Source organism: Microbacterium sp. 2216-1, from assembly GCF_046507855.1.
GTDB lineage: Bacteria > Actinomycetota > Actinomycetes > Actinomycetales > Microbacteriaceae > Microbacterium > Microbacterium esteraromaticum_C.
Genome location: NZ_JBKFTM010000005.1, coordinates 1 through 57671 on the forward strand (window position 1 = coordinate 1; position 57671 = coordinate 57671).

General features: G+C 69.6%; 46 protein-coding genes (1 of these 46 running past the window's edge). 19 read left to right on the forward strand and 27 right to left on the reverse strand.

Going from position 1 to position 57671, the window contains the following annotated elements; genetic code table 11:
• Window positions 1-423 precede the first annotated feature (423 nt).
• The gene (locus ACLD0U_RS12945) at window positions 424-1482 is read left to right on the forward strand and encodes an LLM class flavin-dependent oxidoreductase (RefSeq protein WP_410340853.1); all 1059 of its coding nucleotides are present in this window, start codon (window positions 424-426) and stop codon (window positions 1480-1482) included.
• A gap of 26 nt (window positions 1483-1508) precedes the next feature.
• On the opposite strand, the gene pheA is transcribed toward ACLD0U_RS12945, so the two are convergent.
• Window positions 1509-2450, reverse strand: a complete 942-nt coding sequence (gene pheA / locus ACLD0U_RS12950) for a prephenate dehydratase (protein WP_179409908.1) — start codon at window positions 2448-2450, stop codon at window positions 1509-1511.
• A gap of 245 nt (window positions 2451-2695) precedes the next feature.
• On the opposite strand from pheA, the gene pgm reads away from it, so the two are divergent.
• On the forward strand, window positions 2696-4339 hold the full coding sequence (pgm, locus tag ACLD0U_RS12955; protein ID WP_206821625.1) for a phosphoglucomutase (alpha-D-glucose-1,6-bisphosphate-dependent): 1644 nt from the start codon (window positions 2696-2698) through the stop codon (window positions 4337-4339).
• A gap of 59 nt (window positions 4340-4398) precedes the next feature.
• Here pgm and ACLD0U_RS12960 read toward each other — a convergent pair whose 3' ends face one another.
• From ACLD0U_RS12960 to ACLD0U_RS12995, 8 genes are all read right to left on the reverse strand, one after another.
• Entirely contained in the window at window positions 4399-5523 is a 1125-nt protein-coding gene (locus ACLD0U_RS12960) for a glycerate kinase (protein WP_410340854.1), read from the reverse strand.
• Complete coding sequence (locus ACLD0U_RS12965) at window positions 5520-6533, reverse strand: LacI family DNA-binding transcriptional regulator (protein ID WP_410340855.1); 1014 nt, start codon at window positions 6531-6533, stop codon at window positions 5520-5522. The genes ACLD0U_RS12960 and ACLD0U_RS12965 overlap by 4 nt, the downstream gene beginning before the upstream one ends.
• A 235-nt stretch (window positions 6534-6768) precedes the next feature.
• A complete protein-coding gene (locus tag ACLD0U_RS12970) occupies window positions 6769-7539 on the reverse strand; it encodes a sugar phosphate isomerase/epimerase family protein (RefSeq protein ID WP_410340856.1) in 771 nt (256 codons plus the stop codon).
• Window positions 7540-7592: 53 nt separating this feature from the next.
• Window positions 7593-8489: a sugar phosphate isomerase/epimerase family protein gene (locus ACLD0U_RS12975; RefSeq protein ID WP_206821621.1), complete on the reverse strand. Its 897-nt coding sequence runs from the start codon at window positions 8487-8489 to the stop codon at window positions 7593-7595.
• 105 nt (window positions 8490-8594) lie between these two features.
• The gene (locus ACLD0U_RS12980) at window positions 8595-9764 is read right to left on the reverse strand and encodes a dihydrodipicolinate synthase family protein (protein WP_410340857.1); all 1170 of its coding nucleotides are present in this window, start codon (window positions 9762-9764) and stop codon (window positions 8595-8597) included.
• The gene (locus ACLD0U_RS12985; protein ID WP_179409901.1) at window positions 9764-10918 is read right to left on the reverse strand and encodes a Gfo/Idh/MocA family protein; all 1155 of its coding nucleotides are present in this window, start codon (window positions 10916-10918) and stop codon (window positions 9764-9766) included. The genes ACLD0U_RS12980 and ACLD0U_RS12985 overlap by 1 nt, the downstream gene beginning before the upstream one ends.
• 244 nt (window positions 10919-11162) lie before the next feature.
• Window positions 11163-11675, reverse strand: coding sequence for a MarR family winged helix-turn-helix transcriptional regulator (locus ACLD0U_RS12990; RefSeq protein ID WP_179409900.1), 513 nt, complete (start codon window positions 11673-11675; stop codon window positions 11163-11165).
• 52 nt (window positions 11676-11727) lie between these two features.
• Window positions 11728-13410 carry a DHA2 family efflux MFS transporter permease subunit gene (locus tag ACLD0U_RS12995; RefSeq protein WP_410340858.1) on the reverse strand — a complete coding sequence of 561 codons (1683 nt, stop codon included), beginning with the start codon at window positions 13408-13410 and terminating at the stop codon, window positions 11728-11730.
• A 267-nt stretch (window positions 13411-13677) separates the two neighbouring features.
• Here ACLD0U_RS12995 and ACLD0U_RS13000 point away from each other — a divergent pair, with 267 nt between their 5' ends.
• On the forward strand, window positions 13678-15675 hold the full coding sequence (locus ACLD0U_RS13000; RefSeq protein WP_410340859.1) for a DUF2264 domain-containing protein: 1998 nt from the start codon (window positions 13678-13680) through the stop codon (window positions 15673-15675).
• Here the strand turns inward: ACLD0U_RS13000 and ACLD0U_RS13005 are convergent.
• Window positions 15650-16648 carry a LacI family DNA-binding transcriptional regulator gene (locus ACLD0U_RS13005; RefSeq protein ID WP_410340860.1) on the reverse strand — a complete coding sequence of 333 codons (999 nt, stop codon included), beginning with the start codon at window positions 16646-16648 and terminating at the stop codon, window positions 15650-15652. The genes ACLD0U_RS13000 and ACLD0U_RS13005 overlap by 26 nt on opposite strands.
• A gap of 81 nt (window positions 16649-16729) precedes the next feature.
• On the opposite strand from ACLD0U_RS13005, the gene galT reads away from it, so the two are divergent.
• The 3 genes from galT (at window position 16730) to galE (ending at window position 20300) form a co-directional block, all read left to right on the forward strand.
• Window positions 16730-17902 carry a galactose-1-phosphate uridylyltransferase gene (gene galT, locus ACLD0U_RS13010; protein WP_410340861.1) on the forward strand — a complete coding sequence of 391 codons (1173 nt, stop codon included), beginning with the start codon at window positions 16730-16732 and terminating at the stop codon, window positions 17900-17902.
• A gap of 158 nt (window positions 17903-18060) precedes the next feature.
• The gene (gene galK, locus ACLD0U_RS13015) at window positions 18061-19254 is read left to right on the forward strand and encodes a galactokinase (protein WP_410340862.1); all 1194 of its coding nucleotides are present in this window, start codon (window positions 18061-18063) and stop codon (window positions 19252-19254) included.
• A 68-nt stretch (window positions 19255-19322) separates the two neighbouring features.
• Complete coding sequence (gene galE / locus ACLD0U_RS13020) at window positions 19323-20300, forward strand: UDP-glucose 4-epimerase GalE (RefSeq protein ID WP_410340863.1); 978 nt, start codon at window positions 19323-19325, stop codon at window positions 20298-20300.
• A gap of 141 nt (window positions 20301-20441) precedes the next feature.
• On the opposite strand, the gene ACLD0U_RS13025 is transcribed toward galE, so the two are convergent.
• Window positions 20442-21875 (reverse strand): gamma-aminobutyraldehyde dehydrogenase, encoded by a 1434-nt coding sequence (locus ACLD0U_RS13025; protein ID WP_410340864.1) that lies wholly within the window; start codon window positions 21873-21875, stop codon window positions 20442-20444.
• Between the two features lie 100 nt (window positions 21876-21975).
• On the opposite strand from ACLD0U_RS13025, the gene ACLD0U_RS13030 reads away from it, so the two are divergent.
• From ACLD0U_RS13030 to ACLD0U_RS13040, 3 genes are read left to right on the forward strand one after another with little or no spacing between them, the layout of a single operon-like run.
• Window positions 21976-22443 carry an Lrp/AsnC family transcriptional regulator gene (locus ACLD0U_RS13030; protein ID WP_179409893.1) on the forward strand — a complete coding sequence of 156 codons (468 nt, stop codon included), beginning with the start codon at window positions 21976-21978 and terminating at the stop codon, window positions 22441-22443.
• 46 nt (window positions 22444-22489) lie between these two features.
• The gene (locus ACLD0U_RS13035) at window positions 22490-23887 is read left to right on the forward strand and encodes an NAD(P)/FAD-dependent oxidoreductase (protein ID WP_410340865.1); all 1398 of its coding nucleotides are present in this window, start codon (window positions 22490-22492) and stop codon (window positions 23885-23887) included.
• The gene (locus tag ACLD0U_RS13040) at window positions 23884-24237 is read left to right on the forward strand and encodes a cupin domain-containing protein (RefSeq protein WP_410340866.1); all 354 of its coding nucleotides are present in this window, start codon (window positions 23884-23886) and stop codon (window positions 24235-24237) included. Before ACLD0U_RS13035 ends, ACLD0U_RS13040 begins: the two co-directional genes overlap by 4 nt.
• A gap of 9 nt (window positions 24238-24246) precedes the next feature.
• On the opposite strand, the gene ACLD0U_RS13045 is transcribed toward ACLD0U_RS13040, so the two are convergent.
• Entirely contained in the window at window positions 24247-25809 is a 1563-nt protein-coding gene (locus ACLD0U_RS13045; RefSeq protein ID WP_410340867.1) for a PucR family transcriptional regulator ligand-binding domain-containing protein, read from the reverse strand.
• 100 nt (window positions 25810-25909) lie between these two features.
• Between ACLD0U_RS13045 and ACLD0U_RS13050 the strand changes: the two genes are divergently transcribed.
• Together ACLD0U_RS13050 and ACLD0U_RS13055 are read left to right on the forward strand one after the other, a co-directional pair.
• Window positions 25910-27394 (forward strand): CoA-acylating methylmalonate-semialdehyde dehydrogenase, encoded by a 1485-nt coding sequence (locus ACLD0U_RS13050; protein ID WP_410340868.1) that lies wholly within the window; start codon window positions 25910-25912, stop codon window positions 27392-27394.
• Window positions 27395-27413: 19 nt separating this feature from the next.
• Window positions 27414-28799, forward strand: coding sequence for an aspartate aminotransferase family protein (locus ACLD0U_RS13055; RefSeq protein WP_410340869.1), 1386 nt, complete (start codon window positions 27414-27416; stop codon window positions 28797-28799).
• A gap of 206 nt (window positions 28800-29005) precedes the next feature.
• Here ACLD0U_RS13055 and ACLD0U_RS13060 read toward each other — a convergent pair whose 3' ends face one another.
• The 6 genes from ACLD0U_RS13060 to ACLD0U_RS13085 form a co-directional block, all read right to left on the reverse strand.
• Window positions 29006-32446 carry a bifunctional proline dehydrogenase/L-glutamate gamma-semialdehyde dehydrogenase gene (locus tag ACLD0U_RS13060; RefSeq protein ID WP_410340870.1) on the reverse strand — a complete coding sequence of 1147 codons (3441 nt, stop codon included), beginning with the start codon at window positions 32444-32446 and terminating at the stop codon, window positions 29006-29008.
• 92 nt (window positions 32447-32538) lie between these two features.
• The gene (locus tag ACLD0U_RS13065; protein WP_206551143.1) at window positions 32539-33432 is read right to left on the reverse strand and encodes a LysR family transcriptional regulator; all 894 of its coding nucleotides are present in this window, start codon (window positions 33430-33432) and stop codon (window positions 32539-32541) included.
• A gap of 34 nt (window positions 33433-33466) precedes the next feature.
• Complete coding sequence (locus ACLD0U_RS13070) at window positions 33467-34423, reverse strand: DNA-methyltransferase (protein ID WP_410340871.1); 957 nt, start codon at window positions 34421-34423, stop codon at window positions 33467-33469.
• Window positions 34420-35469, reverse strand: coding sequence for a lipoyl protein ligase domain-containing protein (locus ACLD0U_RS13075; RefSeq protein ID WP_410340872.1), 1050 nt, complete (start codon window positions 35467-35469; stop codon window positions 34420-34422). The genes ACLD0U_RS13070 and ACLD0U_RS13075 overlap by 4 nt, the downstream gene beginning before the upstream one ends.
• A gap of 39 nt (window positions 35470-35508) precedes the next feature.
• Entirely contained in the window at window positions 35509-36372 is an 864-nt protein-coding gene (locus ACLD0U_RS13080) for an alpha/beta fold hydrolase (RefSeq protein ID WP_410340873.1), read from the reverse strand.
• Window positions 36373-36404: 32 nt separating this feature from the next.
• Window positions 36405-37145 carry a copper homeostasis protein CutC gene (locus ACLD0U_RS13085; protein ID WP_410340874.1) on the reverse strand — a complete coding sequence of 247 codons (741 nt, stop codon included), beginning with the start codon at window positions 37143-37145 and terminating at the stop codon, window positions 36405-36407.
• A 112-nt stretch (window positions 37146-37257) separates the two neighbouring features.
• On the opposite strand from ACLD0U_RS13085, the gene ACLD0U_RS13090 reads away from it, so the two are divergent.
• From ACLD0U_RS13090 to ACLD0U_RS13120, 7 genes are read left to right on the forward strand one after another with little or no spacing between them, the layout of a single operon-like run.
• A complete protein-coding gene (locus ACLD0U_RS13090; RefSeq protein WP_179409883.1) occupies window positions 37258-37689 on the forward strand; it encodes a MarR family winged helix-turn-helix transcriptional regulator in 432 nt (143 codons plus the stop codon).
• Window positions 37690-37694: 5 nt separating this feature from the next.
• On the forward strand, window positions 37695-39032 hold the full coding sequence (locus ACLD0U_RS13095) for an MFS transporter (RefSeq protein ID WP_410340972.1): 1338 nt from the start codon (window positions 37695-37697) through the stop codon (window positions 39030-39032).
• A 3-nt stretch (window positions 39033-39035) separates the two neighbouring features.
• Window positions 39036-40220, forward strand: a complete 1185-nt coding sequence (locus ACLD0U_RS13100) for a multidrug effflux MFS transporter (protein ID WP_410340875.1) — start codon at window positions 39036-39038, stop codon at window positions 40218-40220.
• Between the two features lie 58 nt (window positions 40221-40278).
• Entirely contained in the window at window positions 40279-41868 is a 1590-nt protein-coding gene (locus ACLD0U_RS13105) for a molybdopterin-dependent oxidoreductase (protein ID WP_410340876.1), read from the forward strand.
• Window positions 41869-41911: 43 nt separating this feature from the next.
• Entirely contained in the window at window positions 41912-42871 is a 960-nt protein-coding gene (locus ACLD0U_RS13110) for an ATP-binding cassette domain-containing protein (RefSeq protein WP_410340877.1), read from the forward strand.
• The gene (locus ACLD0U_RS13115) at window positions 42868-44469 is read left to right on the forward strand and encodes an ABC transporter permease (protein ID WP_410340878.1); all 1602 of its coding nucleotides are present in this window, start codon (window positions 42868-42870) and stop codon (window positions 44467-44469) included. Before ACLD0U_RS13110 ends, ACLD0U_RS13115 begins: the two co-directional genes overlap by 4 nt.
• A 45-nt stretch (window positions 44470-44514) precedes the next feature.
• On the forward strand, window positions 44515-46371 hold the full coding sequence (locus ACLD0U_RS13120; RefSeq protein ID WP_206821603.1) for a BCCT family transporter: 1857 nt from the start codon (window positions 44515-44517) through the stop codon (window positions 46369-46371).
• A gap of 269 nt (window positions 46372-46640) precedes the next feature.
• Here ACLD0U_RS13120 and rocD read toward each other — a convergent pair whose 3' ends face one another.
• From rocD to ACLD0U_RS13155, 7 genes are all read right to left on the reverse strand, one after another.
• Complete coding sequence (gene rocD, locus ACLD0U_RS13125; protein ID WP_410340879.1) at window positions 46641-47837, reverse strand: ornithine--oxo-acid transaminase; 1197 nt, start codon at window positions 47835-47837, stop codon at window positions 46641-46643.
• Window positions 47837-48724, reverse strand: a complete 888-nt coding sequence (gene ddaH, locus ACLD0U_RS13130; RefSeq protein ID WP_410340973.1) for a dimethylargininase — start codon at window positions 48722-48724, stop codon at window positions 47837-47839. Before ddaH ends, rocD begins: the two co-directional genes overlap by 1 nt.
• A 125-nt stretch (window positions 48725-48849) precedes the next feature.
• Complete coding sequence (locus tag ACLD0U_RS13135) at window positions 48850-49860, reverse strand: NAD(P)-dependent alcohol dehydrogenase (protein ID WP_410340880.1); 1011 nt, start codon at window positions 49858-49860, stop codon at window positions 48850-48852.
• A gap of 1 nt (window position 49861) precedes the next feature.
• Window positions 49862-50077 carry a helix-turn-helix transcriptional regulator gene (locus tag ACLD0U_RS13140; RefSeq protein ID WP_179409874.1) on the reverse strand — a complete coding sequence of 72 codons (216 nt, stop codon included), beginning with the start codon at window positions 50075-50077 and terminating at the stop codon, window positions 49862-49864.
• Window positions 50077-50499 carry a hypothetical protein gene (locus ACLD0U_RS13145; RefSeq protein ID WP_179409873.1) on the reverse strand — a complete coding sequence of 141 codons (423 nt, stop codon included), beginning with the start codon at window positions 50497-50499 and terminating at the stop codon, window positions 50077-50079. Before ACLD0U_RS13145 ends, ACLD0U_RS13140 begins: the two co-directional genes overlap by 1 nt.
• Before the next feature lie 189 nt (window positions 50500-50688).
• A complete protein-coding gene (locus ACLD0U_RS13150; protein WP_410340881.1) occupies window positions 50689-54378 on the reverse strand; it encodes a proline dehydrogenase family protein in 3690 nt (1229 codons plus the stop codon).
• Between the two features lie 69 nt (window positions 54379-54447).
• The gene (locus ACLD0U_RS13155; protein ID WP_206821597.1) at window positions 54448-55008 is read right to left on the reverse strand and encodes an acyl-CoA thioesterase; all 561 of its coding nucleotides are present in this window, start codon (window positions 55006-55008) and stop codon (window positions 54448-54450) included.
• Window positions 55009-55127: 119 nt separating this feature from the next.
• On the opposite strand from ACLD0U_RS13155, the gene ACLD0U_RS13160 reads away from it, so the two are divergent.
• Complete coding sequence (locus ACLD0U_RS13160) at window positions 55128-55634, forward strand: GNAT family N-acetyltransferase (RefSeq protein WP_179409870.1); 507 nt, start codon at window positions 55128-55130, stop codon at window positions 55632-55634.
• A gap of 173 nt (window positions 55635-55807) precedes the next feature.
• Here ACLD0U_RS13160 and pntB read toward each other — a convergent pair whose 3' ends face one another.
• On the reverse strand, window positions 55808-57208 hold the full coding sequence (gene pntB, locus ACLD0U_RS13165) for a Re/Si-specific NAD(P)(+) transhydrogenase subunit beta (protein ID WP_410340882.1): 1401 nt from the start codon (window positions 57206-57208) through the stop codon (window positions 55808-55810).
• Window positions 57205-57671, reverse strand: the 3' portion of a protein-coding gene (locus ACLD0U_RS13170; protein ID WP_410340883.1) for a Re/Si-specific NAD(P)(+) transhydrogenase subunit alpha. 1090 nt of this gene lie beyond the right edge of the window; 467 of the gene's 1557 nt are visible here — the last part of the coding sequence; its start codon lies beyond the right edge, outside the window — the gene reads right to left on this strand; its stop codon occupies window positions 57205-57207. The genes pntB and ACLD0U_RS13170 overlap by 4 nt, the downstream gene beginning before the upstream one ends.

A 57671-nucleotide genomic window follows, 5' to 3' on the forward strand; every position in this document is an offset into this window, starting at 1 on the left:
GCTGTTGAGTTCTCAAGGATCGGACGCACCCACACACCAACCAACAAAGGCCAGACGCGCAAGGCAACTTCACAATCATAATCATCCCGACCCGACTGTCAAATCGACGGCCGTGAGGATCAGAACGAATCCGCTGCCCGTGAAGGCAACTTGTCCATCTTATCCGTCTCGGCCGATCTGTCAAGTTGACTCCCGGGCGGGACTTCCACGCTCTTCAGCACGAGGCCGATCATCCGAAGATGAAGGAGGTGGATGTTCGCTACTTGGTGGGGAGCCAGACCCTCAGGCCTTCCGCTCAACCGCTTGGGGCGAACAAGTAAGAGCTTACGTGCGTCGGGGCATCCCGGCAAATCGGGCCCAGCCGGTCGGGCGTGTCGCCCCGCCTAAGGAATGCAGCGACCGCACTCCCGGTTGCATCCGACGATGACTACTCCTGCGCTCTCCGTTCTCGATCTCGTCCCCGTCCGCGCTACGTCTGACGGCACCGTGCAGACCAGCGCCCAGGCGCTGACCTCCTCCCTCTCCCTCGCGCAGCGCGCTGACGAACTGCGCCTGCGTCGCTACTGGTTCGCCGAGCACCACAACATGCCGGCGGTGGCATCCACCTCTCCCCCGGTACTGATCGCCGCGGCCGCAGCACGCACCCGACGCATCCGCGTCGGATCGGGCGGCGTCATGCTGCCCAACCACGCGCCACTCATCGTCGCCGAGCAGTTCGCCGCGCTCGAAGCGCTCGCGCCCGGCCGCATCGACCTCGGGCTCGGCCGCGCACCCGGCAGCGATCCCGTCATCACGCAGCTCCTGCGTTCATCCGGCGCCGCCGGCGATGTCGAGCGCTTCCCGCAGCATGTCCAGGACATCGCGCTGATGCTGCAGCCCGACGGCGCCACCGTGCAGTTCACGTCCGGCGGGCAGTACCAGGTGCGCTCCACACCCTCCGCGACCGGGGCTCCGCAAATCTGGATGCTCGGATCGAGCGACTACTCGGCACAGCTCGCCGCCGTGCACGGCCTGCCCTACGTCTTCGCCAACCACTTCTCGGGGCACGGCCTGGAGCGTGCGCTCGACCTGTATCGGTCCGGCTTCCAGCCGTCCGAGACGCTGGCCGAGCCGCGCACCTTCCTGACGGCCAACGTCGTCGCCGCTGATACCGCCGAAGAAGCCGACGATCGCGCCCTGCCCCAGCTGCGCATGATGGCGCGCCTGCAGCAGAACAAACCACTCACCGCACTGCAAACCGTCGAGCAGGCCAAGACAGGACTCGCCGCCGACGCCGACCCGGCCGAGCACTCGCTCATCGCCGCCATGCGGCAGCGCTGGTTCATCGGTGATGGCCCGTCGGTGGCATCCGATCTCTCGGCATTCGCCGCCCGGCACGGCGTCGACGAGATCATGCTCTCGCCCGTCGCCGGCGCCTACGAGGCCGAGCCTCTCGACGAGACGCCGGGACGCATCCGCACGCTGGAGCTGCTCGCCCGCTGAGGCGGGCGGGGCGGCGAGCGCGGGGCCTATGCCTCGGGCTCGCCGTGGATCAGCGCGCGCAGCCAATCGCGCGCCTCGACGAACACCTCGTCGGCATACCGTTCCGGGTACTGCACGATCTTGCGGTCGGCGCGCGGGTACGACCCCAGGAAAGCCACGCGAGGGCTGAAGCGCCGGATCCCCATCAGCGCATCGGCCATGCGCTCGTCGTGCGCGTGGCCGTCGGCGTCGACGACGAATCGGTACCGCCCGAGGGCGTCTCCGATCGGACGCGACTGCAGCAGCGACAGGTTGATGCCGCGCGTGGAGAACTGCTCGAGCATCTCCAGCAGCGCGCCGGGGCGATCGTCGGGCAGTTCGATGATCAGCGAGGTCTTGTCGGCGCCGGTCGGCTCGGCGGGGGCGACGGTCTTCGACACCAGCACGAACCGGGTCACAGCGTTGTCGTTGTCGCCGATCTGCTCGGCGAGCACCTCGACCTCGTGGTGCGCGACGATTCCCGGGGCGGCGATCGCGGCCTGCGCGGGCAGGGTTCCGTCGAGCACGCCGATCGCGGAGGCCACGTTGCTGGCGGCCGGCACGTGCGCGTGCCGCGGCAGGTGCTCGCCGAGCCAGCCGTGGCACTGCGCGTAGGCGACCGGATGCGCGGCGATGACCTGTACGTCGTCGAGGCGGGTGCCCGGCGCGCCGACCAGTACGAAGTTGACGTTGACCAGGTACTCGCCGATGATGCGCAGCCCCGGCAGCGTCGCGAGGGCATCGAGTGTGGTCGAGACACCGCCCTCGACCGAGTTCTCGATCGCGATCATGGCCGCGTGGCTGCGGCCTTCGAGCACGTCGGCGAGCGCCTCACCGACGTTATGCACAGCACGCCAGTCGTGTCCGCGCGCCTCGGGCACCTGATCGAGCGCTGCCTCGGTGAAGGTTCCGGCGGGGCCGAGATAGCTGTATGTGCGGCGTTCGGTCACTCCGCCAGCCTAGACCCGCGCCCCGGTGCGTCGACGCCGCGTTTCCGGGGCCCGCGGCAGGGTGAGTGAGGTCGGCCGTGTTCCGAGAACAGGACGGATGCTGAGAACAGGCTCGTTACCGAGAATCGTCCTGTTCTCGGTAACGAGCCTGTTCTCGGTGAACGTCGGAACAATCCCAGCCCCGACCCTCCGTCTCACCGCGACACGAGGATGCGCAGGCGCGAATGCCGGGGCAGACTATCCCCATGACCAGCCGTGCCGGACTCCCCGCCGAGGAACATGACCTGATCGACGTCGACGAGCTGATCGCCGCGTACTATGACCGGCGCCCGGATCCGTCCGTTCCCGCGCAGCGCGTCGTGTTCGGCACGAGCGGTCACCGCGGCTCGGCGCTGACGTCGAGCTTCAACGAGGACCACATCCTCGCCACCACACAGGCCATCGTCGACTACCGCGCCGATCAGGGCATCCGCGGGCCGCTCTTCCTGGGGCGAGACACGCACGCGCTCTCGCTGCCCGCCGAGCGCAGCGCGATCGAGGTGCTGATCGGCAACGGCGTCGATGTGCGCATCGACTCCCGCGAATCGTGGGTTCCCACACCCGCCCTCAGCCACGCCATCCTCACCTACAACCGCGGCCGCGAGGCATCCGACGCGGACCGTGCCGACGGGATCGTCGTCACCCCCTCGCACAACCCGCCCCGCGACGGCGGCTTCAAGTACAACCCGCCGCACGGCGGCCCCGCCGACACCGACGCGACGGGCTGGATCGCCCAGCGCGCGAACGACCTGATCGCTGCCGGGTTGGAGGGTGTGCGACGCATCCGTCACGCCGACATCGACGAGGACACGATCGGCACCTACGACTTCCGCGATGCGTACGTGCGCGATCTGCCCTCGATCATCGACATCGACGCGATCCGGCGCGCGGGCGTGCGCATCGGCGCCGACCCGCTCGGCGGGGCGTCGGTGGACTACTGGACGCTCATCGCCGAGATGCACGACCTCGACCTGCGCGTCGTCAACCCCGAGGTCGACCCCACCTGGCGATTCATGACCCTGGACTGGGACGAGAAGATCCGCATGGATCCGTCGTCGCCGTCGGCGATGGCCTCGCTCGTCGCCAAGAAGGGCGACTTCGACGTGCTCACCGGCAACGACGCCGACGCCGACCGGCACGGCATCGTCACCCCGGACGCCGGACTGATGAACCCCAACCACTACCTGGCCGTCGCGATCGACTACCTGTTCTCGCACCGCGCCGACTGGCCTCGCGATGCGGCCATCGGAAAGACGTTGGTCTCGTCGATGATCATCGACCGGGTCGCCGAGTCGCTCGGTCGGCGCCTGCTGGAGGTTCCGGTCGGCTTCAAGTGGTTCGTCCCCGGCCTGCTCGACGGCACCGTGGCGTTCGGCGGCGAGGAGTCTGCGGGAGCGTCGTTCTTGCGCCGCGACGGCAGCGTCTGGTCGACCGACAAGGACGGCATCCTGCTGTGCCTGCTGGCCGCCGAGATCATCGCCGTGACCGGCAAGACCCCCTCGGAGCGCTACCGCGAACTCGAAGCGGCCTTCGGCGCCTCGGCCTACCAGCGGGTCGACGCGCCAGCAACGCCCGAGCAGAAGGCGACGCTGTCAAAGCTCGCCCCCGATGCCGTGGATGCCACCGAGCTGGCCGGTGAAACGATCACGGCGAAGCTCTCGCATGCCCCCGGCAACGGCGCCGCGATCGGCGGGTTGAAGGTGCAGACCGAGCACGCCTGGTTCGCCGCGCGCCCCTCGGGCACCGAAGACGTCTACAAGCTGTACGCCGAGAGCCTGCGCGGCCCCGAGCACCTCGCGCAGGTGCAGGAGGAGGCCCGGGCGGTCGTCTCGGCCGCACTCGCCGACTGACGCGACGCCCGGCACCGGGATCGGCGCGCGGCGCGCGGGTGCGCGGGTGCGCGGGTACGTCAACCGGGCGCGTCGCGCCCGGTTGAGCCGCGGGCGAGTTGCGCGCCGGCCTCGCGCAACCAGCGCGCGGGGTCGGCAAGGGCGGATGCCGCAGACCCGGCGATCTGCGTCAACGACAGCGTGCCGGTGAACAGTTCTGTGTCAGCAACATCATCGATACGACCGGCGACGAGTAGGGCGCGCGCGCTGGCATCCGCCGCGAGCGAAGCGACGTACGACGGCACCTTGCCGTCTCCGGACTGCCCGTCGTACGCCCCCTCGCCGGTGACGACGACGTCGGCCGAGGCGACGGCCTCGGCCAGTCCGATCAGCCGCGCGACCTCGATCGCACCCGGCACCAGCTGCGCGCCCCAGGCCACGAGCGCGCCGCCGACGCCGCCGGCAGCGCCCGCACCGGGCGTCGCGGCATCAACGCCGAGCAGGTGCGCCATCTGACCGAGTGCAGCATCGACCCGGTGCTGATCCGCGGGGTCGGTGAGTCCCTTCTGCGGCCCGAAGACCGCGGCCGCACCGCGGGGACCGGTGAGCGGGTTGGTGACGTCGGTGAGGACGATCACGTCGGATGCCTGCCGCAGGCAACTCAGGTCGGCCGTCACGATATCGGCAAGCCCCCGCGCGCCGGGGGCGGTCTCCGTGCCCGAGGAGTCAAGGAACCGGGCGCCGAGCGCCCGCAGCATTCCGGTGCCACCGTCGGTCGATGCGCTCGATCCGATACCGAGCACCACCCGCGAGACGCCGAACTCGAGCGCCGCAGCGATCGCCTGCCCGAACCCCCGCGAATCGGCATCCCACGGACGCAACTGATCGAGCATCTCGATGCCCGAGGTCGACGCCATGTCGATCACGGCCGTCCCCTGCGGGGCGTCGTCGGATGCCGGAAGCAGCAGCCATGACGTCGTGACAGGCGTGCCGGCCGGGCCGTCGACGGTCACGGGCATCCGCCGCGCGCCCGGCACCGACGCCTCGAACGCGGCGACCGTACCCTCGCCCCCGTCGGCCATCGGACGCGGCACGATCTCTGCCGCGGGGTCGACCGACCGCCAGCCCGCGGCGAGCGCGTCGACGGCATCCGCGGCGGTGATCGTGCCCTTGAAACTGTCGGGCGCGAGCACCACGCGCGTCACGGCGTGACCACCGGTGTACTGTCGCGCACGAGCACATCCAGTTCGACCGGCGACTGCTGCCACTGTGCATCGACGGTCGCCCGGAACGCCTGGTACCCGAGCTCACCGAGCGGCACGCGCACCGTCGTCAACTGCGGCGTCACATCACGGCTCGCCGGCACATCGTCAAAGCCGCACACCGCGATGTCGGCGCCGACCGTGCGCCCGGCCTCGCGGATCGCCGTCATGGCGCCGATCGCCACGACGTCGCTCAGCGCGAAGACCAGCGTTCCGGCATCCACCCCGTCGCGCAGCGCGTCAGCCATCGACGCCGCACCCGACTCGCGTTCGAAGGTACCGCGGTAAGTGCGCGCGAGCGCACCACCTCCGGCTGTGAAGCCCTCAGCGAAGCCGGCGAGGCGGTCGTCCGACGTGCGCACGCCGTCGGCCGCACCGATAGCGATCGCGCGGCGATAGCCGAGACGCGCCATCTCGCGGCCCAGACGCTCGGCCCCGTCGCGGTTGTCGATGCGGATGCTGCGATCCGCGCCCGCGCCGAACGCCACCGTGCGTGCGCCGAGGTGGCGGAAGGCGTCCAGCTCGTCCGCCGTGCGGGTCTCGCCGTCATCCGTACGCGAAGCCGCCAGGATCACACCGCGCGGACGTTGCCCGCGCAGAGCACGCAGGATCTTCGCCTCACGCTCGGGGTCGCGCTGCGTGATGGCGATGGTGACGATGAGGCCCTCTTCATCGGCACCTCGCGCGACACCCGCGGCGATCTGCCCGAAGTACGGGTCGGCGATATCGGCGACCAGCAACGCGATGGCGGCCGAGGTTCCGCGCGCTGTGGCCTGCGCCGAGGCATTGGCCGTGTAGCCGAGCTCATCGGCGGCCTTCTCGACCCGCTCGCGATACGACTCGGCGACCTTGCGGTCGGAGCCGTTCAGCACGCGGGATGCCGTCGCCAGCGACACCCCCGCGGCGCGGGCGACATCGTGAAGGGTCGGTGAGCGTCGCACGTCAGCGGTCATGCGCTGAGCCTACCCATGCGGCGCGGACTGCTCTCACGAGGGGTGGGTGTTTCCGCCTCACGAGGGGTGGGGGTTTGTGCCTCACGAGGGGTGGGCGTTCTCCCCTCACGAGGGGTCAAGAAATGCGGGGTTGCGCGCCCATTACACGACGTTTCTTGACCCCTCGTGGGAGTGGGGCGTCTCGTGAGGGTGTGGGTTCTCGTGGGAGTGGGACGTCTCGTGGGAGTGGGGTTTCTCACGGGGCTGGTTCGCCCGCCTCGCCGGCGAGCAGAGCGCGCAGGGTCGCCGCTTCAGATGCCAGCAGCGCGGGGTCGTCGTCGGGAACGAACTCCAGCAGGGCGTCCCGCGGCGGCAACGCCTGGGCGGATGCCGCCGTGAACAGGGCTCGCCACAGCTCCGCGCGCTCGCGCAGCCGCAGGCGCTCCGCTGCCGGCCACCACGAGAACACATGCACGGCGCTGGTGTGCGCAGCCACCGCGTCGTACTCGGCCAGGGCGACAGCATCCGGTACCCCGACCGACGGCTGCCAGTACGTCGTCAGGGCGGGACTGCCAACGTCGGCGAGCAGCCGCAACGTCGTCTGAGGGGTGTCGGCCAGCGTGCCGCGGTGGTACTCCAACGCCAGGGTGATCCCGCGCTCTACCGCCTCGGCGGCGGCGTCCCGCAGCCGCGCGACCGTCTGCGTGTACTGCTGCGCAGATGCATCGGCGGAGTCGACGCGTCCCGCCCAGATCCGCACGCGGTCAGCGCCCAGCGCGGCCGCGCTGTCGAGCACCGGGGTGAGCGGCTCGTCCGGGTCTGCGCGGAAGTACGCTCCGTACGAGCAGGTCAGCAGTCCAGCATCCGCTGTCAGTTCGGCGACCTGCGCGGCACGCTCGACGTCGCCGGCCGGCACGTGCACGTCACCGCCCCACTCGATCACCTGCAGGCCCGCTTCAGCGGCCAGCGGCACGAGCTGCTCCGGCGTCAGCTGCCGGAAGGTCACCGAGCACAATCCCGATCTCATCACCGTCCCCTTTCGCATCTATTCGTCACATACTCCCGCTACTCGGCCCGAATTCAGGCAGTTTGTGACGAATAGACGGGTGGAGAGGGCGGGAGGTGCGGGGACACCGTGGCGGCGAAGGCCGCGGCCGTACGAGCGACCACCGTCTCGGGGGCGTCAGCCCAGATGTCGGCGTTGAAGATCTCGACCTCGATATCGCGGTCGTAGCCGGTGTCGACCACCGCGCGGGTGAGCGAGGCGAAGTCGATGATGCCCTCGCCCATGTAGTGCCGCGAGAGCAGCACGTCGGCCGGCAGCGGCGTCTGCCAGTCGCACACCTGGTACGTGGCGATGCGCCCCTCGCGCCCGGCGCGTGCGATCTGCTCGTACACCTGCGGATCCCACCAGATGTGGAAGGTATCGACCGCAGCACCGACCGTCGCGGCATCGAAGTCGGATGCCAGATCCAGGGCCTGCCCGAGCGTCGAGACGACGCACCGGTCGGAGCCGAACATCGGATGCAGAGGTTCGATCGCCAACGTCACTCCGGCGCTGCGCGCATACGGCACGAGATCGCCGAGGGCGTCCCGCACCCGTTCACGAGCCCCGACGAGATCGCGCGATCCCTCGGGCAGGCCACCCGCGACGAGCACGAGCACGGCCGTTGAACCGTCGGCACCGGCATCCGCCAGCGCCGCAGTCTCGTCGATCGCTCGCCGGTTGTCAGCAAGAGCCGCGTCGCGCTCGGGACCGGCCGGCAGGGTGAAGAACCCTCCCCGGCAGTGCGTCGAGAAGCGCAGGCCCGAATCCGACAGCATCCGCGTCGCCGTGTCGAGACCGACCTCGTTCACGGGCTCGCGCCACAGTCCGATGGACTGCACTCCGGCATCCGCGGTCACCCGCAAAGCGGTCGCGAGATCGGCGTACTTGATGGTGGCTTGGTTGATCGACAGGCGCGCGTCGACGGTCATATCGCGCTCCGCTCTCCACGAGGGGTCAAGAAATGCTGGGTCTGAGGGTACAGATACGACGTATTTTGACCCCTCGTGGGGGGCATCGCGTCGCGTTGGCGGGCGTCATGCGTCGACGCCGTTCAGGCGCAGCATCCCGTGCCAGCGCTGCTGCGCCAGCTCGGGGTTCTCCAGCGCGAGCGAGGCGTTGGCCAGCTCGACGATGCGCGACAGGTGCGGCAGGCTGCGCGCCGAGTGCAGGCCCCCGACCATCTGGAACGCCGGCTGGTGGCCGTTGAGCCAGGACAGGAATGCGACACCGGTCTTGTAGTAGAACGTGGGTGCGGCGAACACCTGCCGGCTGAGCTCTTCGGTGGGTCCGAGGATGCGCGCGTAGGCGGCGTGATCACCGGCATCCAACGCCTGGATCGCCGCCGACGCGACCGGGGTGATCGCAGCGAAGGCACCCAGCAGGGCATCCGAGTACGACCGCTCGCCGACACCCGAATCGCCGATCAGCGAGACATAGTTGAAGTCGTCGCCGGTGAACATGCGCACGCGCTGCGGCAGTCGCTCGCGCACCGAGATCTCGCTCTCAGCGTTGAGCAGACTCATCTTCACACCCGCGATCTTCGCCGGGTTCTCGGCGATGATCTGCAGCAGCACCTCGGCGGCCGCAGGCCACTCGGTCGATCCGAAGTACCCCTCCAGCTGCGGGTCGAACGCAGTGCCCAGCCAGTGCAGCACGACGGGCGTGGTCGCCTTGTCGAGCACGGCGCGGTAGACGCGCCGGTAGTCCTCGGCGCTCGTCGCGGTGCGCGCAAGGTGACGGGATGCCATCAGCACCGGTCCCGCACCCTGCTCCTCCGTGAAGTGCAGCTGAGCGGTGTACGCGTCGATGATCTGGTCGAGCGAGAGGTGCTCGTCGTCGATGTGGTCGGTGTTGACGCCGACCACGACCGAGCCGCCCTCCTCGCGCGCGACCTGGGCGCTGCGCGCGATCAGCTCGCGAGTGGCGGCCGCGTCGAGGCCCATGTTGCGCTGCGCCGTGTCCATGGCGTCAGCGACGCCGAGTCCCCACGAGTACACGTTGCGGCGGAACGCGAGCGTGGCGTCCCAGTCGATGTCGGCGGGCTGCCCCGGCGTGTTGTCGGCGTGCACCTTGGGCACGACGTGCGCGGCCGCGTAGGCGACGCGGCTGCGCAGGGCGGATGCCGGACGCGCGTAAGCGCCGGAGTCGTTCAGGGTGGCATCCGAGATCGCTCCGGATGCTGCCAGCAGGCGAAGCGTCGTCATCAGAGCGACAGCTTCTCGATCGCCACCTTGCGCCCTTCGGCGCTGGAGGTGAGGCCCGCCTCGGCGAACTGCACACCGCGCGCACCGGCGAGCAGGTCGAAGTCGTATTCGGTGCCCAGGACGTACGAGGTGAGGTACTCCTCCCACTGCTGGCGGAAGCCGTTGAGGAAGACGTCGTTGGTGGGGACGTTCTGCCAGTCGGCGTCGTAGTCGTGGGTGTCTTCGAGGTCGGGGTTCCAGACCGGCTTGGGCGTGGCGTTGCGCGGCTGGATCTTGCAGCCGAACAGGCCCACGACGGCCGAACCGTGCGTGCCGTCGACCTGGAACTCGACGAGCTCGTCGCGGTTGACGCGCACGGTCCACGACGAGTTGATCTCGGCGATCACGCCGCCATCGAGCTCGAAGATGCCGTACGCGGCGTCTTCGGCGGTGGCGGTGTAGTGCTCGCCCTTCTCGTCCCAGCGGTCGGCGATGTGCACGGCGGCCTGCGCGTACACGCTCTTGACCTCGCCGAAGAGGTTCTCGAGCACGTAGTTCCAGTGCGGGAACATGTCGCTGATGATGCCGCCGCCGTCTTCGGTGCGGTAGTTCCACGACGGACGCTGCGCGGGCTGCCAGTCACCTTCGAACACCCAGTAGCCGAACTCGCCCCGCACCGAGAGGATGCGACCGAAGAAGCCCGAGTCGATCAGGCGCTTGAGCTTCTGCAGGCCCGGCAGGTAGAGCTTGTCGTGCACCACACCGGTCTTGACGCCGGCCTGCTGCGCCAGGCGCGCCAGCTCGAGCGCCTCATCCACCGACTCGGCTGTGGGCTTCTCGGTGTAGATCGCCTTTCCGGCGGCGATGGCCTTGCGGATAGCGGTGGCGCGCGCCTTGGTCACCAGGAAGTCGGCGTAGATCTCCCACTGCGGGTCGGCCAGCGCGGCGTCGAGGTCGGTGGTGTAGTCGGCGATGTCGTGCTGCGCGGCGATCTCGGCGAGCTTGGCCTCGTTGCGGCCGACGAGCAGCGGCTTGACGGTGACCTTCGTGCCATCGGGGAGCTCGATGCCGCCCTGGTCGCGGATCGCCAGGATCGATCGCACCAGGTGCTGGCGGTAGCCCATGCGCCCGGAGACGCCGTTCATGATGATGCCGATCTCGCGTACGTCGGTCATGGTGATCCGTTCTGTCGGTGATGCTCGGAAGTCTGTGCGCTCCACATCCGTGCGGGTAAGCGCTTTCCGCTATCAAAGCAGGTCGGGTAATCGAGCGCAACCTTCGAGCGCTCGCGGCGTCAGCAGCAGAGGGCATCAGCGCACGAGAACGCGTCAGTGACAGAGCGCGTCAGCGACAGAGACGGCCGACAGAGAGCGTCAGCGACCGACTCTGGCGGGCCGAGCGCCTCAGCGCTCGCGAGCGTCAGCGACCGAGCGCGTCGAGGAGGTCGGCGAAGTGCTCGAGGTCGTCGGCCGACCAGGCGCGCAGGCGGTCGCCGAGGCGCTCCTTGTACGTCGCGCGCGCGATCTCGACGCGCTCCTGCGCGAGTTCCGTCGCGACGAGGCGGCGAGCGCGTCGGTCGTCGGGGTCACGGATGCTGTCGACCAGCCCCAGCTCTTCGAGCTGACGCACCTGACGACTCACCGTGGACTTGTCGGTCTGCAGTCGATCGATGATCTCGCCCGCCGTTGTCGCCGTGCCGTTCACGATCGACGTGAGCACCTGGTAGCCGAGCGGCTGCAGATCCGGATGCACCGAGGCCGCCGCCTCACGCCACCCCACTCGGATGCGGGCGAACAACCGCCCGAGCTCGTGCTCGACGCGCGAGACGGCCTGATCGAGCTCGATATCGCCCACGCCGATGCGCCCGTCCGTGCCGTCTGAGGCATCGGCGCCGACGGCAGCACCGTCGGCCGCGTGCGGGGCGGCGGTCATCCCGCCAGTGTACGACGCGGCGGCGCACGAATCGGCGACCGGCGCCACCCGGTCAGCGTGTGCGTGCACCGTCGCCTCCGGCATCCGAAACGACGCGGATGCCACCGGTGGCGGCCATCGATGCGCCGACCTCTGCCTCGGCGACCTCGATCGTCGATTCCTCGGCCTGCTCCCGCAGCAGCTCGGCCGAGGTCTTGGTCGACAGCGGCTTGTTGCGGATGAACGCGATCGCGATGACCCCGACCACCGCCAGCGGAATGGCGATCATGAAGGCGTCAGCGATGCCGTGCCCGTACGCGGATTCCACGATGACTCGGATGCTGTCGGGCAGCTCTCCGACCTTCGGGACGTCGCCGGAAGCCAGCCCCTGCAACGCGTCAACCTCGTCGGGCGCCGCCGGGGTGAAACCGGCCAGGCCGTCGGCGATGTAGACCCCGACGCGGGAGGCGAGCAGCGCACCCATGATGGTCACGCCGATCGTGCCGGCGATGGTGCGGAAGAAGTTCACGTTCGACGATGCCGCTCCAAGCTGCTGCGGCGGGGTGTCGTTCTGAACGATCAGCGTGAGGTTCTGCATGACCATGCCGAGTCCCGCGCCGAGCACGAACATGTACGTGGCGACGAGGGCGAACGGGGTGTCGTAGCGCAGCGTCGACATCAGCGTGACGCCGAGCAGCGTGAGCGCCGAGCCGGTCAGCATCCCCCCCTTCCACTTTCCGAAGCGGCTCACCAACTGGCCGATGATGATCGACGCACCCATCTGACCGACGATCATCGGGATCGTCATCAGTCCCGACTCGGTCGGCGTGGCGCCCCGCGCCAACTGGAAGTACTGGGCGAGGAAGACGGACGTGGCGAACATCGACACACCGATCGCGATCGAGGCGATCACCGAGAGCGTGAACGTGCGGTTGCGGAACAGCGACATCGGCACGATCGGCTCTTTCACGACGAACTCGACGGCGATGAAGGCGACCAGGAAGACACCTGCGATGCTCGCGAGGATCCAGCTGGTGGCGGAATCCCACGCGAACTGGCTGCCGCCCATCGACACCCAGATCAGCAGGGTCGACACCCCCACGGCCAGCAGAACGATGCCGAGATAGTCGATAGAGACCTTGGCCTTCTGCGGCTTGGGCAGGTGCAGGGTCACCTGCAGCAGGATCAGGGCGAGCACCGCGAAGGGGACGCCGATGAAGAAGTTGGCGCGCCACCCCCACGTGTCGGTGATGACGCCGCCGAGCAGCGGCCCGCCGATCGTGGCGAACGCCATGACGCCGCCGACTACCCCCATGTACTTGCCACGCTCACGGGGAGAGATCAGAAGTGCCACGGCGACCATGACCAACGACATCAGACCGCCTACGCCGATGCCCTGCACGACGCGCACCGCGATGAGCATGTTCATGTCGACCGAGAACCCGGCGGTCACCGTGCCGACCGTGAAGAGGATGAGCGACAGCTGCACCAGGATCTTGCGGTCGAGAAGGTCGGCGAGCTTTCCCCAGACCGGCGTCGAGACAGCTGTGGCGAGCAGGCTCGCGGTGATCACCCAGGTGTACTGCGATTGCGTTCCGCCGAGGTCTGCGACGATCACCGGCAGCGAGGTCGAGACGACCGTGCCCGAAAGGACGGCGACGAACATGCCGACGATCAGGCCCGAGATGGCGGTGAAGACCTCGCGCGCGGAGCGCTGCGGGACGGGATCCGATTGGGTGGCTGCGGTGGTACTCAAAGGCGTGGGCGCTCCTGGATAGATAGTTGATCGACGTCAACAATACGCCACTAGTTGCGATTGAGCAACCATTGCACAAGCTCAATCACGGGCCGAGCGAGCGAGCACAGGAAGCCGGAGCCGACGCAGCTCACCCCGAAACCCCCTATGGTTGACGCGCAGCATCCGATCCAATGGAGGACTGATGACCACCCCGTACGAACTCGACGCACACGCGCACGGGGCCGCGCCACGGCATCCGATCACCGCCGACCTCGACACCTTCGCATGATCGCCCTCCCCGCCGCCGACACCGCTCTCTCGCCTTTCACCGGCTGGACACGCGCACACTGGGAGCGCGTTGCCGACACGATCCTCGACGGAGCCGCCCGCCACGCCAGCCCCACCGGATCGCTGATCCGCTACCCCGGAGTCCCGGGCGGCCTCGGACGCGACATCGACCATCTCGAGGGCTTCACGCGCACGTTCATGCTGGCGTCGTTCCGCATCGCCGGCGATCCCGCCCGCACCCAGTCGCTGGCCCGGCGCTACGCGCGCGGCATCGCCGCCGGGGTCGATCCGACGCATCCGGAGCGCTGGGTGCGCATCGAAGAGCACGCCCAGGCGAAGGTCGAGGCTGCGGCGCTCGCACTGGGACTGCACCTCACGCGCGACACCGTCTGGGCACAGCTCGACGATCGCGCGCGAACGCAGACGATCGACTACCTCTCGGCATTCATGGGCGAGCCGTATCCGCCGAACAACTGGGCCTGGTTCCGCATCATGGTGTCGTTCTTCCTCGAGAGCGTGGGCGGGCCGTTCTCGGCATCCGACCGCGACGAGGACTTCGCACTGCTGGACGGATTCGACCTGCCCGGTGGGTGGACCTCCGATGGCGTCGGCCGCGACTTCGACCACTACTGCGGGTGGGCGCTGCCGTTCTACCCGATCGTCTGGGCGCAGCTCGTTCAGGACGACGCCCGCTATGCCCAGCGGGTGGCTCGATACACAGAACGACTGGACGACTATCTCGATGACGCGCTGCACCTGATCGGCACCGACGGGGCACCGCTGCTGCAGGGTCGCAGCCTCACCTACCGGTTCGCCACGGCGGCCCCCGCGTGGGCGGCCGCGTTCCACGGGCGATCGCGCCACGATCCGGGACTGCTGCGCCGGGCCGCAAGCGGCCAGATCAAGCATTTCGTCGAGCGCGGCGCGCCCGATACCGACGGCGTCCTCTCACTCGGCTGGCACCATCCGTGGCGGGCGATCGCGCAGAACTACTCGGGGCTGGGATCACCCTATTGGGCGGCGAAAGGGATGCTGGGGCTGGCCCTGCCCGCCTCACACCCCGCGTGGACCGCGCCCGAGCAACCGCTGCCGATCGACCGCGGCGCCTTCGCCCGTGCCCTGTCCGCGCCCGGGTGGCTCGCCATGGGAACGACCGACGGCATCGTGCGCATCGTCAACCACGGCACCGACCATCGCGCCGAGGGCACCGACCACCCGGACGCGCCCCTGTACGCGAAGTTCGGCTACTCGACAGCGACCGCCCCCGTGCTGACCGATCCCGGCGTCTCCTGGCCCGTCGACGGGACCGTGGCGCTCGTGCGCGACGGACTGCCCAGCCACCGCTCGGGATTCACCGTGGGGAACACGCGCGCCCTGGACACTCAGACCCTCCTGGGTTGGTCGACGTCGACAGCCCACTGGCCGATCGGCTACGAGGCAGGACCGGACCACGGCGTCGGCACCCACCACGGCGCAACGATGCACGGGCCGCGCATCGACACCGTATCGGTGACCCACGGCGCGTGGGAGGTGCGATTGATCCGCGTGCACGCCGATGCGCCGCTGCAGCCGGGCGACACGCTGCGCGTCGGCGGCTGGGCGCTGACCGGCGACCTGGCCCCGTTCACCGACGGCACTACGCCGAGTGACGAAGCACCCCGCGCCGCATGGGCACGGACCGAGCGACTGGCGACCGGCGTCGTGGCGCTCGGTGAAGACACGCTCGGTGACGTGGCAGACCCGCACTCCTCCGGAGTGCTCACCCTCGACGACGCCACGCCTCTGGCAGGGCGCACCGCGGTTCCCTGGCTGGAGACGGCCCCGGATGCCGGCGCGTGGCGCGCCTTCGGCATCCACCTGGGCGCCCCCACCGAGGCGACCACAGCGCCCGTCATCTCGACCGACCACGAGGAACGGCACATCGCTTGGCCCGACGGGCACATCACGCGCCTGCCGATCGACCCGCTTCTCAGCCGCTCCGGCGCGACACCATGACGGGCAGCATCCGCAGATCTTCGGGCTCGCCACCCTCGATCAGGTCGGCCAGGCACTGAACGGCCGCCTCGCCGAGGCGATCGAAATCCTGTCGCACCGTCGTGAGCGGCGGCCGGTACTGGGCGGCATCCGCGACGTCGTCGAAACCGATCACCGCGACGTCGTCGGGCACCCGCACACCCGCGTCAGCCAGCGCCCGCAACGCTCCGAGGGCCATCTGGTCGTTGGCCGCGAACAGCGCGGTGAACGCAGCGTCGGCCGGCTGCGTGCGACGAGCATCGAGCATCCGCTCCGTCTGCGCGTACCCCGCGTCGGCGCTCCAATCGCCCCGGACGACGTCGGGAGCAGACGCACCGGCCGCGGCGAGCGCGGCACGCCAGCCGCGTTCGCGTTCGGATGCCGCGAACGAGTCGAGCGGACCGCCGAGGTGATGCACCGTGCGATGCCCGGCCACGAGCAGCCGCTCCGTCGCCGCCCGCGCTCCCGCAGCATGGTCAGTGGCGACGACGGTGAAGCGCTCATCGGGCGGCGAGTCGACCACGACCAGGCGGATGCCCGCCGACCCGGCCTCGCGGGCGAGAGCCGTGGCCTCGTTCAACACGATGGCGCCGTCGACGCCCTGGTCATGCAGACGCTCGAACGCGTGCGCGATATCGCCGGCATCCCCCAGCGTGACCACGGTCAGGGCATACCCGCGTACGGAGGCGGCATCGGCGACCGCCTGCAGCATGCGCGAGTTGCCGACCGTCGACAGGGTCTGGGCCACCAGTCCGAGAGTCTGCGTGCGACCGGTGCGCAGCGCACGAGCGGCACGATTCGGGCGGTACCCGAGCTCCGCCATCGCCTGCTCGACGCGCAAGCGGGTGGCGGGGTCGACCCGCGGACTGTCGTTGGCGACGCGCGAAACGGTCTGATTCGACACCCCGGCGCGGGTGGCGACCTGGGCCATCGAGACGCGTCTGGCCTGTGGCATCCGATCTTCCCCTCATTCACGGTTCGCAACTCCGGAGTGTTGACGTTACCACGGTGCCGCGCTTACCATGTTCACGTGAACATGGAAAATTCTCCGGAGTTGCGAACCGACGAACTCGGCGCCGGCGTCATCAAGCGCAGCACCCGCCTGGCAGACGGCCGCGAACTGTTCTACTTCGACGACCCCGGCACCGCACTCGGCCCCGAACGCAGCGTCGATTCCCGCGCACTCGACGAGCGCCCCGAGACGGCCACCATGCGCCAGGACGTCCTCACCGGCGACTGGATCACGTTCGCCACCAAGCGGCAGAACCGCATCATGATGCCCAGCGCCGACGCCGATCCCCTCGCACCGCAGACGGCGTCCAACCCGTCGGAGGTGCCCTCCCGCTACGACGTCGCGGTGTTCGAGAACCGCTCCCCCTCCTTCGGCCCCGCGCTCAACCGGGCCACCGGCGGTGTTCCCGCCGCGAGCAACCCGACCCGCGGACTCGACGACCTCGCCGAGCTCGGCATCGGACGCACCCGCACCAGCATCGGCCGCTGCGAAGTCGTCTGCTTCAGCCCCGAGCACGAGGGGTCGTTCGGCAGCCAGTCCATCACCCGCGCACGCACGATCATCGAGGCGTGGGCCGACCGCACCGCCGCCCTCTCGGCACTGCCCGGCATCGAGCAGGTGTTCCCGTTCGAGAACCGGGGCGAGGCGATCGGCGTCACGCTCCCGCATCCGCACGGACAGATCTACTCGTATCCGTACGTCACGCCGCGCACGCAGCGGCTGCTCGACAGCATCCACCGCACCGCTCCCGATCTGATGGGGCGCGTGCTCGACTTCGAACGCACCTCGGAGCGCGTGGTGCTGCAGGGCGAGCATTGGACCGCTTTCGTGCCGTTCGCCGCCCGGTGGCCACTCGAGGTGCAGCTGATGCCGCACCGGCACGTTCCCGACTTCGCCGCGCTCAGCGACGAGGAGCGCGACGAGCTCGCGCCGATGTACCTGCGCCTGCTGCGCGGAGTGGATGCCCTCTACGAGACGCCGACGGCGTACATCGCCGCCTGGCACCAGGCGCCCGTGAACGTCGGCCGCGACACCGTGCGGATGCGGCTGGAACTGACCAGCCCGCGCCGCGCCGAGGACAAGCTGAAGTTCCTCGCCGGCTCGGAGGCCGCGATGGGGGCGTGGACGGCCGAGATCCTGCCCGAAGTCGCCGCCGACCGACTGCGCTCCGCGATCGCAGCGACCTCGACGCACTGACCCCCTGCCCACCCCTCCCCTCCCCTCCCACGAGGGGTCACAAAACGTTGGGTCACCCCCACTCAACACGACACATTTTGACCCCTCGTGAGGGTAGGACGCCTCGTGAGGGTGCGCCCCTCGCACACAGGGCGACCGAGAATCCGAACCGAGGCACCATGACCCACACATCAACAGCACAAGCCGCCGCCCGCGACCTGCTCACCACCCTCACCGGCACCGCCCCTCAGGGCATCTGGTCGGCGCCCGGCCGGGTGAACCTCATCGGTGAGCACACCGACTACAACGAGGGCTTCGTGCTGCCGTTCGCGATCCAGCACCGCACCTACGCCGCGGCGAGCCCGCGCGAAGATGGCCGCATTCGGGTCGCCTCGACGTTCGCCGATGAGCCGGTCGAGGTGTCGCTCGACGACCTCGGCCGGCTCTTCCCCACGCCTGCGGGGAAGGCGCCCGCCGTACCTGAATGGTCGGCCTACGTGCTCGGCGTGGCCTGGGCGATGCGGGCACTCGCACCCACGCCCGCCGAACACGGTGCAGATATCGCGATCGCATCCGACGTTCCGGTCGGCGCCGGGCTGTCGTCCTCCGCCGCGATCGAAGGGGCCGTGGCATCCGCGCTCGACGAGCTCTGGCAACTCAACCTCGACCCGGTGACGCTCGCTCAGATCGGACGCCGCGCCGAGAACGAGGCGGTCGGCGCGCCCACCGGCATCATGGACCAGATGGCGTCGATGCTCGGCCTGCCCGATGCCGCGACCTTCCTCGACTGCCGGACGCTCGAAACCCGCTCGGTGCCCACCGGGTTCACCGCTGAGCACCTCGAACTGCTCGTGATCGACACGCAGGTCAAGCACTCGCACTCGACCGGCGGGTACCGCGAACGCCGGGCATCGTGCGAACAGGGCGCTGAGCTGCTCGGCATCCGCTCGCTGCGCGACGCCGGCGTCGAAGACCTGCCCCGCGCCGCCGATCTGATGGACGATGTGACGCTCCGCCGGGTGCGCCACGTGATCACCGAGAACCAGCGCGTGCTCGACACCGTCGACGCCCTCGCCACGCAGGGACCGCGCGCGGTCGGCGACCTGCTCGTCGCGTCGCACGCGTCGATGCGCGATGACTTCGAGATCTCGGTGCCTGAGCTCGACCTGGCCGTCGAGACGGCGCTCGCGCACGGCGCGATCGGCGCGCGCATGACCGGCGGCGGATTCGGCGGGGCGGCGATCGCCCTGATCGAGCACGCGTCGGTTGCGTCGGTGTCGGATGCTGTCGCGCGGGCGTTCTCGGATGCCGGCTTCGCCGCCCCGCACATCTTCACCGTGCAGCCCTCGGGCGGCCCGCGGCGGGACGCCTGACGGCACGGGCATCTGACACGGCCCCCTGACACAATGACACTGCGCATCCGCGCGAGGGAAGGAACACCATGTCTTGGCTTGTCACCGGCGGCGCCGGCTACATCGGAGCACACGTCGTGCGCGCATTGTCCGCGGCCGGCCTGACCCCCGTCGTGCTCGATGACCTCTCCAGCGGGAAACCGTCGTTCGTCCCCGAGGACGTGGCGCTGGTCGACGGCAGCATCCTGGACCGCGAGCTGGTCGAGCGCACCCTGCGTGAGCACCGTGTCGAGGGCGTCATCCACGTGGCGGGTTTCAAGTACGCCGGCGTCTCGGTGCAGCGTCCACTGCACACGTACGCGCAGAACGTCGAGGGCACCCGGGTGATCCTCGAGGCGATGGATGCCGCAGGCGTGACGAACATCGTGTTCTCGTCGAGCGCTGCCGTGTTCGGCACGCCGGACGTCGCACTCGTCACCGAAGACACCGCCAAGCGCCCCGCGAGCCCCTACGGCGAGTCGAAGCTGATCGGAGAGTGGATGCTGCGCGACCAGGGCACCGCGACCGCGGCATCCGACGCTCCGCTGCGCCACACCTCGCTGCGCTACTTCAACGTCGTCGGGTCGGCTGATCCGACCGTCTACGACGTCAGCCCGCACAACCTGTTCCCGATCGTGTTCGAGAAGCTGCTCGCCGGCGAGACCCCGGCGATCTTCGGCGACGACTACGACACCCCCGACGGCACGAACGTACGCGACTATGTGCACGTCGGCGACATCGCGGCCGCCCACGTCGTGGCGGCGCAGCGCCTCGCCGACGGCCGCCCGATCGAGCCCGCATACAACCTCGGCTCGGGCGACGGCCTGAGTGTGAAGCAGATCATGGATGCCATGGTGCGCGTCACCGGCATCGACTTCACGCCGACCGTCGGCCCGCGTCGCCCCGGCGACCCCGACCGCATCGTCGCCACCGGCGAGCTCGCCGCGCGCGACCTGGACTGGACGATGCGTCACACCGTCGACGAGATGGTGCGCTCGGGCTGGGAGGCCCGCCGCAACGCCGGGTGATCGGCGACATCACTCCGGTCGCGGTTTCTCCCGGTTCGTCGGGCAGGCAGATCACTCCGGTCGCAGTTTCTCCCGCTTCCCGGCGTCGGATGCGGGAGGAAGTGCGACCGGAACGCCGATTCGCCAGCCGAGAGCCAGCGCTCAGTCCCAGGCAGACATGACGTGCTTGATGCGCGTGTAGTCGTCGAAGCCGTACTGCGAGAGGTCCTTGCCGTACCCGGAGTGCTTGAATCCGCCGTGCGGCATGTCTGACACAAACGGGATGTGGGTGTTCACCCACACGCAGCCGAAGTCGAGATCGCGGGTGAAACGCATCGCGCGGTTGTGGTCGCGGGTGAAGACGGATGCCGCCAGCGCATAACGCACGCCGTTGGCCATGCCCAAGGCCTCGTCATCATCCGAGAACGACTGCACGGTGAGCACCGGGCCGAAGATCTCGTCCTGCACGGCCTCGTCCTCCTGACGCATGCCCGACACGATCGTGGGTGCGAAGAAGTAGCCCTGTTCGCCGACCCGCGTGCCTCCGGTCTCAACCTTCGCGTGGGCCGGCAGCCGGTCGACGAAACCCTGCACCTGCGCGAGCTGGGCAGCGCTGGAGAGGGGACCGTAGAACACGCCCTCCTCGCGCGGCCCACCGGTGCGGGCGTGCGTCTGCGTGCGGGCGACCAGCGCGCGCACGAGTTCGTCGTGCACCGATGCGTGGACGATCACCCGGGTCGCCGCGGTGCAGTCCTGACCGGCGTTGAAGAAGGCGCCCGACACGATGGCATCCACCGCCTTGTCGATCGACGCGTCGTCGAAGACGACGGCGGGCGCCTTGCCTCCGAGCTCGAGGTGCACGCGTTTGAGATCGGATGCCGCAGACTCGGCCACGGCCATGCCGGCCCGCACCGATCCGGTGATCGCGACCATCTGCGCACTCGGGTGCGCGACCAGCGCTGCCCCGGTCTCACGCCCACCCAGCACCACGTTCAGCGTGCCCGCGGGAGTGTGCTCGGCGACGATCTCAGCGAGCAGCAGAGTGGACTGCGGCGTGGACTCGGCGGGTTTGAGTACGACGGTGTTGCCGGCGGCGAGCGCGGGTGCGATCTTCCAGACCGCCATGTTGAGGGGGTAGTTCCAGGGGGTGACCTGGCCGATCACGCCGATGGGTTCGCGTCGTACGTACGAGGTGTGTCCGGCGAGGTATTCACCGGCCGCGCGCCCTTCGAGGCTGCGTGCCGCGCCGGCGAAGAACCGCAGCTGGTCGATCGACTGCTCGATCTCGTCGGCCACGAGGGTGGCGCGGGGCTTGCCGGTGTCTTGTGATTCGAGGTCGGCGAACTCCTCGGCGCGGGCGGCCATGGCATCCGCGATGCGGAACAGGGCGAGCTGGCGGTCTCCGGGCGTCGCGTCGCGCCAGGCGGGGAAAGCCGCCGCGGCGGCGGCGTACGCGGCGTCGATGTCGGCGACACCCGAGAGCGGGATGCTGCCGTACACGCCTTCTGTGGCAGGGTCGATCAGGTCGAGCCGCTCGTCGGTGAGGGCTTCGCGGTACTCACCCGCGATGTGGTTGCGCAACGTCGTCGTGGCCATGCCGCCACTCTAACCAGGATCCCTACGGAATCGGAAGTATTCTGCGCTAGATCCTGCGAAATCAGTTGCGTTCTACCGTTTTGAGTGTCAGGATCGACACGTGAGCGACAAGTCGAAAGCCCCCGTCCTCGACGATGTGTCAAAGCAGATCATCGAGCTGCTGCAGCAGGACGGACGCCGACCGTATGCCGACATCGGCCGTGCGGTCGGACTCAGTGAGGCCGCGGTGCGCCAGCGCGTGCAGCGCCTCACCGATGCGGGCATCATGCAGATCGTCGCGGTGACCGACCCCCGTCAGCTCGGCTTCTCTCGTATGGCGATGATCGGCATCCGCACGACTGGTGATCCGCGTGAGCTCGCCGACGCGGTCAAGGCGATCGACGAGATCGCCTACGTCGTGGTGACGCTCGGATCGTTCGACGTACTCGCCGAGGCGATCTGCGAATCGGATGAGCACCTGCTCGACCTGGTCTCATCGCGCGTGCGATCGATCCCCGGGGTCACGCACACCGAGAGCTTCCTCTACGCCGGCCTGCACAAGGACTTCTACAACTGGGGCACGCGCTGACGCCGACCCCCGCCCCTTCCCCGATATCCACAACGGAGTGAGAACTATGGGAACCACCGTCTTCGAGAGGTTCCGTCCTGCCGAATCGCAGATCGATGCGGCATTGCGCGACACCCGACACTCGACCTTCTGGCTCGATGATGTCGCCCGTCCCGAGCATCCGCCGTTGCGCACCGATGTGCGCGCCGATCTCGTCGTCGTGGGCGGCGGGTACGCTGGCCTGTGGACGGCGGTGCGCGCCAAGGAGCGCGACCCGCAGCGCTCCGTCGTGCTGCTGGAGGCGTCACGGATCGGCTGGGCCGCGTCGGGGCGCAACGGCGGGTTCTGCGAGGCGAGCCTGACGCACGGCTACGAGAACGGCATGAACCGCTGGCCCGACGAGATGGAGCAGCTCGAACGCCTGGGCCTTGAGAACCTCGACGGCATCGAGCAGACCGTGCAGCGCTACGGCATGGACGTCGACTGGGAGCGCACCGGCCAACTGGCGGTGGCCACCGAGCCGCACCAGATCGAGTGGATGCACGGCGAGGAGTTCCTCGACCAGGACGCCGTGCGCGCCGAGGTGCACTCCCCCACCTATCTCGCCGGCAACTGGGATCGGCGGGGCTGCGCGATGGTGCATCCGGCGAAACTCGCCGTCGAGCTCGCCCGCGTCGCGGCCGAGCTGGGTGTGCAGATCTACGAGCACAGCAGGGTCACCGGGCTCTCGGGCAAGGGCACCCAGACGGTGACGGTCGACGGGGGCGGCACCGTCACCGCCGACCAGGTGGCACTCGCCACCAACGTCTTCCCGTCGCTGCTGGCACGCAACCGGCTCATGACGGTGCCGGTGTACGACTACGTGCTGATGACCGAGCCGCTCACCACCGACCAGCTCGGCGCAATCGGATGGCAGAACCGTCAGGGCCTGGCCGACTCCGCGAACCAGTTCCACTACTACCGACTCAGCGCCGACAACCGGATCCTGTTCGGCGGCTACGACGCGATCTACCACTTCGGCGGCAAGGTGCGCGCCGCCTACGAGGAGCGCCCCGAATCGCACCGACGACTCGCGTCGCACTTCTTCACGACGTTCCCGCAGCTGGAGGATGTGACCTTCACGCACCGCTGGGCGGGCGCGATCGACTCATGCAGTCGGTTCTGCGCTTTCTACGGTGTCGCGCGCGGCGGCCGTGTCGCGTACGCGACCGGTTTCACCGGCCTGGGCGTCGGGGCATCCCGCTTCGCGGCGGACGTGATGCTCGACAAGCTCGCCGGAGTCGAGAACGAGCGCACCCAGCTCGAGATGGTGCGCACCCGCCCGATCCCGTTCCCACCCGAGCCGGCCGCCGCGATCGGAGTGAACATGGTGCGCCGTGCGATGGATCACGCCGATCACAACGAGGGCAAGCGCAACCTGCTGCTGAAGACCCTCGACGCGATCGGGATGGGGTTCGACTCGTGAGCGCGGATGCGCTCACGCCGGGAACAGTATCGGATGCCACGGGCCTGACCCTCGCACATGAGCCGCTCCCGGCCGCCGACGTGCGCCGCGGCGAACCGACGGCCGGCGCACAGTACCTCGGGACGTTCTCGGGCGTCGAGCTGGGCGTCTGGGAGATGAGTCCCGGTGTGGCCTCGGATACCGAGGAGGATGAGGTCTTCATCGTGCTGTCGGGGCGGGCGCGTGTCGACTTCGAACATCCACCACTGCCGTCGATCGACCTCGGCCCCGGTTCGGTCGTGCGCCTCACCGAGGGCATGCGCACCGTATGGACCGTCACCGAGACCCTGCGCAAGGTGTACCTGGTCTGACGACGCGGTTCACCGCACCGGCAGCGTCAGCACCGCCAGGTGCAGCGCCGCGAGCGTCTCACCATCGTCGAGGTCGGCGTCGAGCAGGTCCGAGATCAGCGTGAGCCGTTGGTAGAACACCGACCTCGACAGGTGTGACGACGCCGCTGCGGCCGTGCGACTGCCCGGGTGCGCGACCACGGCGCGCAGCACGCGCAGCAGGTCGCCGCCGTGCTGCTCATCGAACCGGATCAGCGGCGCCAGCATCCGCTCACTGTGCTCCTGCAGGCGGTGATCACCGCCGAGCTCGGTGACCAGGCGTGTCAGCGGCCGGTCATCGACGCGCCGCACCTCGGCAGGACCGAGGCGCGCGGCCAGGAGCCGCGCCGGACGGACGGATGCCAACAGCTCGGCGACCGTCGACGCCGGTGTTCCGATCGCGAGCCCCGTCGAAAGCCCGGCCGCCGCGGCGGAGATCTGCGCCGACGACAGTTCCCTCCGAGACGAGACGAGCACCACACCATCGCCATCGTGCACGGCGCCCATCGCCCGCGTATCAGCGCCCGCATTTCGGGCATCCGTCGCGGTGAGCGCCTCGACCAGACGCTGCACCTGCCCGGGCTGCGCCCGCGGCACCACCAGCACGCCGAGCGCACGCCCCACCACCGGCAGCCCCGCCGCCGCCATGCGCGCCGCCACATCCGCGTCGCCGCTGTGGCCGCCCCCCGCGATCGCCTGAACGAGATCCCGCGCCGGGAGCACCTCCCAGGCCGTAGGGCCGTCGGCGAGCCGAGCGAAGGCCAGCGCCGTCGCAGCCAGCTCGAGCACGGTCAGCGCCCCCGCCGGATGCTCCGCTCCGGGCAGCGCGACCAGCGCACCCCATCGCACGCCACGCGCCTGCACCGGCACCGTCAACAACTCCACGTCGCTGCGGGATCGGGCGGCCCACCCGGTGAGCACATCGGATGCCCGCACGTCGCGCACCTCGGCGGTGACCACCTCGCGCCCGGGCGTCTCAAGCACGACCGGCGCATCGAGCACGCGGGCAGTCTCGCGCACGACGACATCCGCGGGTGCGCCGCGCAGGCTCAGCCCGGTGAACAGCTCATGCAACCGCTGACGCTCCTGCAGCGCCTCCAGCTGCCCCGAGATGATCCGGCGATGCACCGCCTCGGTGACCGTCACGAACTTCACCACGCGTTCCAGGGCGATCAGCGCCAGCCCCCGGGCACGGCACGCGGCGATGAACGCGGGCGGTGCGACCGTGAAGCGCGTACCTAGCTCGATCACGACCCCCGCGACGCCGGCCCCGGCCAACTGGTCGGCCAGCTCGTGCAGCGCGGCATCCGCCCCCGCCCACCCCGCTGCCGTCGTCAGCAGCAGCTCGCCGCCGTCAAGAAGGTCGGCCACCTGGTCACTGTCAGAGACGTGCACCCAGCGCACACGGGCATCCAGCGCCTCGCCGCCGACCAGCACCTCGGGGGCGCCGCGCTGCAGCGCGTCCACACGGAGCACATCGCGCACACGAGGGAGCGCATCCTCTTCCGGACGATCTGTCTGATCCGCGCCGATGTCCTGACGATCTGCACCCACTCTCCCATCCTTGCCTCTGTCAGCATGGGGATCAAGCCATTCGTACCGATTCGGTCATTCTGTACGACACATCCCCTGACTCTCGACGAGGAGCACATCTGTGAGCACCATCCGCCACTTCATCAACGGCGCCGACGCCGGCGAAACCGCCCGCACCCTGCCGGTGTACAACCCGGCCACCGGCGAGGTGCACCGCCAAGTCGCGGCCGCCTCGGCCGACGAGGTCGCCCACGCGATCGCCACGGCGAAGGCTGCCGCTCCGGCATGGCGGTCGTCGAGCCTCATCAAGCGCGCCGACGTGTTCTTCCGCCTGCGCCAGATCCTCGTCGAGCGCACCGACGAGCTCGCCGCGATCATCACCAGCGAGCACGGCAAGGTGCTCTCGGACGCCGCCGGCGAGGTCTCACGCGGCATCGAGAACGTCGAGTTCGCCGCGGGCCTGCTGCACCACCTCAAGGGCGAGCGCGCCGAGCAGGTCGCCCGCGGCGTCGACGTGCACTCCGTCAAGCAGCCGGTGGGCGTGGTGGCGTGCATCACGCCATTCAACTTCCCCGTCATGGTTCCGCTGTGGATGATCGCCTCGGCCATCGCCTGCGGCAACACCGTCGTACTCAAGCCCAGCGAGAAGGACCCCTCGGCCGCGCTCTGGATCGCCCGCGCCTTCCAGGAGGCCGGCCTGCCCGACGGCGTGCTCAACGTCGTCAACGGCGACAAGACCGCCGTCGACACCCTGCTCGACGCGCGCGACGTCGCCGCCATCAGCTTCGTCGGCTCGACCCCGATCGCGAAGTCGATCTACGAGCGCGCCTCGGCCAACGGCAAGCGCGTGCAGGCACTCGGCGGCGCCAAGAACCACATGGTCGTCATGCCCGACGCCGACATCGAGGCCGCCTCCGCCGCCGCCATCTCGGCCGCCTACGGCTCGGCCGGCGAGCGCTGCATGGCCGTCTCGGTGCTCGTCGCCGTCGGCGACATCGCCGACGGGCTCGTCGAGGGCATCCGCTCACGCATCGGCGACCTGCGCATCGGCGACGGCACCGACCCGGCCAGCGAGATGGGCCCGCTCATCACCCGTGAGCACCGCGACAAGGTCGAGTCGTACGTCACCGGCGCCGCAGCCGAGGGCGCCACCGTCGTCGTCGACGGCACGCAGAAGCGCTTCGACAATGACGGGTTCTTCACCGGCGTCACCCTGCTCGACAACGTGCGCCCCGGCATGAAAGCCTACGACGAAGAGATCTTCGGCCCCGTGCTGTCGGTCGTGCGCGTCGAGACCTACGCCGACGCCGTCGAGCTCATCAACGCCAACGCCTTCGGCAACGGCACCGCGATCTTCACCCGCGACGGCGGGACCGCCCGCCAGTTCGAGTTCGACATCGAGGTCGGCATGGTCGGCGTCAACGTGCCGATCCCCGTGCCCGTGGGCGCCTTCTCGTTCGGCGGATGGAAGAACTCCCTGTTCGGCGACTCGCACATCTACGGCCCCGAATCGATCCACTTCTACACCCGCTCCAAGGTCGTCACCACCCGCTGGCCCGACCACACCCCCGCCCAGATCGACCTCGGCTTCCCGAGCAACCACTGATCGCGAAGGAGACACCGATATGGCACAGTTCACCGACCGGCACGGCGTGCAGCATCCGCTCCCCGCACCCGAGGCCGAGGCGCAGGTACGCGCCGACGACCGCTCCCACGTGTTCCACTCGTGGAGCGCCCAGGCGATGATCGACCCGCTGCCGGTCGCCGCCGGCGAGGGATCGACGTTCTGGGACTACGCGGGCAACGCGTACCTCGACTTCTCCAGCCAGCTGGTCAACCTCAACCTCGGTCACCAGCATCCCGATCTCGTCGCGTCGATCCAGCAGCAGGCCGGACGCCTCGCGACCATCCAGCCCGCCGTCGCCAACGACGTGCGCGGCGAGCTGGCCCGCCTCATCAGCGAGGTCGCCCCGGACGGGTTCGAGAAGGTGTTCTTCACCAACGGCGGCGCCGAGGCGAACGAGTACGCCGTGCGCATGGCCCGCCAGGCCACGGGACGCCGCAAGGTGCTCTCGATGTACCGCAGCTACCACGGCTCGACCTCGACCGCGATCTCGCTGACCGGCGACCCGCGCCGCTGGGCGAACGAAGTCAGCGATGCCGGAGCCGTGCGCTTCTTCGGCCCCTACCTGTACCGCTCGCCGTTCCACTCGACCACCCTCGCCGAGGAGTCGCAGCGTGCGCTGGAGCACCTCGAGCAGACGATCGTGCTCGAGGGGCCCTCGACCATCGCGGCGATCATCATCGAGACGGTCGTGGGCACCAACGGTGTGCTCGTGCCGCCGCCCGGCTACCTGCAGGGCGTGCGCGAGCTCTGCGACCGGTACGGCATCGTGTACATCGCCGACGAGGTCATGGTCGGCTTCGGCCGCCTGGGTGAATGGTTCGGCATCCACGCGTTCGACGCCCAGCCCGACCTGATCACCTTCGCCAAGGGCGTCAACTCGGGGTACGTGCCGCTGGGCGGCGTGGTGATCTCGGATGCGATCGCGACGCACTTCGACAAGACCGCCTTCCCCGGCGGGCTGACCTACTCGGGGCATCCGCTGGCCTGCGCCGCCGGCGTGGCAACGTTCGAGGTGTTCCGACGCGACGGCATCCTCGAGCGGGTGCGCGACCTGGGCGAGCGCGTCGTCGAGCCAACGCTGCGCGCGTGGGTCGACGCCCACCCGAGCGTCGGCGAGGTGCGCGGTCGCGGCCTGTTCTGGGCCGTCGAGCTGGTGCGCGACAAGGAGACCCGCGAGCCGCTGGTGCCGTTCAACGCGGCGGGAGCGGATGCTGCGCCGATGGGCGCCTTCGCTGCGGCGGCGAAGAAGGGCGGCGTATGGCCGTTCACGCACTTCAACCGCATGCACGTCGCCCCGCCGCTGGTGATCAGCGAGGACGACCTGGTGCGTGGCCTGGCCGTGCTCGACGACGCCCTCTCGGTCGCCGACGAGTACACCGCCTGACACCCACCCGGCGCACCCACCCGGCACCTCCTCACGAGGGGTCAATAAACGCGGCATCGGGCACCCCCGACCCGACGTTTATTGGCCCCTCGTGGTGTTGGGGCCCCTCGTGGTGTTGGGCAGTGTTGCGCGGGGACGACGAAGGGCGCCGGGGGATACTCCCCGGCGCCCTTCGCGCTGTTCTGCGTGTCTCAGCGACGCACGTGTCAGCGCACGGGATCCAGCAGCGGGATCTCGTAGCGGTGCGGCGTACCGAAGCGGTGCGCCGTGACCGAGACGGCCTGCTCGCGCAGGAACGTCAGCAACTCGACACGACCGGCCGCGACGACCGGGTTCGCGTAGATCGCCAGGCTCGGCGAGCCGTTCACAGCGGATGCGGTGGCACCGGCATCCGATCCGACCAGGCGCACGCGACCGTCGGCGTCGGCCAGGCGACGGGCGTGACCCGCCCAGGCCTGCGCGTCTTCGGTCACGACGACGACATCGTGCGCACCCAGCCAGGTGACGACGGGGGTCGGCAGGGCCGATGCCGTGCTCACCGTGACGCGCGAGCCGGCGCGCACACCGGCGGCAGCGACGCGGATCAGGTCGACGATGCGGCCACCGTCGAAACGGATGGCGGCGGGGATCGCCTGGTAGCGCAGGGCGTTGTGCTCGGTCACCAGACCGGTGGCATCGCGGACGACACCGAACTCGTCCGCCCACGCGTCGATGTCGGTGGCGAGGGCGCCGCGCAGCCAGGCCGCCTCATCGCCGTCGACCAGCTTGACGGCCGACAGGCCCAGCTCATCCAGCGGACGCGAGGTCGAGACGGGGGCATCCGTCCACTCCGACAGACCGACGAGGTAGTTCGGGCCACCGGCCTTGGTACCCGCGCCGACGGCGGCCTTCTTCCATCCGCCGAACGGCTGGCGCTGCACGATGGCGCCCGTGGTGCCGCGGTTGACGTAGACATTGCCGGCCTCGATGCGCGAGAGCCACTGCTGGATCTCAGCCTCGTCGAGCGAGTGCAGACCCGACGTCAGGCCGTACTCGATCGCGTTGACGATGTCGATCGCCTCATCGAGCGTCTCGGCGGTCATCACACCGAGCACGGGGCCGAAGTACTCGACCATGTGGAACTCGCTGCCCGGCTGGACACCCTCGCGGATGCCCGGACGCCACAGGCGCCCCTCGTCGTCGAGCTTCTTCGGCGCGAGCATCCAGGACTGGCCCGGGTGCAGCTGCGTGAGCGCTCCGAGCAGCTTGCCCTCGGCGGGTCCGATCAGCGGACCGATGCGGGTCGAGCCGTTGCTGGGCGCGCCGACCTCGTACGCGCTGACCGCGTCGAGCAGCTGGCGACGGAAGCGGTCCGACTTCGCGACCGAGCCGACCAGCACCACCAGCGATGCGGCGGAGCACTTCTGACCGGCGTGACCGAACGCCGAGTAGACGGCGTCCTTGGCGGCGAGGTCGAGGTCGGCCGAGGGGGTCACGATCAGGGCGTTCTTGCCGCTGGTCTCGGCCAGCAGCGGCAGGTCGTTGCGGAACCCGCGGAACAGTTCGGCGGTCTCGTAGCCGCCGGTGAGGATCACGCGACCCACGGCCGGGTCGCTGACCAGCTGGGTGCCCAGCTCGCGTCCGTCGAGCTGCACGTACTGCAGCACGTCGCGCGGCACACCGGCCTCCCACAGCGCCTCGACCATGACGGCGCCGGAGCGGCGTGCCTGGCGTGCGGGCTTGATGATCACCGGCGAGCCGGTGGCGAGAGCCGACAGCACGGAGCCGGCGGGGATCGCGACGGGGAAGTTCCACGGCGGGGTGACGACCGTCAGGCCGACCGGCTGCATCGTGGCACCGTCGACGTCTGCGAGCTTCTTGGCGCTCTCGGCGTAGTAGTGCGCGAAGTCGATCGCCTCGGACACCTCGGGGTCGCCCTGCTCGATGACCTTGCCGGCCTCCGAACCCATGACCTCGAGCAGGTCACCGCGGTGCGCCTCGAGGATGTCACCGGCACGGTGCAGGATCTCGGCGCGGCCGGCGGCACCCAGCGCACGCCAGGCTTCACCGGCGGCGACGGCCGTCGCGATGCGCTCGTCGACCTGTGCGGCCGAGCTCAGGGTGTTCGCCGCGACGGTGTCGTTGCCAAGAGTCGAGCCCTCCATGCGGGCGCGGATCGCGTCGCCCCAGGCACGGTTGGCCGCCAGCGACGGGTCGGTGTCGGGGGTGTTGATGAAGCCGTCGCGCAGTGCGGGTGCCGCGGGCTTGCTGCGGTCCTGCACACGGTTCGGACCGGGAACCTCGGTGGGCATCGAGGCGACGGATGCCAGGAAGCGCTGCTTCTCGCGGTCGAACAGCTTCGGGTCGGCGTCGAGATCGAACACGGCCGACATGAAGTTCTCGTGGCTGGCGCCCTCTTCAAGACGACGGATCAGGTAGGCGATCGCGACGTCGAACTCGTCGGGGTGCACGACCGGCGTGTACAGCAGCAGCGAGCCGACAGTGCGCTTGACGACCTCGGCCTGCGCCGAGGCCATGCCCAGCAGCATCTCGAACTCGATGCCGCTGGTGGCGCCGCGCTTCTCAGCGAGCAGCCAGGCCAGAGCGATGTCGAAGAGGTTGTGACCGGCCACACCGATGCGCACGTTCTTGACGCGCTCGGCCTGCAGCGAGTAGTCCAGGACGGCCTTGTACGAGGCATCCGACTCCTGCTTGGTCGACCAGGTCGCCAGCTCCCAGCCGTGCGACTCGGCGTCGACGGTCTCCATGGGCAGGTTGGCGCCCTTGACGACGCGCACCTTGATCGGCGCACCGCCGGCGGCCACGCGTGCGGCGGCCCACTCCTGAAGCTGGATCATCGCGCCGAGGGCGTCGGGCAGGTAGGCCTGCAGCACGATGCCGGCCTCGACGTTCTGGAACTCGGGACGGTCGAGGATGCGCGTGAAGACCGCGATGGTGAGGTCGAGGTCCTTGTACTCCTCCATGTCGAGGTTGATGAAGGTGCCATTCGACTTGGCGACCTCGTACAGCGGGCGCAGTGCCTCGATGGCCTCGTCGACGGCCTCGTCGAACGCCCAGGGGCTGTGCGGGGCAACGGTCGAGGACACCTTGATCGAGACGTAGTCGACGTCGTCGCGCTCGAGCAGGCGGCGGGTGCCGGCCAGGCGACGGGCGGCCTCTTCCTGACCGAGGATGGCCTCGCCGAGCAGGTTGACGTTCAGTCGCACGTTCTCGGCCGAGCGGATGCGGCGGATGGCCGAGCCCAGCTGGGCGTCGCGGGCGTCGACGATGAGGTGGCGCACCATGCCGCGCAGCACGCGACGGCTGATCGGCACGACGATCCCGGGCAGGATCGGGGCGAAAGCGCCGCCCAGCGCGATGGCGCCGCGCAGCGGTGCGGGCAGGAACTTGGGGGTCAGCGGCACGATCTCGCGCAGGGCACGAGCGGCGACCTTGGTGTCTTCGGGGCGCACGACGCCGTCGACGAAGCCGACGGTGAATGCGAGGCCGTTCTCGTCGCGCAGCACGCCGGCCAGGCGCTGTGCGGCGACATCGGTAGGAACTTCGCGGCTCTGCACGAGCCACTGACGGACGAGTGCGACAGCGTCGTCGGCGAGCTCGGCGAGCTCGGCGGACGTGTCGGAGTCGGGAAGCAGAGGGGTGGTCATGTTCTCAGGATGCGGCCTGAGACCCCTAAAGAAAAGCGAACTTTTACGACGATGACTATTTGGTTTCATCGATGGTTCTGTGGCGGGTGCGCCTACGGCGCCACCTTGCGGTGCGCGGCGAACGCGTCGGCGAGCGCCGCGCGCACCAGCGTCACGCTCTCGGATGCCCGTGCCGCCGACCGCACGGCGGTGAAAACCTCGCGCACGGGCGCGCCGGGAAGGGTCGCCAGACTCATGCCGCTGGGCTCATCTCCCCAGATCAGATCGGGCAACAACCCGACCGCATGACCCGCCGCGATGAGCCTCAGGTGAGCAGTCAGGTCGTCGGCCTCGAACCGCACATCGGGCTCGAAACCCGCGGCCCGGCACTGTTGCACGGCCCAGTGGCGCACGGCCGTCCCGGCCGGCTCCATGACCCAGACCCGGTCGGCGAGCTCGGCCAGACCACGCGGCTCCTCATCGGGCGGCAGCACGATGCGGATCGGGTCCTCGCCCAGCAGTCGATGTTCGAGACCGGCATGTACCTCGCGGGTATGTCCGGGGTACTGTTCGGCGATCACCAGATCGAATCGGCGCGCCGACAACTCGAACAGGCTCTTCTCGGGCGGCAGCTCGGCCAGTTCCACCCGCAGCTGCGGGGCACGTTCGGCCAGCAGCGTCAGCGCGGCCGGCACGATCGTCTGCGCCGCTGTCGGCATCGCGGCCAACCGCACGGGTTCGAGTGCCCCCGGCGCCGACAGCGCGGCCCGAGCAGCCTCGTCCAGTTCGAGCGCGCGAGCGGCGTGCTCTGCCAGCATCCGCCCCTCGGCCGTCAGTCGTACCCGGCGCCCGTCCGGTTCGAGCAGCGGTACCCCCGCTTCGCGCTCCAGCAGCGCGAGCTGCTGCGAGACCGTCGACGGACTGTACGACAGCGAGGCCGCCACCCCGGCGATCGTGCCGCGCAGTGCCAGCTCATGCAACAGGCGCAGGCGCCTCAGCTCGAACACGTGCCCATCCTAATTGCGGCCACCGCGGCACGCCTCAGATCGTGCGGACGTACGCGTGCGGCATCCGCTCGTGCATCACCCGGATCGCATCGGCGTTGTCGTCGACGAGCACCGCGTGCCGTCCGAGTGGGGCAGCCACGGCCCCGAGCGTCCCCGATCCCGCGAACAGGTCGAGCACACGATCTCCGGGCCGACTGGACGCCTGCACGATACGGCGCAGCACCCCCTCGGGCTTCTGCGTCGGGTATCCCGTCTTCTCGCGGCCGGTGGTCGGCACGATGGTGTGCCACCAGACGTCGGTGGGCAACTTGCCGCGCGCGGCCTTCTCGGCGGTCACGAGTCCCGGTGCCATGTACGGCTCACGATCGACGGCATCCGAGTCGAAGTAGTGCTCGCCGGGGGTCTTCGCGTAGACCAGGATCGTGTCGTGCTTGGTCGGCCAGCGCCGGCGCGACTTGGCGCCGTAGTCGTACGCCCAGATCAGCTCGTTGAGAAAGGCGTCGCGGCCGAACACGGCGTCGAGCATCACCTTGGCGTAGTGCGCTTCACGGTAGTCGAGGTGCAGATACAGGGTGCCGTCGGCGGCCAGCAGCCGCCACGCCTCTTCCAGGCGGGGAATGAGGAAGTCGCCGTAGTCGTCGAAACGGTCGTCGTATGCGCGCAGCATGCCGCGCACGCGCTCGTACGTGTGGCCATGGAACCCCTGGCGCACCTCGCGGTCGACGCTCGGCTCGTCGGCTTCCGGTTCACAACTCCGGAGATCTGCGGCGGATTCGGCAGAATCTGCCGGTTCTGGGCCGGGATCATCCGGATTCTCCGGAGTTGCGTGCAGGCGACGGGCGGTGACGACCTGCCGTTCGCGGGTGCGCCCGGTGTTGAACGGCGGATCGAGGTAGACGAGGGTGAACGATCCGGATGCCAGGGTGGGCGCGACGGCCAGATTGTCGCCCTGGATGATCTCAACCGAGCCCCGAGCAGCGGACTCGGTCACGGAACCCGGTGCAGCCACGCGTCGGTGGCGAACTTCGACTGCACCAGTTGCTCGGCGGCCGCGTACTCGTCGTCCGAGATCGCGCCGTCCTCGGCGCCGGTGAGCGCGCGGAACGTGCTCTTGAATCGCTCGATGATCTCGGACCGCTCCATGCCGGTCTGCGTGCGCAGCGGGTCGACGCGCTTGGCGGCCGACGTGGTGCCCTTGTCGCTGAGCTTCTCGCGTCCGATGCGCAGCACCTCGGTCATCATCTGGCCGTCGATGTCGTACGAGATGGTGGCGTGGTGCAGCACGCCACCATTGGCGAGGCGCTTCTGCGCCGCACCGCCGATCTTGCCGGTGGGTGAGGCGATGTCGTTGAGCGGCTGATACGTCGCCTCGATACCGAGCGAGCGCAGCGCCTGCAGCACCCAGTCGTCGAGGAAGGCGTACGAGTCGGCGAACGTCATGCCCTGCACGAGGGATGCCGGAACGTACAGCGAGTACGTGATGATCTGGCCCGCGGCCATCATCATCGCGCCACCACCCGAGATGCGGCGCACGACGTCGAAGCCGTGCTTCACGGCACCGTCGGGGTCGACCTCGTTGCGGTACGACTGGAACGAGCCGATCACCACGGCCGACTCGTCCCACTCCCAGATGCGCAGCGTGGGGCGCCGACGCCCTTCGCCGACGCGGGCGGTGAGCACCTCATCGAGGGCGAGGTTCATGCGCGGCGAGACGGCCTTCTCGTGCACGACCTCCCAGTCGAAGTCACTCCATCCGGGGGCGGTGACCAGGGCGCGCCGCACGGCAGTGCCGACGGCCTCGGGCGAGAACCCGAGCAGCTGCGCGCCGTCGGGCAGGGCCGCGCGCACGGCTGCGGCGATCGTGGCCGAGTCGGCCTCGACCGGCATATCCTCGACCGCGGCATTGATGGCGTCGAGGGCCGTGTCGGGTTCGAGGAAGAAATCGCCCGCGAGGCGGAAGTCGCGGATCAGGCCGTCTTCGACCTCGAGATCGACGACGACGAGCTTTCCACCGGGAACCTTGTACTCACCATGCACCCGTCCAGCTTAAGCCGCCGGGTCGCGAGCGCACCGGGTTCACGCCCGGACGGGCACCCTCGCGTCGAGCCAGGCCAGCAGGTCGGCACGCACGGATTCGGCCTGCAGCTCGTGGAAGATCTCGTGCCGGGCATCGGGGTACACCAGTGTGGTGACGTCGGTGAGCCCGGATCGCGTGCGGTAGGCGTCGGCGAGTTTGTGCACACTGCGGGGGCCGCCGACCGGATCGTCGCCGCCGACCATCAGCAGCACGGGGATGTCGCGTCCGAGGTCGCGTGCCGGTCGGCCGTACAGGCGCAGCGCCTCGATCGGGCCGAACAGCTTCAACAGCGGCGTCTCGGTCGTGAGCGGGTCGTCGCGGAACGCCTCCCACACGGCGGGGTCGCGCGAGAGCCACTCCAGGCCGTGCGCGTCGGGCCCCGCCCAGCGCGCGTTCAACGGCGCCGCATTCAGGTCACCGGGGGTGCGCAGCGCCGAGCCGGTCAGCACGACGGCGTCGTACGCCTCGGGATGCTGGTTCACCAGCATCTGCGACAGGAACGACCCCCAGGAATGACCGATCAGCACGAGGGGCAGTTCCGGATGCTGGGTGCGGATGATCCCGGTGAGCTGCCAGCAGGCGGCGACGGCGGCGCGCAGACCGCCCGGCCCCAGTCGGCCGAGCTTCGCCGGGCCGCCGTGTTGTCTGATGCCGGTGCGCCCATGGCCGCGGTGGTCGTCGGCGTAGACGTGGAAGCCGGCCGCGGTGAGAGCGTCGATGACGGCTCCATACCGGCCGGCGTGCTCACCGACGCCGTGCAGCAGCTGCACGACGCCGCGCGGTTCGCCCTCCGCCGTGTACATGTCGTACACGATCGAGATCCCGTGGGCGTCGACGAACTCGGCTGTTGTGGGTGCGGCCATGGCCCGAGTCTACGGATTTCGCTCGGCGCGGGTCAGGCGACGACCGGGGCGAGGGCGGCGACGACGGCCAGTGCCGCGTCGCGATCGGTGGTTTCGTAGCCGCCGACGCCGTCGCTGGCGGATCCCAGGCGGACTCCCCCATCGGCGGTCACCGTGCGCTTGGCCGAGAAGTGCACCGCGTCGACTCCGGTGGCGGCGATCGCGACGACGTCGGATGCTGTGATGCCGCTGCCGGCCATGACCTCGATGCCACCGTCAGCCTCGGCGACGAGCGCGCGCAGCACGTCGACGCCGTCAACCGCGCGCGAGGCGCCACCCGAGGTCAGGACACGTCGGATGCCGAGTTCTCGCGCCGTACGCAGCGCGGCGATCGGGTCGGGGGTGGTGTCGATCACACGGTGCAGCGTCACCGGGGCGCCGGCGGCAGCATCCACCAGTCGTGCGAGACCCTCCCGGTTGAGCGCGCCGTCGTCGCCCTGGCATCCGACGACGACACCGTGCGCACCCGCGGCGAGCGCGAGGCGCACATCGCGCGCCATGAGGGCGATCTCGTCGGCGTCGTAGTGGAAGTCGCCGGCACGGGAGCGCACCAGGGCGTGCACCTCGGGGCCGTCGTCCCCCGCGACCTCGCGGGTGATTTCGATCGTCGCCTGAGAGGGCGTGAGCCCACCGAGGGCCAGCGCCTGGGTGAGTTCGACGCGCGCCGCACCCGCCTCGCGCGCGATGCGCATTCCGGCAGGGTCCTGGATGGCGATTTCAAGCGCGAGTGACATGAAAACAATTTTCGCAGGATCGCCCTCGACGTCAAGTGTTCTGGTCTTTATTTTCATCACCCCCGAAACGTATTGTCCGGCGCGCCCAAAAGTTAGTTAGGCTATCTAAGCAATGACTGCCGATCTCCCCGCCACCGCCACTGAACTCCGCTACGCCGTCTTCCGCCTCGCCCGGCGCCTCCGCTGCGCGCGAGCCGTCGACTCCCTGAGCGACGCGCAGCTGGCGATCCTGGGCGGCCTGCGCGCGCACGGCAGGCACACGCTGTCGCGGCTCGCCGAGCGCGAACGCGTCACCGCGCCGACCATGAGCGCCATCGTCGGCGGGCTGGTCGAGATGGGTCTCGTCGTGCGCATCCCCGACGAGGACGACCGCCGCCGGGTGCACGTCGAGATCACCCCACAGGGCGAGGATGTGGTCACCGAGACCATCCGCCGCCGCGACGAGCTGCTGGCGGCGATGATCACCGACGCCGGCCTCGACGACAGCGACCTCGCGGTGCTGCGCGAGGCGGCCGCACTGCTGCAGAGGATGGCCGACGCATGAGCGGCATGTTCCGGTCGTTCCGCACCTTCAACTACCGCACCTGGTTCCTCGGCGGCGTCATCTCGAACATCGGCGGTTGGATGCAGGCAACCGCCCAGGACTGGGTGGTGCTCACCGAGCTGACCGACAACGACGCCACCGCGATGGGCATCACCATGGCGCTGCAGTTCGGCCCGCCACTGGTGCTGGTGAGCATGACCGGTTGGGTGGCCGACCGGTTCGACCGGCGCAAGGTGCTTCTCGTGACGCAATCCACGCTGATGCTGCTGGCGCTCGGCGTCGCGGCGCTGCTGCTGACCGGCGTCATGACGCTTCCGCTGATGTTCTGCTTCGCGGCAGCGTTCGGCGTCGCGAACGCCTTCGACGCCCCGGCCCGCCAGGCGTTCGTGTCGGACATGGTGAGCATCGACGACGCCTCGAATGCCGTCGCACTGAACTCGGCGGCGTTCAACATGGCCCGCCTGATCGGCCCGGCCGTCGGCGGTCTGCTGATCGTCGTACTCGGCAGCGGATGGGTGTTCGTGGCCAACGCCGTCACCTTCCTCGCCATGATCATCGCCCTGCTCGCGATGCGCGTGCACGAGCTGATCCCCCGCACCAAGGACCACCGCTCGGGTGGCCTCGCCGAGGGCTTCCGGTACGTCTGGGGCCGGCCCGACCTCGTCGTGGTGTTCGTGATGGTGTTCCTGATCGGCGCGTTCGGCATGAACTTCCCGATCTTCGCCTCGACGATGGCTCTGGAGTTCGGCAAGGACGCCGATGGCTACGGCGTGCTCAGTTCGGTACTCGCGATCGGGTCCGTGGCGGGCGCACTGCTCGCGGCGCGGCGCGACCGCGCCCGGGTGAGGGTGCTGGTGCTCTCGGCGGGAGGGTTCGGGCTGGCATCCGTCCTCTCGGCGTTCTCGCCGACGTACTGGACCTACGCGCTCGTGCTCGTCTTCGTCGGGTTCAGCATCGTCTCGATGCTGACCACCGCCAACGGCTACGTGCAGACGACGACCGACCCGGCACTGCGCGGCCGAGTGCTCGCGCTGTACATGGCGGTCATCATGGGGTCGACGCCGATCGGCGCGCCGATCGCCGGGTGGATCGTCGATGCTTTCTCGGCGCGCACCGCGATCGTCGTCGGCGGCGTCGCCGGCATCGTCGCGTTCGGGATCGGCGTCGGGTGGATGCTGTGGTCCGGCCGCCTGCACCGGCGCGAGGGGGCGAAGTTCAAGCTCACGCTCGACGAGACCCGACCGGTCTCGGTCGTGCGCGCGATGGAACCCGAGACCTTCGACGAGCGCACCGCGATCACCTCGCCGATCCGCCTGCCCCGCCTTCGCAAGAGCAAGCGCTGACCCGTGCAGCGGCATCCGCGCTCACTGCTCCTCGCGCTCGGCGCACTGACGGCCTTCGGCCCGCTCTCACTCGATGTCTACCTGCCGTCGCTGCCACAGCTCGGCAGTGACCTGGGCGCCTCCGAGTCGCTGACCCAGTTCACCCTGAGTGCGTGCATGATCGGCCTGGCGCTGGGCCAGCTGCTGTGGGGTCCGATCAGTGACCGGTACGGACGGCGGATGCCGCTGTTCATCGCGATCACCGGGTTCATCGTCACCTCGCTGCTGTGCGCCGTAGCCCCCACGATCGAGGTGCTGATCGGCATCCGCATCGTGCAGGGACTGTGCGGCGCCGCCGGAATGGTGATCGCCCGCGCCGTGGTGCACGACCTGTTCTCGGGTGCCGAAGCGGTCGCGGCGTACTCCACACTCGCCGCCGTGCTCGGCATCACGCCGGTGCTCGCCCCGCTCGTGGGCGGCGGCATCGCCCTGGTGTCGGACTGGCGTGGCGTCTTCGTGACGCTCGCCGTGATCGGTGCGCTGCTGCTCGCGGTCGCCGCCCTCGCCGTCCCCGAGACGCACGCCCCCGACGACCGCACCGCCGGTGGCATCCGCAACGACTTCCGCGGCATCGGTGCGGCCCTCACGAACGGTCCGTTCATGCTCGCGGCCGCCACGCTCGGTCTCGCCTCGATCGCCCTGTTCTCGTACCTGCAGATGTCGCCGTTCGTGCTGCAGCAGCAGTACGGTCTGAGCCCGCAGGGCTTCGCCCTGGTGTTCGCGGCGAACTCGGTCGGCATCCTCGCCGCTGCGACCCTCAACCGGCGCCTCGCCCGCCGAGCCCCCGCTCAGCGGGTCGTGCGGTGGTCGTTGTCGATCGCCGCGGCAGCCGCGATCGCGGTGCTGCTGGCCGGAATGCTCGACTCGTCACAGCCGTGGCTGCTGGTGCCGCTGTTCGTTGTCATGTCATCGCACGGCATCAACAACCCCTCGCTCACCGCGCTCGGTTTGGGCCAGATCACGCGCAGCGCCGGGTCGGCATCCGCCGTGCTCGGTACCGTCTCGATGCTGCTGGGCGCCCTCGTGCCGCCGCTGGTCTCGCTGTTCGGAGTCTCGGCGGCGGTTCTCGGCGGAACCATGCTCGCAGCGCTCGTCGGGGCACTCGTGCTGCTGGCCGTGGCGAGCGCCCGCGGCGCCCGGAACGCGTAGCGCCGCCTCGCGCGAAGATCAGGCGCACGACGCGGGCCGGGGCTCGTAACGTGGAGTCATGAGGCGATCCGGTGCGGCAGCAGCGGCCGGTGGCGCGGCAGCGCTGCTGGGCGCAGGAGCAGGCGAGCTCGTCGCGGCCCTGGCGGCACCGACGGCCAGCCCGTTCGCCGTGATCGGCGGCGCCCTCATCGACGCGGCGCCGACATGGGCGAAAGACACCGTGATCGCCTGGTTCGGCACGGCCGACAAGCTCGCGCTGCTGATCGGCATCGGCGTCGCGCTGCTCGCCGTTGCGGCCATCGCAGGCATCGCCGAATCGCGGTGGCGGGGTGTCGGCGTCATCGCGTTCGCCGCGCTGGGCGTCGGCGTCGGCGTTCTCGCGCTCACCCGGGCCGACGCGGGATCGCTGTCGTGGCTGCCCGCCGTCGTCGCGGGCGCCGTCGCGGCGGTGTTCCTGCGGACGCTGCTCTCGCTCATGCCCGCCGAGGGGGTCGCGCCCGCCGAGAGGGTCGCGCCTGCCGAGGGGGTCGTGCCCGCCGAGAGGGTCGCACCAGAGGGCGCACCATCTGACACGTCCGCGCACTCCCGGCGGCGCTTCCTCGCCTGGACCGGTGGTGCCGCGATCGTCGGGGTCGCCTTGGCGGTGGGCGGCACGCTCGCCCGCGCCGGCTCGACCGCGGTCACGGTCGTGCGCGACGCGATCCGCCTGCCCCGACCGGCCATGCCCGCGCCAGCGGCGCCAGCCGGCGCAGCCCTCGATGTCGCCGGGCTCAGCCCGCTGATCACTCCGAACAGCGACTTCTACCGCATCGACACCGCCCTCGTGGTGCCCACCGTCGACCCGGCGCAGTGGCAGCTGCGCATCCATGGTCTGGTCGACCACGAGGTGCGGCTGACCTGGGACGAGCTGCTCGCCCTGCCGCTGATCGAGGCACCGGTCACCCTGTCGTGCGTATCGAATCCGGTGGGTGGAGACCTGGTCGGCAACGCTGTGTGGCTGGGATACCCGATCCGCGAGCTCCTTGCCCGTGCTCAACCGCACGCCGACGCCGATATGGTGCTGTCGACCTCGGCCGACGGCTTCACCGCCGGCACCCCCTTGGAAGCGCTCACCGACGACCGCGACGCTCTGCTCGCGATCGGCATGAACGGCGAACCCCTCCCTCTGGAGCACGGCTTTCCCGTGCGGCTGGTGGTGCCCGGCCTGTACGGGTACGTCTCGGCGACGAAGTGGGTGACCGACCTTGAGGTGACCCGCTTCGATCGGTCGCGGGCGTACTGGACCGACCGCGGCTGGTCGGCACGCGGCCCGATCAAACTGCAGTCGCGCATCGACGTACCACCCTCGGGAGCGCAGATTACCGCCGGCGACGCCATGATCGCCGGCGTCGCCTGGCAGCCCGGCACCGGTGTATCCGGCGTCGAGGTGCAAGTCGACGACGAGCCGTGGCAGCGTGCCGAGCTCGCCCCGGCCCTCTCGTCCGACACGTGGGTGCAGTGGCGGATGCCCTGGCGCGCCACCCCGGGGGCGCACGTGCTGCGCTGCCGGGCGATCGATGCCGACGGGAACGCCCAGACCGGGGCATCCGCTCCTCCCGCGCCCGACGGCGCGACCGGATGGCACACCGTCACCGCGACCGTGGCGTGAGCCCCATTCCGCCGGCGGCACGACAGGAGTAGCGTCCTGTCGCATGGACCCCATCATCCGCACGCGCGGGCTGACGAAGACCTACGGACGGGTGCGCGCCCTCGACGGCCTCGACCTCGAGATCGGCGCCGGGCAGGTGCACGGCTTCCTCGGCCCCAACGGCGCCGGCAAGTCCACCGCGATCCGCGTGTTCCTGGGGCTGGCGCGCAAGACCGGCGGGACTGTGTCGGTGTTCGGCGAGGACCCGTGGACGTCGGCCGCCCGCCTGCATCGGCGCATCGCGTACGTGCCCGGCGATGTCAGCCTGTGGCCGAACCTGTCGGGCGGCGAGGCGATCGACCTGCTCGCCCGGCTGCGCGGCGCCCGCACCGACGCCGCCGACTACCGCGCACAGCGAGCGCGTCTGCTGGACGTGTTTCAGCTCGACCCCCACAAGAAGGGTCGCTCGTACTCGAAGGGCAACCGGCAGAAGGTCGCGCTCGTCGCGGCTCTCGCGGTTCCCGCCGACCTGTACATCCTCGATGAGCCGACCAGCGGCCTGGACCCGCTGATGGAAGTGACCTTTCGGCATGAGCTCACCCGGTTGAGGGACGGCGGCGCGACCGTGCTGCTCTCGAGCCACATCCTGAGCGAAGTCGAGCACACGTGCGATCACGTATCGATCATCCGAGCGGGGCGCATCGTCGAGACCGGCACCCTCACCGACCTGCGGCACCTCACCCGCACCGAGGTCTCGTTCGACGCGACCTCCGACAACGCCCTGACAGGGATCCCCGAAGCCCACGACGGCGCTATACACGGTGGCCGCGCCCGATTCACGGTCGACAGCGACCGGGTCACCGCCGTGCTCCCGGAGCTCTCCCGTCGGGCCGTGACGGGACTGCGCATCGAACCGCCCTCGCTGGAGGAGCTGTTCCTGCGTCACTACGGCGACGTGGTAGACGACACAGTGGACGACACAGCGTCCAACACGGTGGACGCACGCGGGAAGCTCCGTCGATGAGGACGCTCCTGCTGCTGCGGCTTCGCCGCGACCGCCTGCAGGTGCCGCTGTGGGTCGTCGGCACGACGCTGCTCGCTGCTGCCGCGGTCGGCGGTGTCACCGCCTCGTTCACGACCGAGGCCGACCGCCACGGGCTGCTGGCCGCGGTGATGGCCAATCCGGTCATCCTGCTGTTCCGCGGGTTGCCGTCCGGGTCGGGCGAGGCGCAGGTCGCAGTGTTCCTGATCCTCCCGTTCCTGTCGATGCTCGTCGGCATGATGAGCGTGTTCCTCGCCGTGCGCCATACCCGCACCGATGAGGAGCAGGGGCGGGCCGAACTGGTCGCCGCAACCCCCGCAGCGCGAATCCTGCCCCTGGCGGCGACCACCCTGCACGGCCTCCTCGTCACCACCGTGATCGGCGTCGGCATCGCCCTCGCGTTCATCACCCTGGGGTACCCGGTCGCGGGCTCACTCATCGCAGGGCTCGCCGTGGCATCCGTCGGTCTGTGCTTTCTCGGGGTCGGGCTGCTGTCGGCGCAACTGATGCGCACCTCACGCGGCGCGAACTCCCTGGCCGTCTGGCTGCTGGTCGCGGCCTACCTGACCGCCGGGCTCGGGAACGCGCTCGGCACGCCCAGCGACGACCTCACCCGTCTGGAGAGCAGCCCGCTGACCTGGCTGTCGCCCATCGGATGGGCCGAGAACACCCGCGCCTACGCCGATGACGTCGCCTGGCCGGCGCTGCTGGGCATCGCTCTGGGCGTGCTGCTCGCGACCGCGGCGTTCCTCGTGCAGTCGACGCGCGATCTCGGCGAGGGCATCGTGCCGCAGCGGCACGGTCGCGCCTCGGCGTCGCGGATGATGGGATCGCCGATCGGCCTGGCCTGGCGTCTGTCGCGCGGCGCCGCGTGGGGGTGGGCGACGGGCGGGCTGATCGCCGGCATATTGGCCACGAGCCTCACCTCGGCGATGAACGAGCTCGCCCGGATCGATTCGGTGCAGCGGTTGCTCGAAGCGATGTCGCAGCAGAACGACATCGAGCAGAGCATGGTCGTGGTCTTCTACCTGATCGTCGGCGTGCTCGCCTCGTGCGCCGCTGTGCAGACGGTCTGCCGGGCCCGTCAGGAAGAGGCACACGGCACCGCCGAGCCCGTCCTGGCGGGCGCCGTCGACCGAACCCGCTGGCTGGCATCGCACCTCGTGGTGGCGGCTGCCGCGGCGGCACTGACCCTGGCCGCCGCGATCGCAGGATCGGCGCTGGGAGGTCTGCGCGGCGGTGCCGACCTGGTCGCCGACGCTGTCATCGCCGGCGTGGGCCAGGCGCTGGCGGCCGCAGTGATCCTGGCGCTGACCGCGTTGGTCTTCGTCGTCGCGCCGCGAGCGACGATCGTCTTCGGGTGGATGCTGGTGCTCGTCGCGTTGCTCATCGGCCTGTTCGGCCCGCTGTTCTCGCTACCGGAATGGGCGACCCGGCTGTCTCCCTTCGCGCAGGCGCCGGTGCCGGGCCCCGACGGAATCGACGTCAATGGCGGATGGTGGCTGCTCGCGATCACCGTGCTGGGTGCTGCGGCGGCGCTGTGGCTGATGCGCCGACGCGAGTTGCACCCCGCATCCTGAGGCCGCATTCGTCACCGGTGACCCGCACTGGATAGCGTGGAGGGCATGAGCGGACACGGCGAGGCGACTCAGACGACCGAGACCGAGACGCGCGAACCCCAGGTTCTGCGATGGGTCTTCTGGCCCGCGGCGGCGATCATCATCGCGTTCGTCTTGTTCACCCTGCTGTTCCCGCAGGTCGCCGAAGAGGTGTTCGCGGCCGTGCAGACCTCGATCGTGAACGCCTTCAACTGGTACTACGTGCTGATCGCGGCGTTCTTCGTCGCGTTCAGCCTGTTCCTCGGCTTCAGCCGATTCGGTGACATCAAGCTCGGACGAGACGACGAAGAGCCCGAGTTCTCGCTGATGAGCTGGTTCTCGCTGCTGTTCGCCGCCGGAATGGGCATCGGTCTGGTCTTCTACGGTGTCAGCGAACCGCTCAGCCACTTCGTGAACCCGCGACCCGGCGTGACGGGAACACCCGAGCAGCTCGCACAGGGGGCGCTGGGGCAGACGTACCTGCACTGGGGCGTGCACGCCTGGTCGATCTACGTCGTGATCGGGCTCGCCCTGTCGTACGCGATCCATCGCCGTCGGCGGCCCGTGTCGATCCGGTGGACGCTCGAACCTCTGCTCGGCAAGCGCGTCGAAGGCGGCTGGGGGCACACGATCGACGTGATCGCCCTGGTCGGCACCCTCTTTGGCGTCGCGACCTCGCTCGGGCTCGGTGTGCTGCAGATGAGCTCGGGCCTGCACGCGGCAGGCTTCGCCGACCCCGACGAGGCGACCCAGGTCGTGCTGATCCTCATCATCTCGGTGTTCGTGCTGATGTCGGTGCTGTCGGGCGTCACCCGCGGCATGAAGTGGCTGTCGAACGCGAACCTGGTGCTGGCCGGGCTGCTGGTGCTCTACCTGCTGGCTGTCGGCCCGACCGAGTTCCTGTTGCGCGACTTCGTGCAGTCGATCGGGTACTACGTGCAGAACTTCGTGGGTCTGTCGTTCAACGTGAGTGCGTTCCAGGGCGAGGCCGGCGAGCAATGGCAGGCGGGGTGGACGTCGTTCTACTGGGGCTGGTGGATCTCGTGGGCGCCCTTCGTCGGCATCTTCATTGCCCGGGTCTCGAAGGGCCGCTCGGTGCGCGAGTTCGTGATCGGCGTGATCATGGTGCCGACGCTGCTCGGCATCCTGTGGTTCGCCGTGCTCGGCGGCTCTGGACTGGCGATGGAACTCGCCAACCCGGGCACCCTTACCGGGCCCGACGGCGAAGTGGACTTGCAGGGTGCGCTGTTCGAGATGCTGCAGCACGTGCCCGGGTCGGCGATCGTCAGCGTCGGTGTGCTGTTGCTGCTGACGATCTTCTTCGTGACGTCGGCCGATTCGGGCGCCCTGGTGATGGGCATGATCGCCACCGGCGGCAAGCCCGAACCGCGCCGGTGGATCCGCACGTTCTTCGTCGCGGCGACGGCCCTGCTGGCGATCGCGCTCCTGCTGGCCGGAGGCCTCACCGCGCTGCAGACGGCGGCGATCACGATCGCGCTGCCGTTCAGTGTGGTGATGCTGCTGATTTGCTGGTCGACTGTCGTGGCGTTCACCCGTGAGCGCCGCGCCTATGCGAAGGCCGAGCGTGCGCAGTTCATCGACCGGATCGGCGACTACTACGGCCTGGAGGTCGAGGCGCACGACGCCACCGGCGTGCTGGGAGCCCAGCCCCGATGGATGCGTAGCCTGCAGCGCCGGTTCGGGCTGCCCGTGGCGCCGACCGAACCGTCGCGCATCACGCCGACAGCACTCGCGATCGAGAGCCACGTGGATGCGTCGCCGTCGACGATCGACGTCGACGTGCTCGTGGATCAGGACGAGCTCGCCGGCCTCGACGACCCCGACGTTCCCTCGCAGGACGCGGGCCCGTTCCTGAAGGACTGACGCCCAGCGCACTCGCGCTCTCGCGCCCAAGCCCCACGCACCCCGGCCCGTCCCCACCCACGAGGGGTCAAATTCTGCGCAGTTCAGCCCCCTGAACGCGACATTTCTTGACCCCTCGTGAGGAGGAGAGGTGTTGCATGCGCTGCGTGACCCACGAGGGGTCAAGTTCTGCGCAGTCCAACCCTCTGAACGCGACATTTCTTGACCCCTCGTGAGGAGGAGAGGTGTTGCGTGCGTGCGTGCGTGCGCTGCGAGCGTGCGTGCGCGGGCTACGCGGCGAGCACGTGCCGCAGCTGCTCGACGGCCCAGTCGAGCTCGGTCGCGCGGATCACCAGCGGCGGCGCGATGCGGATGGTCTGCCCGTGGGTGTCCTTCACCAGCACGCCGCGCTCGCGCAGCTTCTCTGCGATCTCTCGCCCGGTACCGATCGCGGGGTCGATATCGACGCCGGCCCACAGCCCCGCGATACGCACCGCGGTCACGCCGTGCCCGATGAGCGGTTCGAGAGCGGATGCCAGATGCGCGCCGAGCAGACGGGCACGCTGCTGGAACTCACCCGTGCTGAGCATCTCGACGACCTTGGTGCCCACGGCGGCGGCCAGCGGGTTTCCGCCGAACGTCGAGCCGTGCTCGCCGGGACGGATCACCCCGAGCACGTCCCGGTTGCCGACGACGGCCGAGACAGCCAGGATGCCCCCACCGAGCGCCTTGCCCAGCAGGTACAGGTCGGGCACGACGCCCTCGCGATCGCAGGCGAAGGTCTCGCCGACGCGGCCGAGCCCCGACTGGATCTCATCGGCGATGAAGAGCACGTTCCGCTCGTCGCAGATCTCTCGGACCCGGCGCAGGTATCCCTCGGGTGGGATGATCACGCCACCCTCGCCCTGGATCGGCTCGATGAGCACGGCCGCGGTGTCTTCGGTGATCGCGTTCGCGATGGCATCCGCATCGCCGTAGGCGACCACGTCGAAACCGGGCGTGTACGGGCCGAAGTCGGCACGCGCCTGCTCATCGTCGCTGAAGCTGACGATCGTCGTGGTGCGGCCGTGGAAGTTACCGTCTGCGACGATGATGCGCGCCCGACCGGCCGGGATGCCCTTGACCCGGTACCCCCACGCGCGGGCGACCTTGATGCCCGTCTCGACGGCCTCGGCGCCGGTGTTCATCGGCAGCACCAGCTCTTTGCCGCACAGTTCGGCGAGCGCCGCGGCGAACGGTTCGAGCTGGTCGTTCATGAACGCGCGGCTGGTGAGCGTGACGCGGCCCAGCTGCGCGGTCAGCGCCTGCACGATCGCCGGATGCCGGTGACCGAAGTTGACGGCCGAGTAGGCGGCCAGCAGATCGAGGTAGCGCTTGCCGTCGGCATCCGTCACCCACACCCCGTCGGCTTCGGAGACGACGACGGGCAGTGGGCTGTAGTTCTCGGCGACGTGCGGTTCGAGCGGCGCGGTCGTCGAGGTCGACATCAGGACTCCCCGTCGGTCTTCGCGCCGCGCAGTTCGAGCGTGCAGCACTTGATGCCGCCACCGCCGAGCAGCAGCTCGGACAGGTCGACGGTGAGCGGGTTGTATCCGCGCTCGCGCAGCTGCTTCTCGAAGCCCTTGGCGCGCGGCGAGATGATCACGTTGTAGCCGTCGCTGGCCGAGTTCAGGCCGAACACGGCGCCGTCCTCGTCGGCGACGAGGATCGCGTCGGGGAAGCGCTCGGCGAGGATGCGCTGGGATGCCTCGTCGAACGCGCCGGGCAGGTAGGCGATGTTGGCGCGCTCGGGGCCGCCGTTCTCGTGACCCACTACCGGGTCGAGCACGGTGAGCGCGGTGTCGAGGTGGTAGAAGCGCGGGTCGATGAGCGTGAGCGTGACGACCTCGCGTCCGAAGACCTCGTGCACCTCACGGTGGCTGTCACCGGCGGAGCGGAAGCCGGTACCGGCGAGGATCACGTCGCCGGCGAGCAGGAAGTCGCCCTCGCCCTCGTTGACCTCCTGGGGCAGTACCGTGTCGAAGCCGTTCGCGCGGAACCACTCGGCGAAGGCGGGGGCCTCACCCTGGCGCTGCTCGAAGTAGAACTCGGGGACGTACGCCCGGCCGTCGATGACGAATCCGCCGTTGGCGGTGTAGACCATGTCGGGGTAGCCGGCGAGGGGCTCGATCAGCTCGACCTCGTGGCCGAGCTCGATGTACAGGTCGTACAGCTTCTGCCACTGCTCGAGGGCCTTGGCGGTGTCGGTGGGCTTGGCGGGCTCCATCCACGGGTTGATCTTGTAGCTGACCGTGAAGTGCTCGGGACGGCACATCAGGTAGCGGCGGTGGTGGGCGACGCGGGTGGGGGCGGTGGCGGTGGTGGTCTCAGGCATGGACATGGAGGCTCCTCGTGAAGGTGCGGCGGACGCTGTCCAGGGGCCCGGCGGAAGTTCGACCCGCAACACTGACGGGGAAGATGCACGTGGGCACGCCAGTGATCATTATTTCACGGGAAGGCTCACGATGCAGTGGGCGAATCCTCAGCGTGCACGACGAGTTTTCCGGCGGCGTGCCCCGTCTCGATGCGGGCCATTGCCTCGCCCGCCGCCTCGAATGCGTACTCGTCGGCGATCACAGGATGCAGGCGCCCCTGTGCCACGAGGTCGAGCAGGTTCGCGAGGAGGTCCGGCTTCGCGACGGCTGCGAGGGGGCGGATGCGATGGCGCGATCCGATCGAGAGCAGAGCGGCCCGTAGCATCCGAGGGATCGGTCCGAGCACGCGTCCGCCGTCGCCCCCGACGAGCACGACCGTGCCACCGGGGCGAGTGAGCCGCTGCAGCGCGCGCAGCGACTGCCCGCCGGCGATCTGGATCACCGCGTCGTACTCACCGTGCGGCAGCTCGTCCACGGGGGTGTTCCGGTCGAGCACGCGTGCGGCGCCGAGCCCGGAGAGCAGCGGGTGGTGCTGTTCGCCGGACGTGGCATGCACCTCGGCACCACGGATCGCCGCGAGCTGGACGGCGAACGTGCCGACGCCACCGGAGGCCCCGAGAATGAGCACTCGGTTGCCCTCGGTGACCCCGGCGAGGTCGAGCGCCTGCCAGGCGGTTCCGCCCGCGATCGGCAGTGTCGCCGCGATCTGCGGCGGCACGGCCTCGGGTCGCGGCACGCAGCGAGCGACCGGGGCCGTCGCAAACGGCGCCAGCCCTCCGCCGCCGGGCAGTTCGGCCACGACGGCGTCGCCGACGGTGGCATCCGTCACTCCGTCGCCGAGGGCGACGACCGTACCCGCGACATCCATGCCTCGGACCGGCTGACGGGGCCCGCGCAGTCCGAAGGCGGGCCGGACGACCAGCGGGTCGCCGAGCATGATCCGCACGTCTCCGGCGTTGAGCGCGGTGGCCTCGATGCGCAGCAGCACCTCGCCGCGTCGCGGCTCGGGGGTGGTGCGCTCGTGGCGTCGGATGCCGGATGCCGGCCCGTAGCGGTGCTGCATCCAGGCGGTCATGGTGGTGGTCGAAACGGTCATGTCAATCCTCCGGGTACTGGAAGAGGTCATCGAGCCCGAGCTGGAGTGCGCGGGCGATCTGGAAGGCGAGTTCGAGCGTGGGCGAGTACTTGCCCTGTTCGATCGCGATGAGGGTCTGGCGGGTGACGCCGATGGTGCGGGCGAGTTCGGCCTGCGTGAGCCCGGCGCGTTCGCGGTGCGCGCGGATGCTGTTGGTGACCAGTGTCGGCTTGACCATCAGATGAGCCCCCGCCGGTAGGCGATCACGCGGGCGATTCCGCCGACGAAAGCCGAGACGGCGAACCCGGCGAACATGGTCTGTGCGATCCAGAAGACATCGGCGTTCACCGCGCACAGGGCGATGACGCCGAGCCCGGCGATGACCAGGAAGGCGTGCTCGACGCGCGTTCCCATGCGCGAGATGTCGCGGTCGCGGATATCGGTGGCGGCGACCGCGTCTCCCTCACGGGCACGGGCGATGAGCGCCCAGACCGCGATGATCAGCACCGTGAGCACGATGCCGGCACCGATCGTCCACAGCATGATCGGCAACCACGATGCCGTGGGATCGGAAGCACCCACGAGCACCACCACATATACGGGGATCGTCAGCACCAGGCTGATCAGTCCGGCCCAGGCGGCCCGTTCCTCAGCGACCATCACACACCTCCGTGTAAAAGATTCTTTACACGGAGGTTACGCCTACCCGCGGCGCGATGTCAAGAATCTTTTACATGGCCCGCGGTCGCCCCGTTCAGGTCGCAAAAAGTCCCGCAACATCACCGCGGAAGCGGGACAAATTGCGACCGGAACGACCGCTTGCGACGAGAACAACCCGCGCGGGCCGACTCAGATGACCGCGGCGCTCCAGTCGTCGGGATCCCCGAAGCGGTGCGCGGTGATCGAGATCGCCTGCTCGTGCACGAACGGCAGCAGTTCCAGCCGTCCGGCCGTAGTCACCTCGTTGTCATAGACGGCGAGATCCGGATCACCGGCCACCGCGCGCGCCAGATCCGCGTGCAGCGCCGCGACGGCCTCGCGCGATCCGACCAGCCGCACGCGCCCGGCATCCACACGGCCCGAGGCCCCGGCATCCGACGTCACGGCATCCACCCCTCCGGAGTGCACCGCACCGCCGCGCCGCGCGATGCGGTCGATCCACTCCGCGTCGCTCTCGACCGCGATGAGCACCTCCAGGTCGCTGAGCTGCCCGCGCACGCCGGCGGGAAGGCCCGCCGGTACCGACAGCACGAACGGCGCTCCCGCGCGGATGCCGGCGAACACCACTCGCAGCACTTCGTGCAGCCCGGCATCCGACGTCGCACGCACCGTCACCTGAACCGGCCGGTACCGGAACAGATTGCGTTCGACCCCCAGGTGCGAGACGTCACGCACCTGACCGAACTCGCGATCCCACGCGACGGCGTCTGACAGCGCCGCCTGCCGCAGCCACTCGAACTCGTCGAACCCGAGCGAGGGCTGCGCCGCCTCGATCAACGTCGAGATGCGGGTGTCGAGACCCCGCAGATGCAAGGTGCTCGACACCTTGCCCCGCGACTGCGAACGCCAGCGGCCCAACCCGACCAGGTAGTTCGGCCCGCCGGCCTTCGCGCCGGGTCCGACCGACGAGCGCTTCCATCCTCCGAACGGCTGACGCTGCACGATCGCACCGGTGATGCCCCGGTTGACGTAGAGGTTGCCGGCCTGCACCCGGTCGAGCCAGAGCTCCAGGTCAGCGGGGTCCTGCGTGTGCAGCCCCGCCGTCAGCCCGTACGCCACGGCATTCTGCATCTCGATCGCCTCGCTCAACGTCGCCGCGTGCATCACCCCCAGCATCGGCCCGAAGAACTCCTCCAGGTGTGTGCGCGAGCCCGGCTGCACCCCGGCACGCACGCCGGGACTCCACAGCCGCCCGCTGTCATCGAGCGATCGGGGGCGGATCAGCCACTTCTCGTCACCCTCCAGGTCGTTCAGCGCCCAGGCGAGCTTGCCCTGCGGCTGCTCGATGACCGGGCCGATCTCGGCTGTGGGGTCGGACGGCCAGGCCACCCGCATCGACTTCACGGCATCGGTCAGTTGCCGCACGAACCGCTTGGAGCGGCCCACCGGACCGACGAGAATCGCCAGCGACGCCGCCGAGCACTTCTGCCCGGCGTGGCCGAAGGCGCTGCGCACGAGGTCGGCGACGGCGAGATCGAGATCGGCGGTGGGGGTGATGACGATCGCGTTCTTTCCGCTGGTCTCGGCCAGCAGCGGCAGGTCAGGGCGCCACGAGCGGAACAGCGCCGCGGTGTCCCATGCGCCGGTCAGGATCACCCGATCGACCGACGGGTGCGAGATGAGCCGGCGTCCGAGTTCGCGCTCGCCGAGGTCGACGAGGGCGAGTACGTCTCGCGGGACACCCGCCTGCCACAGCGCCTCGGCGATGACGGCGGCGCACCGACGCGCCTGATGGGCGGGCTTGAAGACGACCCCGGATCCCGCCGCCAGCGCGGCAAGCACACCGCCGGCGGGAATCGCGAGCGGAAAGTTCCACGGCGGCGTGACCACCGTCACCTGCGCCGGCTCGAAACGCGCGCCACTGACCGCGTCGAGTTCACGCGCGCGGCTGGCGTAATACTTCGCGAAGTCGACGGCCTCACTGACCTCGATGTCGGCCTCCGAGAACACCTTGCCCGTCTCGACGGCGGCGATCTCGATCAGATCGCCGCGTCGCGTCTGCAGCGCGACGGCCGCGCGCTGCAGGATCTCGGCACGTTCGGATGCCGGACGCGCGCCCCACTGGGCACCGCCGGCCTGCACCCGGTCGAGGGCCTGCTCCAGCATCCGCTCGTCGTCGATCCGCGCGGCGCGCACCGTCTCGAGGCCCAGGGCGCACGCGTCGGGCTCGGCGACGCGGGCGAGGATGCCGCGCGCCCACTCACGGTTGGCGGGCAACGCCGGATCGCTGTCCGGGGTGTTCTCGAAACCGGGCGCACCTGCGGTGCCGTCCACCGCGACAGCCAGCTCGTGACGCGCGTACACGGCGGTCTGCAGAAAGGCGTCGCCGTCATCCTCCGACCCTCGGGCGATGTCGAGCACGACGCCGGTGAGGTCTTCGCTCTCGACCGCCCGGCGCGGCGCGGGGCGCACGGATTCGTGCGCCGGTGCGTTGCGGTCCTGGGTGCGCCGCGGCCCGATCTGCAGGGTGCGGTCGTCCTTGCGGGTGAGCGAGTCCACGAAGCGCAGCCGCTCACGCTCGAACAACGAAGGGTCCTCGGCGAGATGGAACGCCGCCGAGAGGAAGTTCGACGGCGACGCGTTCTCGTCGAGACGGCGCACGAGATAGCTGATCGCGACGTCGAACTCAGCGGGATCGACCACGGGCACATACAGCAGAACCTCGCCGACCTCGCGGGCCACGGCCGCCACCTGCCCCTGCGCCATGCCGAGCAGCATCTCGAACTCGATGGCGTCGCGCACCTCGCGCTCCCCCGCCAGCAACCACGCATAGGCGATGTCGAAGAGATTGTGCCCGGCGACGCCGATGCGCACGGCGTCGGCGTTGCGGGGCGTGAAGGCCTCGTCGAGGCAGCGCAGGTAGTTCGCGTCGGTGTCGAGCTTGGTGGTGTACGGGGCCTGCGGCCAGCCGTGCATCACGGCATCCACCTTCTCCATCGCGAGGTTGGCGCCCTTGACGAGCCGCACCTTGATGGGCGCACCGCCATGGTCGACGCGGTCGCGCGCCCAGGCGGTCAGCTCACGCAGCGCGGGCAGCGCGTCGGGCAGGTAAGTCTGCAGCACGATGCCCGCCTCAAGGCGCTTCAGCCGTGGGTCCTCCAGCAGACGCGTGAACACCGCGACCGTCAGATCGAGGTCGCGGTACTCCTCCATATCGAGGTTGATGAACGTGCCGTTCGCCGCGGCGGTCACGTAGAGCGGCAGAAGACGCTCGATCACCTGGTCGACGATCTCGTCGAACGCCCACATCGAGATGCGGCTGATGATCGCCGACACCTTCACTGAGACGTAGTCGACGTCGTCGCGGCGGATCAGCGCGTGGATGCCGTCGAGCCGGCGCTTCGCCTCGGCCTCGCCGAGCACCGCCTCGCCGAGCAGGTTGAGGTTGAGCCGAGAGCCCGAGACGCGTAGCTTCTGCAGCGCGGGTCCGAGCTTGTCGGGTCGCGCGTCGACGATGAGATGGCCGACCATCTCACGCAGCACGCGCCGTGCGATCGGCACGGTGGGCACGGGCAGCAGCGGGGCGACGCCCCCGCCGAGCCGCACCACGCCGCGCAGGTACCAGGGCAGGAAGTCGGGCGCGAGCGTCGCGACCCGATGCAGATTGGATGCTGCCGCCGACGCGCTCTCCGGGCGCATCACCCCGTCGACGAAGCCCAGGGTGAAGGGCATCCCCTTCGGGTCCTGCAGCACTCCCGCGAGGCGCTCGGCGGCCGGGTCGACGTGCTCATCGGCGGCCTGCAGAACCCAGCGCGCGGCGAGTTCGACGGCCGCTTCCGCCAGGTCGCTTCCGGTGGGCGATGACGACTGCTCTGCCATGTGTCCACACTAGGCGCGTGCCGGCGTCAGGGGCGGGTGATGCGCGCCGTGTCAGTTCCAGGCGCCGTGTCAGTTCCAGGTGCTGGGCGCGGGCGCCTTCGTGGGCGGCAGGGCGACCGCTGCGGCCCAGTCGTGGATCCACTCCTCGATGTCGGGAATGCCCTCGGGGCGCCCCACAGCGGCGAAGAGCTCTTCGTGGCTCACCGTGCCACCGCTGCGTCGCAGCATCCGCGCCCGTACGATCACGCGGGCATAGACCTCGCCGTCGACGACGGCGCGGTGCTCGAGGAAGACCGCCTTGTCGTCGTGCCCGATCATGCGCGACTCGACGTCGAAGCGCTGCCAGAGCTCCAGCGACTTGCGGAACGTGACGGTCTCACTGGAGACGACGGCGTACCAGCCGCGCTGCTTCATGGAGTCGAACAGGCCGGTGCGGATCAGCAGGTCCCAACGGCCCAGGTCGAACAGCGACAGGTACCGGCCGTTATTCATGTGCCGCAGGATGTCGATATCGGTGGGCAGTGTGGTGAGCCGGACCGTACCCACGTCGGTGGGACCGAGCGTGCCGTCGCGGCGCACGCGCCGCCGCGCCTGAAAGATCACGAGGAGGGTGCGCCAGATCACATTCACAAGGGGCGATAGTAGTGATCCACGATGCATGTCCCAACTTCGTTGGCGGGTTTCCACACACGAGGGGGTGTGTGACGGGCCGATTTCACCTCTTGGGCCCTCGAGCGTAGAGTCGCGGCATGAGCGCCGAAGCCCAGCCCGAGATCATCGTCCGTCCGGTCCGCGACGTGGATGCGGAAGCCCTCGGTCGCGTGCACGCGCAGACGTGGCACGAGACCTATGACCACCTGATCAGCAAGGCGGCGCTGGAGCGCATCTCACCGCGCCGCATGGCCGAGCTCTGGACGAACTGGGCCCGTCAGGGCGAGGACTTCAAGATGAGCGCCGCACTCGTCGACGGCGAGATCGTCGGCTTCGTCGGCTCGGGGCCTGCGCGCGACAAGGATGCCCCCGCGTTCCGCGAGCTGTACTTCATCTATCTGCTCGACGAGTACCACGGCACCGGCATCGGCCAGCAGCTCTTCGACGCGGCCGTCGAGAAGGAAGAGCCCCTGTACCTGTGGGTCGCCGAGGACAACCCCAGGGCGCACCGCTTCTACGCCCGCAACGGGTTCTCGCTCGACGGCGCCAGCCACACCGAGCCCTTCCTCGGCGAGACGCTGACCGAGGTGCGCTTCGTGCGCTGAGCGCATCGCTCTTCGCGTCGACACCCCGTGTTCGCGCCGAGACCCCCTGCTGCAGACGTCTGCAGCAGGGGGTCTCGGCGTCAGGTGGGGGTATCGGCGATCCTGTCCCGTGGCCTGGCCCGGGACCGGGTCCGGCCCGGCCCGGGGCGGGGTGGACCGGGTCGGATGCCGGATCACAGCGCCCGGATGATGTCCTCCACCCGTTCCTTGGCGTCGCCGAACAGCATCTGGGCGTTTTCGCGGAAGAACAGCGGGTTCTGCACGCCCGCGTAGCCGGGGGCCATCGACCGCTTGAACACGATCACGTTCTCGGCTTCCCACACCCGCAGCACGGGCATACCGGCGATCGGGCTGCCCGGGTCCTCGGCGGCGGCCGGGTTGACCGTGTCGTTGGCTCCGATCACCAGCACGACGCTCGTCGAGGCGAGGTCGTCGTTGATCTCGTCCATGCCCAGAACGATGTCGTACGGCACCTTCGCCTCGGCCAGCAGCACGTTCATGTGCCCCGGCAGGCGCCCCGCGACGGGGTGGATGCCGAAGCGCACGTCGACGCCGCGCTCGCGCAGCTTCGCGACCAGGTCGGCGACGGGGTACTGGGCCTGTGCGACCGCCATGCCGTAGCCGGGGGTGATCACGACCGACTGCGCCTGCGACAGCAGGCCGGCGGCGGCCTCGGCGTTGAGTTCGCGGTGCTCGCCGTGGTCGACGTCGTCGGAGGCGGATGCTGTGATGCCGAAGCCTCCGGCGATGACTGACAGGAACGACCGGTTCATGGCCTTGCACATGATATACGACAGGTACGCACCCGACGACCCGACCAGCGCGCCGGTGACGATGAGCAGATCGTTGTTCAGCAGGAAGCCGGCCGCAGCCGCCGCCCAGCCCGAGTAGCTGTTGAGCATCGAGACGACGACGGGCATGTCGCCGCCGCCGATCGAGGCCACCAGGTGCCAGCCGAGGGCGAACGACAGCAGGGTCACCGCCACCAGCAGCCAGAGCTGCTGGTCGAGCACGAACCACACCGTCAGCACGACGAACGCGACCAGCGCGCCGACGTTGAGCAGGTTCTTGCCCGGCAGCACGAGCGGACGCGACGACACCCTGGCTGACAGCTTCAGGTACGCCACGATCGAGCCGGTGAAAGTCACACCACCGATGAAGATGCCGATGAAGACCTCGGCGTTGTGGATGTCGACCAGTTCGGCCGGGATCGACGCGTGCGAGAGGTGGCCGTTCCATCCGACCAGCACCGCGGCAAGGCCGACGAAGCTGTGCAGCAGGGCGATGAGCTGCGGCATCTCGGTCATCTTGACGACCTTGGCGCGCCACAGGCCGATCGCCGCACCGACCAGCACACCGACGGCGAGCAGGCTCAGGCCGAGGGTGGCACCGCTGCCGCCCCAGGCGTCGGCGACGGTGAGCGCCAGAGTGGCGCCGAGGGCGATCGTCATGCCGACGATGCCGTAGACCACGCCCGCGCGGGCGGATTCGTGGCGGCTGAGCCCGGCCAGGCTCAGGATGAACAGCAGGGCGGCGGCGATGTAGGCCGCGCCGGCGAGTGCGTCGACGGTCACTTGTGGTCGCCCCCTGTCGTCTTGCCGAGTGTGAACATGCTGAGCATGCGGCGGGTGACGGCGAATCCACCGAAGATGTTGATGCTCGCGACCAGTACGGCGACGGCGGCGAGGGCCTGCACGACGGGGTTTGCGTCGGTGATCTGCAGCATTGCTCCGACGACGATGACGCCCGAGATGGCGTTGGTGACCGACATCAGCGGGGTGTGCAGCGCATGGTGCACCTTGCCGATGACGTAGAAGCCGACGACGACGGCGAGCATCAGCACGGTGAAGTGCTGCGGCAGCGGCGGGGGTGCGAACGCGTTCACGAGGAACAGCGCGGCGATGCCCACGACGATCAGCGCGATCTTCTTGCCGGCGCTCATCTTCTTGGGCTCGGGAACGGGTGCTGCAGAGGCGGCGGGGGCCGCCGGGGCCGGCGCGGCGGCGACCTGCACGGGCGGTGGCGGCCAGGTGACCT

Coding starts and splice junctions, on each gene's coding strand:
- ACLD0U_RS13035 (WP_410340865.1), top strand. CDS start 22,490: ATGGGAACCACCGTCTTCGAGAGGTTCCGTCCTGCCGAATCGCAGATC.
- pgm (WP_206821625.1), top strand. CDS start 2,696: ATGACCAGCCGTGCCGGACTCCCCGCCGAGGAACATGACCTGATCGAC.
- ACLD0U_RS13000 (WP_410340859.1), top strand. CDS start 13,678: ATGATCGCCCTCCCCGCCGCCGACACCGCTCTCTCGCCTTTCACCGGC.
- ACLD0U_RS12970 (WP_410340856.1), bottom strand. CDS start 7,539: ATGAGATCGGGATTGTGCTCGGTGACCTTCCGGCAGCTGACGCCGGAG.
- ACLD0U_RS13085 (WP_410340874.1), bottom strand. CDS start 37,145: ATGTCACTCGCGCTTGAAATCGCCATCCAGGACCCTGCCGGAATGCGC.
- ACLD0U_RS13060 (WP_410340870.1), bottom strand. CDS start 32,446: ATGACCACCCCTCTGCTTCCCGACTCCGACACGTCCGCCGAGCTCGCC.
- ACLD0U_RS13090 (WP_179409883.1), top strand. CDS start 37,258: ATGACTGCCGATCTCCCCGCCACCGCCACTGAACTCCGCTACGCCGTC.
- galT (WP_410340861.1), top strand. CDS start 16,730: ATGGAAAATTCTCCGGAGTTGCGAACCGACGAACTCGGCGCCGGCGTC.
- ACLD0U_RS13115 (WP_410340878.1), top strand. CDS start 42,868: ATGAGGACGCTCCTGCTGCTGCGGCTTCGCCGCGACCGCCTGCAGGTG.
- ACLD0U_RS13160 (WP_179409870.1), top strand. CDS start 55,128: ATGAGCGCCGAAGCCCAGCCCGAGATCATCGTCCGTCCGGTCCGCGAC.
- ACLD0U_RS13135 (WP_410340880.1), bottom strand. CDS start 49,860: ATGACCGTTTCGACCACCACCATGACCGCCTGGATGCAGCACCGCTAC.
- galE (WP_410340863.1), top strand. CDS start 19,323: ATGTCTTGGCTTGTCACCGGCGGCGCCGGCTACATCGGAGCACACGTC.
- ACLD0U_RS12975 (WP_206821621.1), bottom strand. CDS start 8,489: ATGACCGTCGACGCGCGCCTGTCGATCAACCAAGCCACCATCAAGTAC.
- ACLD0U_RS13055 (WP_410340869.1), top strand. CDS start 27,414: ATGGCACAGTTCACCGACCGGCACGGCGTGCAGCATCCGCTCCCCGCA.
- rocD (WP_410340879.1), bottom strand. CDS start 47,837: ATGTCGACCTCGACGACCGCGCCGCTCGAACCGCACGTCGCCGAGAAC.
- ACLD0U_RS13145 (WP_179409873.1), bottom strand. CDS start 50,499: ATGGTCGCTGAGGAACGGGCCGCCTGGGCCGGACTGATCAGCCTGGTG.
- ACLD0U_RS13120 (WP_206821603.1), top strand. CDS start 44,515: ATGAGCGGACACGGCGAGGCGACTCAGACGACCGAGACCGAGACGCGC.
- ddaH (WP_410340973.1), bottom strand. CDS start 48,724: ATGCCTGAGACCACCACCGCCACCGCCCCCACCCGCGTCGCCCACCAC.
- ACLD0U_RS13095 (WP_410340972.1), top strand. CDS start 37,695: ATGTTCCGGTCGTTCCGCACCTTCAACTACCGCACCTGGTTCCTCGGC.
- ACLD0U_RS13140 (WP_179409874.1), bottom strand. CDS start 50,077: ATGGTCAAGCCGACACTGGTCACCAACAGCATCCGCGCGCACCGCGAA.
- ACLD0U_RS13150 (WP_410340881.1), bottom strand. CDS start 54,378: ATGGCAGAGCAGTCGTCATCGCCCACCGGAAGCGACCTGGCGGAAGCG.
- ACLD0U_RS12965 (WP_410340855.1), bottom strand. CDS start 6,533: ATGACCGCTGACGTGCGACGCTCACCGACCCTTCACGATGTCGCCCGC.
- ACLD0U_RS12980 (WP_410340857.1), bottom strand. CDS start 9,764: ATGACGACGCTTCGCCTGCTGGCAGCATCCGGAGCGATCTCGGATGCC.
- ACLD0U_RS13080 (WP_410340873.1), bottom strand. CDS start 36,372: ATGGCCGCACCCACAACAGCCGAGTTCGTCGACGCCCACGGGATCTCG.
- galK (WP_410340862.1), top strand. CDS start 18,061: ATGACCCACACATCAACAGCACAAGCCGCCGCCCGCGACCTGCTCACC.
- ACLD0U_RS12990 (WP_179409900.1), bottom strand. CDS start 11,675: ATGACCGCCGCCCCGCACGCGGCCGACGGTGCTGCCGTCGGCGCCGAT.
- ACLD0U_RS13005 (WP_410340860.1), bottom strand. CDS start 16,648: ATGCCACAGGCCAGACGCGTCTCGATGGCCCAGGTCGCCACCCGCGCC.
- ACLD0U_RS12985 (WP_179409901.1), bottom strand. CDS start 10,918: ATGACCGACGTACGCGAGATCGGCATCATCATGAACGGCGTCTCCGGG.
- ACLD0U_RS13110 (WP_410340877.1), top strand. CDS start 41,912: ATGGACCCCATCATCCGCACGCGCGGGCTGACGAAGACCTACGGACGG.
- ACLD0U_RS13025 (WP_410340864.1), bottom strand. CDS start 21,875: ATGGCCACGACGACGTTGCGCAACCACATCGCGGGTGAGTACCGCGAA.
- ACLD0U_RS13105 (WP_410340876.1), top strand. CDS start 40,279: ATGAGGCGATCCGGTGCGGCAGCAGCGGCCGGTGGCGCGGCAGCGCTG.
- ACLD0U_RS12945 (WP_410340853.1), top strand. CDS start 424: ATGACTACTCCTGCGCTCTCCGTTCTCGATCTCGTCCCCGTCCGCGCT.